Below are 57671 nucleotides of genomic sequence, written 5' to 3'. Positions count from 1 at the left end.
GCGAACGCGCGTGTGCCATTGATCGGCCGAGACCACCACTCGTACGCACCTTGTTATGGCGCCGATGAATGTCTCTAGTCACCAGATATCCGGCTCGACCGACGGCCGCCGTTCGACGCCGGTTCGGTGACGGTCGTCGGTCGACGACGACCGCGACCGGCGGCCGCTCTCAGTCGCGACATAACAAACCGTCCGGTCCGCGTATTTCGAAGAGAGACTCTCAGAGGACGATGAACGTTCTGAACCTGACATCGAAGGAGAACTCGCCGCCGTTCGAGCTCCAGGTCGAGGCCCTCGAGGATCGCGGCGTGGAGTGTACGACGGTCTCGGTACCGGGAACGGTAACGGCGGACTCGAGCCGCTCGGTGATCGATTACCTGCGCTTTCACCCGACCGTACTGAAGGAATCGCTCGGGTCGTACGATCTCGTTCACGCCAACTACGGCCTCACGGCACCGTTCGCGCTGGCACAACCGCGGCTCCCCGTCGTGCTGTCGCTGTGGGGGACGGACCTGGACGGCGACCTCGGATGGATCAGCGAGTTCTGTGCGAACTTCTGCGACGCGACGATCGTCATGTCCGAAGGGATGAAACGCGACCTCGGAGCGGACTGCCACGTGATTCCCCACGGGATCGACCTCGATCTGTTCGAGCCGATGGCCCGGTCCGAGGCGATCGATCGGCTCGGCTGGGAGCCGGACGCGAAGCACGTCCTCTTCCCGTACAAGGCCGAACGCACGGTGAAGAACTACCCGCGCGCGGAACGGATCGTCGAGGACGTCCGCGAGGACGTCTCGGAGCCGGTGTACCTCCGGACGGCCCGGGACGTTCCACACGAAGAGATGCCGCTGTACATGAACGCCGCCGACTGTCTCCTGTTGACCTCCGAACGCGAGGGGTCGCCGAACGTGGTCAAGGAGGCGATGGCCTGCAACCTGCCCGTCGTCTCCGTCGACGTCGGGGACGTCCGGGAGCGTCTCGAGGGCGTGACGCCGTCGGAGGTCTGTCGGAACGACCGGGAGCTCCGACTCGCGCTCAGCGCGATTCTCAACCGAGGGGAGCGCTCGAACGGGCGCGACCACGCCGACGAGATCAGCACGGACCGGATGGCCGATCGGATACACGACGTCTATCGGGACGTCGCCGGCCGGGCTGACTAGGACGGCTCGGGCGCCGCTCGAGTGCGATCGGGCGAACGGTTTCGTTGTTCTATCGGGACGCTACCGTCTCGGTGAGCGCTTTTGCGGAGCAATCGGACGCGGGACTTCTCCCACGGCTGAAGTCGTTCCGGACAGCGGTCTCGGACGTCCTTGTCCGGAACTCGGTACCGGAGAGCGTAGTACCACTGATAATAGCGGTCACGGGATTCATCCCATGACTGAACTCGGAGGCGTTCGCCCTGCTTCGACTGTAATCGTCTTCGAAACTCGAGCGGAGAGAAAAGGCGCTCCGTTACGGGCGGACGCGAGCGACGAATGCGATCAGTAGTGCCGCCAGCGCCACGCCGACGCCGAATCCGGGCAGTTGCTCGCCATCATCCGCAGTCACGTCCATCGTTTCGTTCGCCACGCCGACGGTGTGCGTTCCCGCTTCCTCGAGAGTCACGGACGAGGACACGGTCGCCGTCTCGCCGGGTTCGAGGGTCACCTCCTGTTCGTCGACGACTTCACCGTCGACGGTGATCGGGACGGTAAACGTCTCGGCGTACACGCCGTTGTTCTCGACGGTCGCTTCGACCGCGGTCGACTCGCCGGTAGTCACCGACTCGTCGATGTCGAGCTCCGAGACCGCGTACGAGGTGCAGCCGCCGGACCGGATCTCGATCGGCTGGTTCATGTTAAGCGAGATTCGCTCGTGTCCGGTGCTGTTGCCCGAGATCACCTGCCAATCGGTGAGTTCGCCGTCGTACTGCTGGAAAGCGGCATCCTCGTTGAACCGGGGCTGAATCGTGATCGAGAACTCGTCGTCCAGGCCGCCGTTGAACACGCCGCCGTCGGTCCGGTTTGCACCGTAGACCCACGTGATGCGACTCGAGCCGTTCCGATGGCTGAACTCGTCGTCGCGGTCGGCGTAGGCGTCGTCCTCGACGACCCACTCGCCGTTTTCGGGGAGGTCAGTGAAGGTCATCGTCGCCGCACCGCCCTCCGAGCCGCCGCCGTGCCGGTCGTGGACGACGCCGAGACTGAGGCCGTCACCCCCCTCGTGCAGGAAGAGGAGACTGGCGTCGTTCTCCTGAAGATGCCGCGTCCCGTGTGAACTATACGAGTGCGAACTCGGCTCCGTATCCGGGTCCCGGTAGTCGTAGAACTCCTCGGCAGTCAGGTGGCCGTCACCGATCGGTTTGATCGTATAACATTCGTCACCCTGTACGACCGCGTATTCGTCCGTATCTGACGGTGGCGTGGTGGTCGCTCCGACCGTCGCCGTGCCGAACGGCGCGGCGAGCGTGAACGCGATAACCACAACGACCGTCGTGAGAACCGACTTCCGTACGAGAGTATCGTCCTGTGTCATCGTTCGCTACAGCCCTGCCGATGTGGATCACGTAGATTGTTATGACAGTATTTCTCGCTCGGGTATTCTACCCAATATATGATATATATTACTTGTATGCGTGAGAATAGTACGGGCTGAATTTAATGTCGTGTTTCCGTTACGGTACCGGTATTCGCGAGGTGCTGCTGTCCTCGGTGAAAACCGCGGTGAGAGTCCGAACGGGAGCCCGTCTGTGGTTCCCGCCGCGAATTAGTCGGCCCATTCGACGGGAGGAACGGAGCAAGCGATACGGATCGTCGATCCGGGCGACTCGAGCGAGAACCGGCGAGCCGTCGACGGTCGAACTCCCGCACCGACGTCGAAGAACGGGATTCGAGTCGAGTCGGAACGCGGAGACGAGACCTCCTATCGCGGACCGCTACCGTCGATACCGTGCGAGCGAGAGCGCGAGCAGTGTCGCCAGCGCCGCGATGGTACTACCGATGCCGAATCCGGGCAGTTCCTCGTCCAATCCGCCCTCGCCGTCGACGTCCAATCCGCCCTCGCCGTCGACGGTCACCTCGGTCGTCTCGCCCGCGACGCCGACGGTGTACGTTCCCGCTTCCTCGAGGGTCACCGTCGTCGATACCGTCGTCGTTTCACCGGGTTCGAGGGTCACCTCGCGTTCGTCGACGACCTCGCCGTCGACGGTGATCGGGACCTCGAACGTCCCGTTCATAGCGCCGTCGTTCTCGACGGTGGCTTCGATCCCGAGGTCGTCGCCCGCCGACACCGATTCGTCCGTCTCCAGGTCGGTCGCCGTAACGGACGTACACGAACCGGACCGGATCTCGACCGGCTCGTCCATGTCGAGCGACGTTTCCTCGTACCCATCGTCGGTCGGTGAGAGCGCCCTCCACTCGGTGATCTGGCCCTCGTACAGCCGGAAGTCGGCGTCGTCGTTGAACGCGGGATCGATCGTCACGTTGGTATCGCCCTCGAGGCCGCGGAACGCACCGCCGTCAGATCGGTTGTCGGTGTAGACCCAGGTGGCGCGACTCGACGTGCCGTCGCGTTCGAATTCGTCGAAGGGACCGTCACCGAGGTGCTCGCTGTAATTGTCGTCCTCGACGGCCCACTCGCCGTCCTCGGGCAACCCGTCGAACTGCATCGTCACGGCGGCGCCCGACGAGTTCCCCTCGACCTGATCGTGGACGACCACGAGACTGGTGCCCTCACTGCCGTTGTACAGGAAGAGATTGCTCGTATCGTCCTCCTGGAGCTCTTGCGTTCCGAAGGATCCGTACAGATACGAGCTGGGCTCGGTCTCCGGGGTTCGGTAGTCGTAGAACTCCTCGACTGACTGTGAGCCGTCGCCGAACGCTTCGATGGTGAAACACTCACCGTCCTGTACGACCGCGTATTCGTCCCCGCCCGACTGTGCGGATTGGGCCGCAACGGAGCCGGTACCGACCGTCGCTCCGGCCGTAATCAGGGCGATCACTACGAGCGCGGTGGTGACTGAATCCGTTCCGATCGCGGGAATCTTATCGATTGGTGACATGTGTTCTGAGGTGCGTAGGTAGTCGAATAGTCCGTACCGAAAACAGTCACTCGGAGAGTCATTGTTATGGAGGCAATTAACCGTCTCTCCACCGGTTTCGGAGCCTGAGAGCGGTTCGCGACCGGCGGGGTCGAGGAGCAACTATCGGGGCGTCCCGTAGCAATGGAGCGCAGTAAGGGGGCGGCTAGCGACGGTCGACTCGCGACCGACTAGCCTCGAGTGAGGCCGGCGACGGACTCCGGGGCGACCGCCCGTCGCAGTGCCCCACGCGAGTCGCGACTGCTGGTCGAAGCGACTCTCCGCTGGGTCATCGATAGTGCCTGAGTCTGCCCTCGCGGCTCGAGAACGATCGGTACTGACTCGAAACCGAACGCCGATTCGCTACCGAACGCGATCACCCATCGGTTTCGTTACTCGTCCCATCGTCCCCGTCAGTGGAACCGTCACCGGATCCGTCGTCGCCACCTCCATCGCCGCCACCTCCATCGCCGCCGGACCCGTCATCGCTACCGCCATCTCCGCCGCCGCCATCTCCGTCATCGCTACCGCCATCTCCGCCATCGCCGGATCCGTCATCGCTACCGCCATCTCCGCCATCACCAGATCCGTCATCGCTACCACCATCTCCGCCATCGCCAGATCCGTCGTCGCTACCACCATCTCCGCCATCGCCAGATCCGTCGTCGCTACCGCCATCTCCGCCATCGCCGGATCCGTCATCGCTACCTCCGTCTCCGCCGCCGCCAGATCCGTCGTCGCTACCGCCATCTCCGCTAGATTCGTTGTCCAAACTGCCGTCAGTGTCGCCGTCTCCGTCAGATCCGTTGTCCGACCCGTTGTCGGCGTCCCCGGATCCGTCGCCGAAGTCGAACGGACCATCGTCACCGTCACCGAAGTCGAACGGATCGTCGCCGCCGTCCTCATCGGCGTCGTCAGTCTCGTTCTCGTCTCCGGCGTCGGTTCCGTTCCCGCCATCGGACTCGTTCTCGTCTCCGCCATCGGACTCGTTCTCGTCTCCGCCATCGGACTCGTTCTCGTCTCCGCCATCGGACTCGTTCTCGTCTCCGCCATCGGACTCGTTCTCACCGTCACCGGACTCGAGGTCGGTGTCGGCGCCGACGTCCGAATCCGCGGTCGCGGTGGTCCAGATGTGACCGTGCCGGTAGGCGTCGTCGTAGGTCGGCGTTTCCGGGACGTCCTCGGTAAACACCAGTACGGAGATCCGAACGTCGTCGCCGGTCGCCGTCGGTCTGAGCGTTACCTCCTCTTCTGCGGTCTCGCCGTCGTCGACCGCGGTGTCGAACCGCTGTAACTCGGTCCGTTCGACCACCTCGCCGTCCTCGACTCGCTGTTGCTGGACGACGACCGTGTAGTTCATGGCCTCGCCCTCCCGGTTGTCGAGAGCGACGACCAGCGGAACCGCGTCGCCGGATTCGAGATCCTCGGGATAGCCCGACGCGACGAGCTCTCCCGACTCGTTTTCGGTGAGCAGTTGCAGGTCCGTGTACTGCTCGGCCTGCTGAGGGGAGACGAGCCCGTACCCGACGGCCGTCACCGCGACGATCATACTGAGTACGAGCGCGACGTTGACGGCGGCGTGGAGCGTCGATTCGCCGTCGAACAGGGCGGCCCGAGCCGCCGCGAACTGGGAGCGAAACCCGACCCGATACCGTTCGGACTCGGGGGCGAGCAGCCGCCGGACGGTCGCGACGGCGGCGCCGACCGCGACGAAACAGGTGACGAAGAACGCGACGACCGAGCCGGAGAGGGCCCACGAGGACGTGATGATCGCCAGTCCCAGTAGCGGCAGGAGCGCGAAACTGATTCCGAACGAGAGCGCCGCGCGCTCGACGTCGGTCAGTTCCCGCGATTGCCGAACCGGGATTCGCGTGTCGACACTCGACCCGCGAGCGGTCGTCGCGCGCGGAAACAGCGCCGATACGGTCACGTAGCCGGGGGCGAGAAATAACAGCGGGATTCCGACCGCTGCCCGCACCAGCGGCGACGAGACGTCGAGTATCGTAATGAGAGCGGTCGCGGCGGCGGCAAAGCAGACGACGCCGATCAGGTCCCACGGAACGTCCGCGGCGAGGCGCTTGCTCTGCCGTCGGATCACCGCGAACGGCTGAAACGGAAGTCCTTTCATTGTACTTCCTGCTTATCGGTGACTCGGTTGATCCAGCCATTGTTATTGGTCAGATAACGAGAGTCAGGGAATGCGGAACGAATCGTCCCGACCGAACGGGGCGCAGCGAGCGGTCGCCGCGGACCGGACGATGACCGCCCACGACGCCTCGGTCCGGGCGGTTGGGATCTCCGAGTCGATTACCGGTCGAGCGGCGGACGGGCGCGTATCGACGGAACCGACGACCGCGGAACTCACTCGTCTCGAGAACGGATAGGACGGGCGAACTGCGGGCCGGAGAGACCGTAATAGGATGCTTACAAAGTAGCCATGAAGAGAGTCATCGCTCATGAGACGCGTACCCAGCGAATCGAGTCCGGCGACCGGAACCGGAGGGTCGAACCCATGAGCATCGACGTCCGTATCGCGACGGACGACGACCTCGAGCGGTGGAACGGCTACGTCGACCAGTCTCCCCAGGGGACCCTGTGTCACGAGCTCGAGGCGCTGCGGGTCCAGGCCGAGCACTCGGACGCGGCGGTACACCCGCTGATCGGGTTCAAGGGACAGGAGCCGGTCGGGCTCTTCCCGGTCTTCGAGATCGACAAGCAGTTCGTGACGACGGCGTTCTCGCCGCCGCCGAGCCTCCGGGTCCCCTATCTCGGTCCGGCCTTCCTGAACATGGGCAAGCTGAAACAACGGAAGCGCGAGCGGCGTCGACAGCGTTTCATGGACGGGTGCTTCGAGTGGATCGAGTCCGAACTGGATCCCAAGTACGGCCACGTCCGCACGTCGCCGGCCCTCGAGGACTCGCGGCCGTTCAAGTGGCAGGAGTTCGACGCGACGCCGGAGTACACCTACGGCGTCGATCTCACGCCCGACGAGGAAGAGCTGCTGATGACGTTCAGCAGCGACGCGCGGAGCAACATCCGCAACGCCGACGAGGACGCCTACGAGATCGAGGTCGGCGGTCCCGCGGAGATTCGACGGATCCACGAGCAGGTCGAGAACCGGTACGAGTCCCAGGGGATCGACTTCGATGTGCCGGTCGAGTTCGTCCTCGATCTCGCCGACCGGTCGGAGAACGGCCGCGTCAAACCGTATACGCTGAGCGTCGACGGCGAGTTCGTCGGTGGCATCCTCGCGCTGGAGTACGGCGACACCGTGGGCCGATGGATGGGCGGCGTCCGGACCGACGCCGACGTCGACGTGCCGACCAACGACCTGCTCGACTGGGCGATCATGGAGGACGGCCTCGAGAACGGACTCGAGACGTACGATCTCGTCGGCGCCGAGACCCGTCGTATCAACCGGTACAAGGCGAAGTTCAACCCCGAGCTGCGGACCTACTACAGCCTCGAGTACGGGAGCTGGGGAATGCGAACGATCGCCTCGCTGTACGATAGCGTCAAGTAGTCCGCGACGGGCGGTGGCGTCCGGATCGGCCGACTCCGGTTCAGGTAGTCGAAGTGAGAGACGAGATCCTATTCTGGCGTCGGTACGGAGCTATGTATCCGGGACGTCGGCTCCGTTCGGGTTTCGGCGTCGAAGCCGACCGAACCGTGTTCGGAAAGTGAGATATTGTCGGCGATAATTTTCTCCATAACGAAGGGTAAACGGGACGGAGCCAGCCCTATGAAGGACCGATCCTCACTCCAAACGCTGTTGGTCGGCATCGACGCGGCCTGCGATCGGGTCCTGTCGCCGCTGTTCGACGACGGCGAGGTGCCGACGCTGGAGTCGATCTACCGGACCGGGACGAGCGGCCCGCTCGAGTCACAGATCCCGCCGTGGACGGCCTCCGCGTGGCCGTCGCTGTACACGGGGATGAACCCCGGTAAACACGGCGTTTACGGATTCCTGCGGTTCGAGGGCTACGACTGGGACGTGGTCAACGCTACCGACGTCCGCGAGCGGTCGCTGTGGGAACTGCTCGACCGCCACGGAATCACGAGCGCGGTCGTCAACGTCCCCGTCACGCACCCGCCCCGGGAGTTCGACGGCACGTTGATCCCCGGCTATACCGCGCCAGAAGACCCCGACTGCCATCCCGACGGGCTACTCGAGGAGGTCCGGGAAGAGATCGGGGAGTACCGCGTCTATCCCGACGAGGACGTCGACGATCTGGGGCGGGCCTACAGCGACTGCGTGCGGATGCGCGGGGAGGCGTTTCGCTACCTGGCCGACCGAGACGACCCCGAGTTCGGGTTCGTCGAGTTCCAGGCGACGGACTCGATCTTCCACGAGCGGCCGAACGACGAGGAAGCGATCCGCTCGATCTACCGCGCGGTCGACCGAGAGCTCCGGGAGATCATCGAGGCCCACGATCCGGAGAACGTGATTATCGCCAGCGACCACGGGATGGGACCGTACGACGGCGTGGAGTTTCGAGCCAACGAGTTTCTCCGCGAGGAGGGGTTCGTCGCGACCGAGCGCGGCGGAGACGGCATGCCGACGTGGGCGACGGTTCGCGACGGGAACCTCAAGCGAGGTCGGGACGACACGAGCTACGACCCCGGCGTCGCCGAACGGGCGATGGCGACCGCCGCCGGATTCGGGCTCACGAGCCAGCGGATCGGTGGCGTCCTCGAGCGGCTCGGGATCGCCGACCTCGTCGCGGCCCGCGTCCCGAACGGGCTCGTCAACGCGGGCGCAGAGCAGGTCGACTTCCCCGAATCGGCCGCGTACGTGCGCTCGCGAATCGAACTCGGCGTTCGCATCAACCTCGAGGGTCGCGAGCCCGACGGCGTCGTCCCGCCCGAGCGATACGAGGAGGTCCGGGCTCGGCTCATCGACGAACTGCGCTCGGTGACGACCCCCGACGGCGAGCCCGTCTTCGAGGCGGTCCGACCGCGGGAGGAAGTCTTTCACGGCCCCGAGATCGAGGACGCCGTCGACGTCGTGACCGTCCCGGCCGACTTCGATCACTTCCTGTCGGCGACCCTGCTCGACGAGCAGTTCGGGCCGCCGAGCGAACCGTGGAACCACAAACGCGACGGGACGATCGCGGCCCGCGGTGAGGCGATCGACCCCGCCGCCGGCGTCGGAAGCGCCCACCTCTTCGACGTCGCGCCGACCGTCCTGTCGACGCTCGGCGTCCCGTACGACGAGCGGATGGACGGCGAACCGCTCCCCTGTGTCGAGCCGGCCGGCACGCGATCCTATCCCCGACTCGACGCCGATCGGTCGGTCGAGACGGCCGACGAGGGGGTCGAGAAGCGGCTGGCGGACCTCGGCTACCTCGAGTGACCGAATCGACGACCGAAGCGGCACCGGTGCGGACGATCGATTCGAGCGATACGGACCCCGACTCGGACCGAGCGACACGTCGCCGGATCGGGCGGTGAAACGAGAGTCTCCTCGCGAGGACGGGCGTCGAGTCGACGGAGCGTGAGCGAACGCTCGGAACCGAGAAGAGGGGAGCGAACGAGGACGGAGCGAACGATCGTCGAAGCGAGCGAGGACAGAACAAACGGTCGTCGAAGCGAACGAAAACGAAGCGAGCGCGAACCGCGCTAGCCGGAAATGTTGTTCAGCAGCTTCCCTTTGGAATTCTTGAGTTCGATCTGTACCGTCTCGAGCGCGTCCGGACACGTGTACAGCGGCCCGAGATCGTCCGGTTTCGTCGTCTCGAACGACGGGTCCTCGAGTCGGGTACAGGCGGTCGCCAGCATCTCCGTCGAGCGCTCGAACAGTCGATCTTCGACCGCCTGCCACGTCCGACAGTCGCCGATGTCGACCGTCTTCTCGACGACGATCTCCCCGCCGTCGAGGGTCGGCGTCAGTCGCTGGAGCGTGATCCCGGCCGACCGTTCGTCGTTCGCGTACTCCCAGACGCCGGGGGGGCGACCCCGGTAGTCCCTGACGTTGCCGTGGTGGTAGCTCAGGACGCCGTGGGTCGGCGCCGTCAGCACGTCGCCCTTGAGGATCCCGAACCCGCGCCGGAACAGGAGATCGATGCCGGCCGACTCGATGCGATCGACGACCGAGGCCGGAAGCCGCTGTCCGAAATCGTCGGCGGGCTCCGGACGCGCGCGGACGACCTCCGCGTCGTCGATCCACTCGAGGTCGTCGATCGGCACCTTCTCGTAGTGCTCCGGCGTGTTCACCAGCCGGTGCCAGCCCAGCACGGGCGTCCACGCGCCGTACTCGAGCGCGGACGTGACGTATCGCTCCATCGCATCGATCGGACCGTCAGCGTCTGCGCTGTCCTCGTCGGCGGGCAGGACCACGAAATCGACCGAGGCGTCGGCGTCCCGACGGGCCCGCTCGACGGCCTCGAGGGCCCATCGCTCCATCGCCGGTTCGGCGAGGAGGAGTCCGATCGAGAGGCCGTCGTCACTCATGGCGCTCGGTGGCGGCGCCGTCGGTCGGTGCCGACGGGCCGAACGCGATGCCGTCAGTTGTCGTGACTACCATTGCTGGCCGATCGTATTCCGAGACGCGTCTTTAGTATGGTCGCCGTAGACGGACCGCGGACCGCCCGTCAGCGCAACGAACCCGACGCATCGACTGTGAGCGTTCGGACGGCCGAGTCCGGACTACCGGATCGGATTCGGGTAGGGTACGGTTAGAACGACCGACACGGTGATTCCGTGGCGTCGGCTGATACAGTTCGAACGACACACTCGAGGGCGGGACGGTATCGATCCCCGCTATGGACGTCACCGGAGCGGTTCGGCGTATACAGGCTCAATCCCTTTTGATAGGTACGATAAAGTCAGATTCGACTGATCGTTGAAGTACGCTGCAGTCCGCTCCGTCCATGAGTAATCCCACATCGACGTCCACGCGGTCTCCGTGTACGGTCCGTCCGTTCGAACACAGCGATCGGACCGAACTGTTGTCGCTGTACGAGCAGGTGTTCGGCCGCGACCGAAGCGTCGACTGGTTTCGCTGGAAGTACGAGGACAATCCCTACGCCGACCACGTTCCGATCGTCGTCGCCGAGAGCGAGGGCGATCTCGTCGGCTGTCGGGCGTTTTTCGCCCAGGAACTGCGCATCGATGGGACCGAGCGGATCGCGTTCCAGCCCTGCGATACGATGGTCCACCCGGAGTACCGGAACCAGGGGCTGTTCAGCCGCATGAACGAGTACGCCCTCGAGCGATACGCCGGCACCGATCGACCGCCGGCGCTCTGTTTCAACTTCCCGAACGAGAACTCCAAGCCGGGCAACCTCAAACACGGCTGGCGGGAGATCGGGACGGTCCCGGTGTACTACCGACCGCAGGACCCCATCGGGAGCGTCAAGGCGTTGACCGACGACGAGGACGATCGCGATGGAAGCGACGGCGCCCCGGCGCTCGACGGCTTCGATCGGAGCGTAGGCGGCGACGAGTGGGTCGTCGACGGCGAGTTCGGCTCGGGCGCGGACCGCGATCCGCCCGGCGACCGCGCTCCGTCCGACGACGCCGAGACGAGCGTCGCGGACGCGCTCGCCGACGTGATCACGAGTTCGCAGCGGGCGGGCGACCGTCTGGTCACCGACTCCGACGGGGAGTTCGACGTCGTCCGGTACGAGACGCCGCCCGCGGACGTCCTCGAGTCGATCTACCGGCGATCGATTCCGTCGGGGATCCACACGAATCGAACCGCCGAGTTCTACCGATGGCGGTGTGCGAACCCCGCCCGCACCTACACGGCGTACGTCGCGGTACGGGACGGAGAGACGCCCGTCGCCGCGCTGCTCTGCTCGGCCGTCGACGAACACCTGCGAATCGTCGATACCCTGCCGCGGGAGATCGAGGCCGAGGCGACGGCGATCGATCGCCTGCTGGCGGCGGTCCTCGCGGACCGGCCGGACAGCCACTACGTCACCGCCTTCGGGGAGACGCTGCCGTCGCCGATCCAGTACCGGTTCTACCCCGACACGCGCTTCCCGCTCTCGACGTTGATTCGACCGAGCGCGCGGACGCTGCTCGCTCGCGACCTCGGCGGCGCCGACGCGATCGAGGAGACGGCAGTCGACGATTGGACGCTCTCGCGGCTCGATCTGGACACGTCCTGACCGGTTCCCAGAGTCCACCGCGCTGAGCGAGCGCACGCGCGCAACGGAAAGCGTCGACAGACGCCTCGTTCGGCCGGCACCGCGTGGAGACGGCCGCGCCTCGAGCGACGAACTGCTCGTCTCGCTACGCGGTCGCGGCGAACGACGCAGTCGCGGCGACCGAACTCGAGTCGACGCCAACGCCGCGGCGATCCGCGACCGCTCGTTCGGGAAATCCTGAACGAAATCGCGGTGATTCGGTGTCCAACCGATATCCGTCGGGCTGTATTTCTCGAAAAGCTACCGTTCATTCGACAAGAAAGCTTATACCGTGAAGGTCGGGTTAACGAAGTATGGCACGTGACACTCCGGTACAGGACAAAGCTGCCAGTACAGACGCGGAACCACTCCCGAACCTCGTGACCATCGTCGGTCGGGGCGTCCCCTCGAGTTTCGAGATCACCGTCGACGGTGAGATCGAGATGGACGCGGCCGATCCCGTCGCGGAAGCGACGATCGTCTCCGGGAGCGTCGCTGAAGGGACGATCGACGTCGGTATCCAGCGGTTCCGATTCGACGGACAGGTGACCAACGTCCACGTCGTCGACTGGAACGGAAACGCGGTGCCGGAATCGTCGAGCGTCCCCGACGTGCACATCGATTACGGCGTTCCCCAGCGGTAATTCACCGAACCGGGGTAGGGGTGCTGTTTCTGCGGCCGTCGATACGGTTCCACAGCGACCGCCGTGACGTGTCCCGGTGATCGAATCCGATCGGTAGCGACGGCGCTCTCGCGAATCGGTCCGTCCCCGCGTCCCCGCTATCGGCCGGGTCGAACGCGGCGAAGGCCGGACTTCGCCGTCGTCCAGGCGGGATAGACGGCGTTGTAGACGCTGGCCGGGGCGTTTCGGGCGCCGGCACGGAGGAGCCGATGGGACAGCGGCGGTTCGGACTCGGAGACGAGTTCGTCGAGATCGACCTCGTCGAGCCACGCGAAGAAGGCCGCCTCGGCCGGTGAGGACGGGCCCGTCTCGCGTGCGCGCTCGCGGATATCTTCCCACATGTACTTCTCGTCCTGTCCGAGCACCCACCGACCCTCCTCGAGGGCGGTCCGGATCTCGCGGTAGTCCTCGTCGTCGAAGGGGTAGCCGTGGTCGGTCGGCTCGAGTCCCGAGAGTCGCAGGCCGACGGCCGTCCGGTAGCACTTCTCGCACTCGCCGCAGTTGCCGTCCATGCGGTCGTTGCAGGTCTGTAGCTGGAGGTCCGGCTCCGCTTCGCGGACGTAGTCGGCGATGGCGTCGACCCGCTCCTGACGCGTCAGCTCGTAGCCGTCGTGGTGACACCGCGTCCCCGCCCACCGGACGTGGTCGTCGATGTCGGGACGGGACCCCCACTCGAGGTCGATCCCCTCCCAGTGGGTCGCGGCGACGTAGAGGTCCTCCACTCCCCGCGCGTAGGCCATCGGAGCGCAGAGCCCGAGCAGGCCGAGCCCGTGGCCGACTGAGCTGTACCAGGCGCCGTCGACGTGGCGCTTGTAGTGGGCCAGCAGCATGGGATGATCGAGGAACGAGAGCATGTTCGACTCGACGAAGGCCGTCTCGAGACCGCGGTCGTCGGCGAACGACGAGACGCGCTCGCGGAGGGCGGCCCACTTCTCGTCGTCGGCCGAGTCGGGAGTGATCGTCCAGCCGCGGATGCTGATCAGCGTCGGTTCCTCATCGCGGTGGCGGACGTACGAACACGTCGAGTCGACGCCGCCGGTGAAGAGCAGGCCGCTCTCGCCGCCGGCCTCGGGCTCGGGGTCGATCGTCTCCTTCGCGTAGAGGGTCCCGCCCTCGAGGAAGTCGTGCATCTCCCGGAGCGACGCCTCGACGTCCTGCAACGCCGCGGCGAAGGCGGCGTCGACCTCGTCGACGTAGACGTCAGCTCCGTTGGCCCACGCCACCGGACAGACCTGGGCGAGGACGGGGACGGCGAGCACTCCATCGGGGACGTCCGCGATCGGGACGTCGTACTCGGTTCGGAACGGTTCGGTAGTGAAGAACCGCTCGAGGTCGCCGGACGTTCGAACGTCCGCCTCGAGGGTCGTACCGTCGGTCTGGATGGAGTCGATGACGATGGATGACATAGCGTATGAGAGTCGAGCCGGCACCGCTGCGTGCTGTTCGCTGTCGACTCGACCGAGTACGAACGGGTACAAAAACCATCAGAACCGTTGCTCGTCCCGAACGAGCGATCGAACCGCGTATCGACGGCTCCCGATCGATAAGGTCCGCTTACACCCGACGATCGCACGCCGGGCGAACGGTGTGGCTGCGAGCACCGCCGGAGGACCGGTCGATGACCGACGACGTCCCGAATCGCCGAAATCGGCTGTGAAAGGTACGTTATACCCACATTCAGCCCGTCTGATCGGATAGGATCTATATAACAAACCGCGCTATCGAACACCCTTCGGCCAACACATGCGTATCGACATTGGACCGGACCGATTCCGTCTCGAGCGAGTATGAAGCGGGCGACGTTCAACGGCATCGTCGCCGGCGGCTTCCTCGCGGTCGCGGTCGCGATACTCGTCGCGAGGGCGAATCCGGCGACGAGCTACGAGCCGTCGATATACGCGGGGACGCCGACGATCACCTGGATCGGATTCGCGATCGCGCTCGCCGTCGGCGTCAGTACGGCGGTGGTCTGTCGCGGCCGCCAACAGGCGCTGGGGATCGCGCTCGGCGGGACGACGGTCACGTCGATCGTCAGTCTCCCGGTGGTCAGGAACTACCACTTCATGGGGATGGGCGACGCGCTCACGCATCTCGGCTGGACGCGGGACATCGTCACGGGGCAGCTGGCGCCCCACGAACTGTTCTATCCCGCCGTCCACACGATCGGAGCGGCCTTCCACGTCGTCGGCGGAGTCCCGATCGAGCGCGGGCTCCTGTTCAGCGTCGTCGTCCTGTTCGTCCCGTTCCTGATCTTCGTCCCACTGATCGTCCGAGAGATCGCCGACGACGGACTGGCGATCGGAATCGCGGCGATCATCTCGTGGATGGTGTTACCGATCAACAACGTCGGGACGCACATGGGCGTGCACACGAACTCGAACGCCCTCTTCCTGGTGCCGGTCGTCGTCTTCGCGTTCGTCGCGTACCTCCGCCGACGGGCGACGATCGAACGGCTTCCGCTGGGACTGTCGCCGTTCAGCCTCCTGGTTTACCTGGCGGGGATCGGTCTCCTGCTGGTCCATCCCCAGCACATGATCGGCGTCATCGTGCTGGTCGGTTCGATCGCCGGCATCCAGTATCTCATCCGACGGCAGTACGACGACCATCCCGTCCTCGATCATCCCACGATGTACGCACACACGGTCGTTCTCGGTGCCATCTTCACCATCTGGGCCGTGAGCAACGAGCGGTTCCGGGACGCGTTCGCCGGCCTCATCATCGGCGTCTTCGAGGAGGACATCGGCGGCGGCGCCGAGGTCGGGCAGCGGGAGTCCTCCCTCCAGGAGATCGGCGGCAGTATCACCGAACTGTTCGTCACGATGTTCCTCGAGCTGGCGATCATCGCGCTCGTCGTCGGCGTCTTCATATTGCTGATGTGGCTCGGCCGAACCGCGCTCGATCCGGAGACGCGGTCTCAGGTCAACTACCTCTCGCTCGCGCTGTTCCCGCTGACCGGGCTGTTCTTCGTCTACTTCGTCGGGACGCCGACGATGGCGTTCCGTCAGGTCGGCTTCATCGCCGTCCTGCTGACGGTGCTCGCGGGCATCGCCTTGGCTCACGGCGTCGGCGCGCTCTCGGGAGTCATCACGCGACCGGGCGCCAGCGCCGTCGCGGCGGTCCTCCTCGGCGGCTGTCTCGTGCTCGGGCTGATGACGGTGTTCGCTTCGCCGATCATCTACAACCCCACCCAACACGTGACCGACGAGACGTTCAGCGGCTACGAATCCGCGGTAACCCACACGGACGACGATCGACCGCTCGTCGGACTGGGCTTTAACCCCTTCCGGTACGATCACGCGGTCAACGGCCTCGGGGGCGATGACACCCTCTCCGGAGCGTCGTCTGAGAGCGGAACGGTCGATCCAGCGGCGTTCAACGCGGGTGAGTACGAGGAGGCGTACCACGACGTCGGCTACTACTTCATCGTCACCGAGTACGACATCACTCGGGAGATCGAGGTCTACCAGGAACTCGATTACAGCGAGGAGTCCCTCGAGGACCTCGAGACCGACTCGAGCGCCAACAAGGTGATCTCGAACGACGAGTTCCGGATGTACACCGTCGCCGGCGCGGACGAGGAGTAGCCGACGCCGTTCGGCGAACCGTTCACGCCGGAACGGTCGCGGATCGAACCGGGCCGCGGGTTCGACGCTCGGTCGGTCGCTACTCACCGCTTCCCTCGCGCGCGTTAGTTCACTATAGACGATCGGCTCGGTAACGCTCCGTCGACGCAGTTCGTCATCTCCGTCGCGGCTCGTCGCTCGCGCAACCGTCTCCGCACTCTATCAGGCGCTGGGCGGGACCGACGACGCTCGCCGACTGGAAGGAGCCGGGTCCGGAACGGATCCGACGCTGACGCGCGGGCGGTCGTCGTCCACCCCGACCCCGTTCGACTCTCATCTCGGCGGACCAGGCGCCGTCCACCCGGTCGATTCGCGGCCGGTGGTCTCGAGGACGCGTCCGCAGTTCGAATCCGTGGACGGTCGCCCCGTCGCTGGTCCGAATGACCCCTCGATACCGACCGTCCCTAGAACTGGTAGCACCGACCCACGGTCGCGTCGGGACGCGAGATGAAATTTGTCGAACATGAACGGCCGAATAACCGAGAAACGGTCGCGGTGATTCGTCTCCACTCCCACGAGCCCCGATCAGATCTCGATTTCACGAGCCGGCCGCTACAGCGGCTCTTCCCGGTGGTAACCGCGTATTTACGCGCTAAAACTCGGTTACTCGGCGGTATTTCGTCTCCCCGTTGTTCATAAGTTCTTGAATGAATGTACATATATTGTGTCCTTTTCGTCAGAGTTAGAAATATATTCTGTAAAATTAATCCATATTCTCAAGGAAAAGTTTATGAGTGCAAGGCCAGGTTACGCAAGTGTATGGCGCAGAACCCCCGTACGTCCGAGACGGACACCACGCCGACCACAGGCCGTAACGACGGATTAAGCCGCCGCAACTACGTGCGCTCGGTCGCCGCGGCCGCGGCCGCGGTGACGTCGTTCGGCGCGGCCGGCACGGCTGCCGCTCAAGGCGACTACGAGGTTATCGAAGCCAGCGGTCAGACGATCACCGTCGGTGACGGTGAGACCTGGGAGAACAAACTGATCGACCTGACGAACGGTCAGGACGTCGTCGTCGTCACCGAAGGCAGCGACTGGACGATCCGAAACGTCGGCGTCAAGGGCCGCAACACCTCCGGCACCGGCTCCTCGATGTTCGGCATCTCCGACGCCGGCGGCTCGAGCACCATCGAGAACGTCTACCTCGGCGACGGCTCCGACGAGCGCAACGGCAGCTCGAGCGGTCACGGACAGACGGCCTTCTGGGCCAACCCCGACCACGCCGGTCACATCGACATGAAGAACGTCAACATTCAGGGCTTCGCGGACAACGCGGTCTACGGCTCCGCGCCCGGGAGCGGCGCCGGCGGGACGATCCACATCGACCGCTGTTTCGCCGCCAACTGTTACGTCTCCCACTTCCGTCTCGCGACCGAGGGGAGCAAGGTGACGAACTCCAGCGTCCTCGTCGACGACGAGGGCTACGCCGGCCGCGGTATCTGGGCCTGGGCGCCCGGCGCGATCGAGGTCGAGAACTGCCAGATCTCGATGAACGGTCACAACACCGCGATCGCCGCCGGCGCCAACGGCAAGGGCACCGAAGTCGTCCTCCGGGACACCGATTACGACGACCAGGCCGGCATCGCCGAGCACGCCGGCTCGAACGTCCGACTCGAGGGCGACTCGGGCACCGACCCCACGGCATTCATCCCGAAGGGCACCCCGACCAGCGCCGAAGAAGCGGCCTCCGGTTCCAACTGATTCCCCGCTGACGCGATTCGACAGCCCCCTCCCCGATCGCCGCCGCGATCGGTTCGCTACCGCCGCCGTCCCCGCTGACGCACCCTCCCCCCGCTGACGCGGCCCCTCCGCCGACGCAGCCCCCACCCGCTGACGCCTCCCTCCACTCACCTCGATTTTCCCCGCCGATTCGACGGTTCGTCGCATATTCACGTTCGATCGGCCGTTTCCAGACCGTTCTCGCGCGAGTTCGACGCCGCACCACCGACCGACGCGAGTCGACGGGCAGTCGATGCTGAGACGTCGGCTCGAACTGGCACTGAGCAGTGGAATTGAGACGGCCCCCGAACCCGACCCAGCGATTCCGCCGGTGGCTCGGGGCGGCTATCTATCACCGAACGGCCGAAACCGGCCGGTAATACGGTATTACTCGGCACTGAGATCCCTCCGAGGGCGGGTCAAAGGCGGTGGAGAACTGCTGCAACGCGGGTAATACGCTATTATCGCGCGTTCTATCTCGAATACTGATAATACAATATTTCGCGCCATATTTTCAGTAGTTTCGTACTTTTATACTCTCGAAATAACTATCGTCTGTAAATTTTAAGTATAATGGAGGAGAAAGTTTATGGTGGTAGTATCAGATTACCCGATTGCATGGCACGCGACTCTTCGGTAGCGGACGACGATCGGTGCGTCGGCGAGGACACGCCGACGACCGACAGCGGAACGAGTGGATTGCTCCACCGGCGATCGTACATGAAACTCGCCGGTGCGACGACGGCGGCCGCAGCGGCGTTCGGAACGAGCGTCGGCGCCGCGGAGGACTACGAGGTCATCCGCGCGAACGGACAGGTCGTTCGGGTCGGCCGCGGCGAGACGTTCGAGAACAAGCTGATCGACCTCACGACCGGGAACGGCTTTCTGCTGCTCGTCGAGGGAGCAAACTCCGTCATCCGAAACATCGGATTCGAGGGGCTCTACCGCGGCGACCAGTTTCTGATCTCGATCAAGGCCGACCGCGGAGACGTCCTCTTCGAGAACATCTACATGGGCGACGGCGCGACCAAGGACGGTTCGGACTTCGTCCACGGACCCGGCGCGGTCTTCATGCACAAGCAGAGCCAGGCGAACCTGACGTTCCGCCGGTGTAACGTGCAGGGCTTCCCGAACAACGCCTTCTACTGTTCCAACACCGCGTCCGGACCGAGCAGCGTCCACTTCGACACCTGCTTCGGCAAGAACAACGGCGTCACGACGTTCCGCTGTGCGAGCGGCGACGACGTGATCGAGAACTGCGTCGCGTACAACGACACCACCGACTACGGCCGCGGCTACGGCGGCTACACCGAGACCAACGGCCGCCCCGTCTGGGTCTGGTCGGGCGGGAACGTCACGATCCGCGACTCGCACTTCGCCGACGGTCCCTACCCCTACGCGATGGTCGCCGGCGCCAACGGCTCGGCCGGTCGGGCCACCTTCGAGAGCGGCGCCTACCGCGGCACCATCCACCGGGCGAGCGGCTCGACCGTCACCGTGGGCGACGACGTCTCGAACGATCCCGATCTCTCGATTCCCGACGGCGTGCCCACGACGGCCAAAGCGGCCGCGTCGGGCGGTTCGGGAAGCGCCTCGAGCAGCGGATCGGCCGCCGAAAGCGCGGACGACGAGCAGCTTCCCCACCTCGTGCTCCTCGACGGCGACGCGTCGGACGTGACGCGATACGAGTTCACCGTCGACGGCGAGGTCGAGGCGGCGAACGCCGAGGGCGCGTCGATCGACGCGAACGACGAGATCACGGACGGGCGGGTCCACGGCGTCGTCGCCGACTGGAAGGACGCCTTCCGGTTCGACGGCAGCCTCGAGCAACTCACCGTCGACGGGCCGGGAACGGTCCTGGTCGACGGCGAGGCGGTCGATCCCGCCGACTACGGCGAGGAACTCCCCCACGTCCTCGAGGTCGCGGGCCGCGGCGTGCCGACGAGTTTCGAGCTCTCGGTCGACGGCGAGATCGAACTCGAGGGAGACGACGACGTGACGACGATCTCGGGATCGACCGTCCAGAGTTCGGTCACCGACGGGAGTCGGACGTTCCGGTTCTCGGGCGCGGTGATCGACGTGACGATCGTCAACGGCGCGGCCGACGTCAGCGTCGACGGCGAAGCCGTCGACCCGGCCGACTACGGCGACTACGAACTGCTCCCCCACGCGCTGGTCGTCGACGGAACGGACGCCGACGAGCCGAGCGCCTACTCCTTCGAGGCCGGCGGCGCGGTCGTCAAGGCCACTTACGACGAGGCCACGATCGACGAGGACGACGTGATCGAGGAGCGGACCGTTCGCGGCGTCGCCGGCGACTGGGTCGACGCCTACTGGTTCGACGGCGACATCGAGGACTTCACGCTGCGCGGTCACGCGACCGTCGACGTCCAGTACAACGCCCGCGACCAGTAACTGCGAGATCGCTCTCCGCTCACTTTTCGCGACGTTCGACCCTCGAGCGACGGCTTCGGACGGAGAGACGGCTCCCGAACGGTGTGACGGCGCCGGACCGAACTAACGACTCGACGCCGAGCGCTATCGGAGTCGACGCGTCGAACGGACGGCCCGTCTCGAGTCACTGCAATAGCGAGAACGACGGTCGTGATCGGTATCGATCCGCGATCGGACGGGCGCGAACCGGGCGGTTGCCGACCCGACTCGCCGCGGACGGGGTTCGTCACCGTGGAGAGGGGTCGTCGCGTGAACGCGATTCACGGCGTCCGAGCGGCCGTCTTCCCCGCGTTCAGAAGTCGTCCGGCGTGATTCGGTCGCGGTCGGCGTAGACGTGGGCCGATCCCGACTCGAACGACAGGTCCGTCACCGAACCGGCGTAGCGATACCGCTGGACGCCGGACTCGATGGTGCTCTCGGCGGTTCCCGACGTCACGGTGACGCGGTCGCCGAAGCCGTCCCAGGCGATCGGCTCGATCTCGCCGCTGACGCTGACTTCGTACGACGCCGCCGAACCGTTCCCGACGACGGTCAGGACGTGCTCGAGCGCGTCGCCGTAGTCGGCCGGATCGACCTGCTCGTCGTCGACCAACACGCGCGCGTCGCCGTCAATGGACAGCGACTCGAGGTCGCCGCCGAAGCGGAAGGCGTCGCGCCAGCCACCGACGGAGCCGACGACGTCCCCGCCGTCGATCTCGTCGTCGCCGTTGATCGACGCGCCTCGATAGGTCGCGGCCTCGACGTCGCCGGTCACCGTGAACTCGTAGCGGCTCTTCCCGATCGTCCCGATGCCGTCGATCAGAATCGTCCGGTCGAGTCCGTCGTCGTGCCAGGGCATGTCGCCCTTCCAGTCGTCGCCGGTCGCGCCCGGTCGCGGATACCGACCGAGGTGCGACGGGCTGTCGTCGACGAACGGGTCGGCCGGCCCCTCGACGGTGACGTCGACCAGCAGCGAGTCGAACTCCCAGGCGTGGCGCCCGTCGACGACGCGGCCGGCGGCGCGGGTGCCGTCGTCGCTGATCCACATGGAGTCGTCCTCGATCGTCGCGCCGTTGTACGTCGACGGTTCGACGGGGGCCGCCTCGACCTCGAAGTAGTAGTCGGTCGGCTCGGACTCGCCCTCGGCGACGAACTCGTACGTGTACTGCAGGTCCTCGTGGTCCCCGCGCGAACGCCCGTCCGCACTGCTGCCAGTGGCGCCGGCGGCTTCCTCCGCCGTGGTCGGGACGCCGTCGGGCATCGACAGGTCGGGACTGGACCCATCGGTGGCGCCCCACGAGACGTTCACGTCGCCGCGCTCGCTGAGCCCGTCGTACCGCGTGGCCTCGATCACGACGTCGGTCCGTTCGCCGCTTCGGCCGAGGTGGATCGCGTCGGGGTACGATCCCGAGGAGAAGTCGCAGTCGCTGACCGTGATTTCGCCGGGATTCCAGCCCCAGAAACAGCGGCCGTCGTAGCGTCCGTTCCCGTCGTTGTACGCGACGGAGTTCGTACACTTCGATCCGTCCGAACCGAGTCGGTAGCTCGAGACGTAGTTGTTCGCGGCGTAGCAGTCGTCGATGTGGACCGTCCCGCCCCGGCCGTTGTATCCGGGTGCGGAGGCGTAGATCCCGTTGTTCGGCCAGTTCTGGACGTTACAGTTCTTGATGTCGATGTGGCCGTCGTGCTCGGGAGCGACCCAGATCGCACACTGGCCGTGGGAGCGGTAGCTGCTCGGTCGGACACACCCGTCGCCCATGTAGACGTTCTCGATAGTGGACGTGTTGCCGCCGACGTCCGCGACCACGATCGCGTGCCGGTCGCGTCGGTGGGCGCCTCTGAAGCCGACGTTTCGGATGGTCCAGTTCGTCGACTCGCGGCCGTACAGCATGAAGTAGTTGCCGTTACTGAAATCGATGATCTTGTTCTCGAAGACCTCGCCGTCGTCCAGTCGATAGAGCGAATTGTCCGCTTCGATCACGTCGTACTCGCTCGCGGCCGCGCCGCTCGGGGTGGCGCCGATGATCGCCGCGCCGGCCCCTGACGCGGTCCCGGCCAGTTTCAGATACGATCGCCTGTCGAGTAACGGAGCGTTACCCCCCTGTTCACCGTCTTCGGACCCGTCCGTCCCGGAGTTCTCGTCGGGTAAGCCGGGCTTATCGCGTGCCATACGGACTGACTATCAGATACAGACACCATAAGCATTCTCGCCACCTCCCTTCGAAAGTTCAGAATGTAGTTTCGGCGAGATCGTTTCTGCGATTGTATACCGTTCTAATAGAATCTAGACTATCAGATACCCAGCGGACTCGAGGCGATCGCTCGGTTCTCGGTCGAGACGACGGTCCGATCCGGATGCGGAGATCATCGACTGGCGGGGAGTGCTGGAGTCGACGCGGTTCGAGCGACGAACGGAATCGGAGGATACGTTGGACGCGCCCCCTGACCTCGTGGCGATCGACGCGACCGTCGGCCGCGGACGGAACTCACGATGCTGTTTCCGAAACCTGTACGGAGCGATTCCGTCACTCGCCGGTCGCTGCGATCGACGTCCGCGTCGCTCCGGTCGGTCGCGACGTCCGCGGGAATCGCGCGACGAGAACTCGTGACTGCCGTGCAGGTCTGGCGGCGTGGTTGTGACTGTCACTCAGGTTCGGTAGGAAATGGCTCCCGCGCCTGCGTCGGAAACAGATGCTGGCACGCGAACTGCTCCGGTACGGGTGACGGTCGTCGGGAGCCACTCGTCCGTTCGAGAGCCGTGAATAAAAGTCCTTCTTACCTTCATCCGCGAGTAATCTACTCGCCGCTCTCGAGAGACCGCAGCCATCGACGCCTCGAGAGAGTCGTCGATCCACTCCCGAAGGAACAGTCACTCGATCCGCGATAACTTGCCGTCGACGTTCCGTTCGCGTCGCCGATTCGACACCGCGTGTGCGACCGAGAGGGCGAAGAAAGCGACGACGACGACGCCGGCGATGCCGAGCGTCGGGACGGCCGACAGCGGCGGAACGCTGAGGAACGCCCCGGAGACGAGCGCCGCGCCGACGACGCTCAGGGCGGCGTACCATCGGTCCCACCGGTCCTGCTGGTGCGTATCCGTGTCCAGATACATCATCAGCAGGTCGGCGTTGTCCGCCAGGGAGATCAGCCCCCGATCCTGATCGTACTCGACGATACCGGCGTCGTCCATCTTCGGCAGATGGGTCTGGTAAAGCGCGACGTACACGCGCTTGCGCTGATCGGAGCTGAGCGCGCTGACTTCGGTATCGTTCTCCCAGGCCGCGATCTGTTCGGCGAGTTCGCCGAGGGTGACCGTATCGTCGGCCTCGAGTAAGTACGCGAGGACTTCTCGCCGCCGTCGATTCTTCAGGAGCTCGAAAATGACGTCCTTCGACAGTCGTTGCTCCTCATCCGAGTCGGCGACCGAGGCGATCTCGTCGGGGAGCGACGTATCGATCGACGACATTACGATCGCCCTCCGGACGGTAGGGTCGTACTCCGGCCCGGTTCACACGAGCTACCGCGCACGAAACGGCTGCCAAACTGTCGAATCGACGGGAGCCGTTGTCCGCTCGATCGGCAAGTCGCAGTCACGATTGACACACCAAGTTGTACACCAATAGTGACACTCTTAAGGACGGCCACGTTTCGCACCGGCTGCAAAGCGGGTATGGGACGACTTCCGGATCCCGCAGACGGCGGCGGACACCGATCCGACGTCGGCCGATTTCGAGAATCGCGCGACGGGATCAGTATTGGACGATTGTTCGACTGTATCCGACGCGTACACGCGCTCCCGTTACGGGAGCAAGGGCGTGGAGATGATCGATGGGCTGAACTGAGACACGACACTGGTTCGAAACGTTAGGTGCCGGCGACATAAAGGCGAACGACAGTTCGCCGCCGAAAGCCAGATTTACGCGATGAACACGCGGTTTACGTCCGGCGTGTCAGAGAACGATGGCCACAATTCATGTGGCGCGCTCACTATGAACATGGTAGGGCGACGGCGCTACCGACGGCGCTTCGCCCGAAAGCGACCGATGGGACACGGTCACGGCACGACTCGATCGACGTCTCACACAGCGTCGGCGGCGACGTGTCGGTTCTCTCATCTTCTCTCTCGCGCCGGAGAACGGCCGAGCGGTAAGTCGGCGTTTCCCGCGAAACCATGTGAACCCCTTACAGTGCCGGCACCGATTCCTCAACTACTGATGACGCGGTCCATCATCGATCACACCACGAGCGAATCAACGGAGACAGAGACCGGTCTATGTCCGGATTGCGAAACGGATACGATCGTCCACGACCCGGACCGCGGCGAGCGAGTCTGCGAGGAGTGCGGGCTCGTTCTGACCGAAGATCCGATCGATTACGGCCCCGAGTGGCGAGCGTTCAACGCCCAGGAGCACGACGAACTCTCCCGCGTCGGCGCACCGCTGACCCAGTCGATGCACGACCGAGGGCTGACGACGACCATCGACTGGCGCAACAAGGACGCCAACGGCCACTCGATGTCGGCCGAGAAGCAGGGCCAGCTCCACCGCCTCCGCGTCTGGCAGGAGCGCATTCGCACGAAAAACGCCGGCGAACGCAATCTCAAGTACGCGCTCTCGGAGATCGACCGGATGGTCAGTGCGTTAGGGGTTCCAAAGCCCGTCAAGGAGACCGCGAGCGTCATCTACCGGCGCGCGCTCGAGCAGGATCTCATCCGCGGCCGATCGATCGAGGGCGTCGCCACGAGCGCGCTGTACACGGCCTGCCGGAAGGAGGACATTCCGCGGAGCTTAGAGGAAGTCACCTCCGTCTCGCGGGTCGACCAGCGGGAGATCGGCCGCACGTATCGGTATATCGCCGACGAACTCGACATCAATCTGGAGCCGACGAATCCGCGCCAGTTCGTCCCTCGCTTCTGTTCGGAACTCGACGTCGGCAAGGACGTCGAGACGAAGGCCGTCGAGATCATCGACCAGACGACCGAACAGGGCCTGCACTCGGGGAAGTCGCCGACCGGCTTCGCCGCCGCCGCCATCTACGCGGCCGGCCTCCTCTGCGACGAGACGATCCCCCAGCGCGCCGTCGCCGACACCGCACAGACGACCGTGGTGACGGTGCGGAATCGGTATCGGGAGCAGCTCGAGGCGATCGACCAGCAGCCGGCGACTACATGATCGACCGCTCTTCTTCGGGATGGAAGTCCTCCAGGGCGTGGAGGTTCGCGTACGGCACGAACGCGACGAATTCGTCATCCTCGTCGTAGAGTTCGACGCCGTTCTCGGTGTGTTCGTACCGCTCGCACTGGATCTGGCCCTCGGGCAGGATTGCGCGATACATACTCGTATGGACGCCGTCCAAGCAAATATAGCTGGGCGGTGGTTTCGGGTGGGAGAGCGGCTTTCGTCTCTTCGTGCCCGTCCGAAGCCGCGGCGACGCGCCGCTACTGGGTGGGAATCGTTACAGTGATGATACTATGGTATCGAGCCGAAGTCAGGATGAGTGCGGATACCGACATCGACGTCGAAGTCCACGAGGACGTGACGTACGCGACGCGCGACGCCGGCGAGTTAGGGCTCGATCTGTTCGTCCCCGCGGTCGACGATCCGCCGCTGGTCGTCTACGTCCACGGCGGCGGCTGGGTCGCCGAGACCCGCGACAACGTTCCGGAGCCGGAACGGTACGCGGCCGAGTGGGAGTGTGCGATCGCCAGCGTGAGCTACCGATTGGCCGCGATTCCCGACGCCCTCGAGGACGGCGTCGACTTCCCGATCGACCCGGCGAACGACACGCCGCGGGGCGTCTTCCCAGACCAGCTCGTCGACGTGAAGGCGGCGATCAGGTGGTTGCGGGCGAACGCCGACGAGTACGGATACGACGCGACGAACGTCGCGGCGTGGGGCGCGTCGGCCGGCGGTCACCTGGCCCTCCTCGCGGGCGTCGTCGACGACGTCGAAGCGCTCGCGGGGGACGTCTTCTCCGAGACGGACCTCGAGAAGGCGGTCGCCCCCGACGAGTCGGGCGCCGTCCAGGCGGTCGTCGACTGGTACGGCGTCGCGGATCTCACGCTGGTCCCGGACGACCCGACCGATCCCGCCTCGCTCCTCATCGGCGGCCCGAAATCGGAGCGCGAGGCCGCGTTCGCGCAAGCGAGTCCGGTGACCCACGTCTCCGCGGAGACGCCGCCGGTCCTCGCCATGCACGGTCGCGACGACGCGGTGGTTTCGATCGAACACAGCCGCGTCCTGTTCGACGCGCTGGACGAGGCCGGCGTCGACGCGGCGCTGTACGAACTGCACGACCGCAACCACGTCTGGGTGACCGGCGGCGTCGAGGAGATCGAGTCGGAACGGGTGGCGATGGAACTGCTGACCGCGGATCCGACGCCCGCGCAGTCGATCACCGAGACCGTCCACCTCGAGGAGGGCGGCTCCGCGACCGCTCTCATCGAGGGAACTCCCCCGGCGGGACCGGAAGCGATCGAGCGGTTCCTCGAGCGCACGATCGAGTGACGGACCGCCGCGATCCGCGGGAGACGAATTACAGAGAAAATCCGTCTCTCGGACGCCGTCGAACGGGCCGGTGACTGGAATCACTCATCGCGTTTCCCGTACGTTTCCTCACCCCACCCGTAGTCGGACGCTTCGTCGTTCCGATCGAGGTAGTCCTCCAGTTCCTCCTGTACCGATCGGCCGAGATCGTCTAACTCATTGTCGATAAGCGAAACCGTGCTCGAATCGAGCGACTCGGTCGCGTTTCGCTCCCGCCAGTCGTCCGAAATCGTTGGGGCGTCGAAGCGAAGGCGGTCTTCGGTCGGGTCCCAGTAGAAGTCGAACGCTCGGAACAGGCCGAGGTCGCTGACGATTCGAACGTGCTCTTCATCGAGATTCGTGTACTCGCTCCACTCGTTGAATCCCTCCGACCACGCCCCCTCCTGGAGCAGGTCTTCGATGTCCTCGCGGTAGAAGTCCTCCGACCCGAGCGTCTCTTCTCGCCACTCGAACTCGCGTGGCATTCCTCGGTTCGAGAGGTCCGGTGGTTCCGGGACCTCGATATCGAGCGCCATACCGGTGGTTTCACTGGGAACACAATAAAGCCCATAGCAGGTCCAAACGAGACGCCTCTCGCAAGGGAAGATCCCGCGCGTATCGGTCATGCTTGCTTTCAGCGTCGTGTGCTCGCTCGTCTCGACCGCGCTTATCGTCTGCCATCCCAGAACGGTAGCTCGCCAGCCGGATCGCTCCGTGGACAGCTGTTGTCTACGGTCACGCTCGCTCGAGCGTCCCCGAATTCGACCGCCGACGACCGCTCGAGGGACGGCCGTACGGCTACCGAACCCAAGCGAACACCCGCGGCGGCTGTGTCGTGATGTCGGTGAGACCGTCTCGAGGTCCGGTCGGCGGCGCGATCGCTCGCGCTCGAGGGAGGGAGTGACCGCGTGGACAGGCCTAGCCGTGGACGTCAGTTGTCTCCGGGTCCGAGCGGGGGCGGTCCGGCTCCGGGTTCGGATCGCTCGGCTCCGCTCCGCTCGCCGCGCCGGGGATCGACGCGTCCGCGGGGACGATCACCCGCCGTTCGGTGTACTCGAGGCCGTTCTTGCGTTCGGTCTGCCGGCGCACCGCGAGCCGGTTCTTCGAGAGGTCCAGGAGGGCGTCGATCGTCCTCGAGACGAGCTTCTTCGCGTAGCTGTCGCTGATCCCCGGCTCCCGGCGGCGGATCCAGTGTTTGAGGTCGCTCGCTTTGACGTACGCGTCGACGTCCTTGCAGCCGCGCTCCCACGGATCGTCGCCGACGCTCGAGTCGGTTCGGGCCCGCCAGAGTTTCGCGGCCAGTCTGGTGGGCAGCGCGTTCGCCGCGGCGCGGCGGCGATCGTCGTCCATCCGCGCGAGCTGCTGGATCGGGAGCAGGTCGCCGAAGGCCAGCGAGACGTCGCCGCCGCGCTCGAGCGGGTCGGCGCTCTCCGGGAGGCGGTAGTAGGCGTTCCCGTCGTCCTTCGCGATGCGCTCGAGGCGGCCGTCGGCGACGGTGACCTCGCGTTCGTCGACGTGCTCGGTCTCGAGGTGGGCGCCCTTCTCGAGTTCGCGGGACTGGAGCTCCGCGATGCGCTCCTTGTTGGCGTTGGCCTTCTTGAGCGCCGCTTCGGCGAGGCTCTCGAGTTCGGCGGTCTCGGACTCGAGAGCGGTGGCCTCGTCCTCGAGGGCCGCGGTGCGCGTCTCGAGTCGCTCGGCCTCGTTCTCGAGGTCGCTGGTGTGCGCCTCGAGGTCATCGGTGCGCGCTTCGAGGGCCGCGTTCCGCTCCTCGAGGTCGGCGACGGTCTCGGCGAGTCGATCGCGGTCGCGCTCGAGGGCCGCGATGCGGTCGTCCTTGCGCTCGAGGTCGGCCTCGAGGGACTCGAGGCGGTCGCGGAGTCGTTCGAACTCGCTGGGCTGGGCTGTCCGGCCGGAATCGGTCGACGGCGATGCGTCCGTGTCGGGTGCTGACGATGGCATTGAACTGTCTGGTGTGGGCTGGATAGTCGGACGGCGATACGACGGCTCGAGCGACGCGTGGCCGGCGGCGCCGCTCTCAGGTCGAGTCCCGCAGCTCGTCGGTGGCGTGGGGGTGATCCCGAAGCACGAGCAACAGCGCGTGGAGCTGGGCTCGGATCTCGCGCAAGTGACGCCGCGCCCGTGCCCGCGTCGGCTCGTCGAAGGACTCCGTCGCCGCGATCGACTCGAGGAGCCGTTCGGTCTCCGCGTCGAGCGCCTCGAGGCGCTCTATATACTGTCGGATGAGCATGGTCTCGAGGCGCTCGCGCTCGGTCGCGACCCGCGGCTCGTCAGCCATCAACGGTCACCTCGCCGTTTGTGGGTGGTCGGGTCTCGAGTGGCTGCTCGAGAAGAAGTCCGATCCCTCGCGCGTGCGCAGTGACAGTGAAAGGCAGCGGCTCGCGTCTCGTCGTGGCCGTCCGAACGGCCAGCTGTTCCGTCGTCTATGGGGTAATCTCTTTGACCCCTCGAGCGTTCGTTTCGCATGGTCGGAAACCTCGTGGTGAGGATGACCCGACCCCCGGCGTGCTCCAACACGTCGGACCTTTCAGTCCGAAAGGGGCGGATCAATTATATATGGAGACTCCCATTACAAATACTTTTCCTACAATTCGCAGTCAGAATAATACAGTTTGCTACTAGATCAGACGAATCCGCTATCATATCGTATATATCGGTAAATCTATGCTCACGAATCCTGCCTGTAGAAACGTGGTACGACAACGAGCCGACTGGATGCGCCCAGTCGACGAACGCATCCTAGAGACGATGCGTGACGAAGGAAATCTCACTCCACAAGCAGTGGAGAACTTCGACGTCTGCTCTCGTGGCCACGCCAGTATTCGGCTCTCTGAACTCGCGGAATACGGACTCGTCGAGCGGATCGCACAGGGGCTCTATCGACTCACTGATACCGGCCGTGCGTTTCTCGACGAAGAGCTCGATGCTGATGAACTCGAGGCGACTACCAAGACTTCATAGCGACTGACCGTCTGATGATTGAGATTCTATCTCTTCACTTCAGAACCGATTTGTGAACACAAACTCACTCGTTTCGAATGTATCGGTAATATTTACTATAATTCTAAGTGGTGGAAGCGGTTAGAGAGGCTTCACTACCCGTTATAAACGACAGAGAGGAATATGAACACAAAAAATCCACCTCGTGTGCATATTCGGGAAACCGGCTTTGTAGACGTGCAATCGGAGGGGGCTAGTAGAGGAGTATGGAAGCGAAGACAGTCTCAAGAAGTGGATGAAAATCACTATCAATCTAGTCTATTAACATGCATTCCAATGACAGATGACGTAAAAGATCGATTCGGTCAACGGGACTATCAGTTACGTAAGCAACTTTACGATCAGGCTGGCTCAGTGAAATGGGGTTTATTTTACACATACAAACGGAATTATGTTGCAGCAGAATGGGTAGGTCGCTTTGGATGGGCACTCGACATATTCATTGTCTTTATAGGTTCTATCTTGCTGTATATTACAACCAGAGAAGGAACTCCCGACTTCGCACTATTTAGACCATTTTCAGCATTATCACCTACTGACTTAGCTTTGATAATTTTGATAGGCTCACTATTGAGTTCGTTTTATGGACCAAAACTGAGATCGAGAGATTATTATAATGCAGGTCAAGAACTGCAGGAACTCACAGATGAAGTTGATTATTTTATATGTCAAAGATTAACAGACCCAGATGTATCAATTCAGGATCTTCAGGAGGAGTTCAACACATTACAAGATAGGAGGCACCGGTTAAACCAGTCAACACCCCAACTGGGAGGGCATTGGTATAGATTGATGAAATGGAAAGATAAATATAAGAAACTTGTCCCCTGGGAAAGTGTAAAAGACTCTAGCCAACCTTCATTCAAGGAATTTGTACAAGATAAAACTAAATAAATATTTACAATTTTGCAGTACTCGTAGCTAAGAGTCACTCAAAGGATGAAATCAGCCTACTGTTGAGTTTTTCTCTATATGCAACCAAAATATTAAGTAATCTCAATGACTTGTTTGGCATACTCATGGTAGATGAACATAACGTTGTTTCTTACGGTTACATTGACTTAGACGGCTTCTCTGAGATCAATAACGAACACGGCCACACCTTCGGCGATAAAATAATAGAAGAAGTCGTTAAATTCGGTAGAAGGTTTTCGGATTCTAAATGGGAATTCAATCGGGAATACGGACAGGGTGACGAGTTTTTGATGGTCTTACCTGATGAAGATAAGGAATCAGCGGTAGAGGTGATGGAAGAGTTTCTTAAAAAGTTACGTTCGCTCCGACCGGAAGGTCAGGTTGTCACCGCCAGTATTGGTGTAGCTACGTTACCCGAAGATGGAGCAAACGAAGGTGAGATCACTGAAAAAGCAGACCTTGCGATGCTGAATGTCGAGAAATGGGGCGGAGACGGTGTAATTGCATATGGTAACGAAAAGCCAACGAAAGAAGTAGAGGTTTGGTTTGAAGAAGCCATGTTGGTAGAGCAGGATGATCTTGTTAAAATACAGAAATGGATTGATGATAGCCCCTCAATTAGAGCACTGAAAATATATAACGAATCCAAAGGCATCCCTAACGAAAGTAGATCGTCAAAGACGATGATGTCCACGACAAAATACGAGGGGGAAATAAAAGGGATAGTTAAAGAGATCAAGGAGTGGGATTCCTCAAAAGTAAGGTTTGAGATGAGAGGTGATAAGATACAATTAGAAAAAGCAGGGTTCTAAATAAAACCAGTTAGTGATTCTATTTCTCCCTGCTTTCACACAAGATACATACTTAGCAGGATACTTGACGGCACGTACAGTGGAAGTAAGATGACTAATCTCATGCTTTCGATCTAACCACCATTTCGTGTGCTTCAACTGGAGTTCTACGTGCGGAGATGGGGGTGAGACGCTGTAATTTTTTGGCACTGTTGCCTTGGCGACACCCAGCGATTAAATGGGTAGTCTGTCATTCCGATAACCAAAATTATATTGCTTTATTTATATATAATTAGACAACAATCCGAACGCGCACCTGACCAAACAGAACGACAAGTACGGACTGCAGAAACGACCCTCAAGCCACGATCTCCAGTCACCCGCGTTAAAAAGGGACGTAAGGGCCATTGGTGTCAGCGTAGTAGTGGGAATACGGTAATCACAAATGGGAAACGGCTCGTTTGAGGCGGGCGCCGGCGAGGAACTTACGCTCAAAGTGGACAAGCGAGGACGAGTGACGGTCGATCAAGTTCGCGTTTCACGCGGTCGCTGATTCGGATCTGTCGTTTGCGGCGCCCGTGTGTTGACAGCAGTGTTGACGCTACTTCGGCTTTTGATTCGGGAACGTAGTCGATAGTATTACAATCCATTGAAAAGTATATGAAGCAGCGAAATACGATGGTCGACAACCTCTCTCGACTACAGGTCGCGTTACTCATGGGGGTATCGGGCACGATGGCCTTCCTACTTGTGGGCATGATATTCGGCTCTCCGAGCGTCTCGAGAGCGTTGCTATTTGGACTCCCGACGACGATCGTCTGGTACGTTTTCGACCCTCGTCTCCTCGCTAACGCAGAGTGAGCAACGACTCTCGGCGACACGGCCCAGTCTTCGTTCTCCGTCCTGGTCTACTCCCGAGCGAGCAATGACAGTGCGTAGACGATCAGTCGGTCGTCTCGTAGATGTCGCATACGCTCACGGCTACGACTTCACTGATACCCCTCGAGGCGTATTTGACAACTACAGTTGTCGAGTCCCCAATACATCCAACTAGCAGGATCCACTCGTCTGGCGGGACGTCGAAACGGAGTCCCTACAGCTCGTTCCGGCCGATACCGCCCCAGAGATGGCGGTACGAACGGGCGTTACAGGAGCGCTAAGAAAACTTGTGAGACAGGAAAACGAGAAATTCCGCTAAACTGGGATGGAGCGCTGAAACGCAGACGAACTCGAGCGAACCGAGAGGCGTCCTTTTGGCCGTATAGCCCGAACCCGGTGACATGGGTGAAGGGGCTGCGGAGAGCGCGGAGATTCTCTTGGTCGAAGACAATCCCGGCGACGTTCGGCTGGTCGAAGAGGCGCTCCAAGGGACCGACAGTACCCTTCATATCGCGAGAGACGGGCGGGAAGCGCTCGACTTCCTCCACCGACGGGACGAATTCGCGGACGTTCCGCGCCCGGACATCGTGCTGCTCGACCTGAACCTGCCGCAAGTAGACGGCACGCAGGTCCTCGACGAAATTCGAAGCGATCCCGAACTGGAACACCTTCGAGTGACCGTCTTGACCAGCGTGCCCGAGGAATACGTCTCTCTCGAGCCGGACGAGCTCGACGCGAACGACTTTTTCACCAAACCGGCCGATCCCGACGAATTCATGGCCCTCGTCCGGTCGCGTATCGAAGCGCTGTAAATCGACGAATTCCTCGCCCAGAGAGCGACCGCAATCGACGCGGCCGACGCCGAGATCAGGGGGGTGAAGTCGGACTGGAGGACGAAATCAACGCGTTGGGTTGGTATCTCGAGACCGATAGCAAAATCGACGTCGACACCCCGATCGGTCACTCGTCGCTCGACATCGGACGAGCGTAGCTGTCAGTTGCGCTGCCCACCGAGGCGATCGGCCTGTTCGCCCGAGAGAATCCCGAATCCATCGGCGAAATCGTCCCCGGTATCTTCCGATATCCGTTCGAGGACGTTGTTGTAGCTCTCGGTCGCTCGTGTTCGCCGCCCGAGTTCGCGTTTCACGCGGTCACTGACTCGAACCTGCTCGTCCCCCGATCCCATGTGTCCCCCATCTGAGTTCCCGCTACGTCGACTGTTAGTACTCTCTCACCGGCATTATCCAGAGACAGTCTGAGCCGTTCACTCAGTTACCCCCTCGAACACAGCCTTTACTTAGCGTTTGGATTCGGTCTCTCAATTAACGAATCGAGCGTATCCTTTTCTTAGATCCAGAACTCACCCTCTCGATTAAGCCACAGCCCACAGCGTTACCGCAGCCTCGAGAGCCGCCCGCTCAAGTAAGCACTCGAGTACAGCCTTTACTCAGCGGGGTCTCCCGCCATCTAATGTAACGAATCCCGGAATCCTTTTCACTATATCGGCCCTGAACTGTCCTAATGAAAGAGGGCTATCTCGTGGACGAGCCCGCGCCCGGGAAGTACTTACCCGCCGACAGCGCGGCCAAGCTTCCCGCGGCGAAGTTCTATCTCCCGAACGATCTCCCTCCGGAACTCGAGCTTTCGGCAGACGTGGTTCGGGCACACGGCCGTGCGATGCACTCATTGGGACGGCTGGACGGGTTTCTCAGTGAAATTGAGAATCCCGACACGGCACTCGGATTGTTCGTCTTCAAGGAGGCGGAGCAATCGTCGCAGGTCGAAGGGACGCAGGTCACCGTCTCGGATATGCTGCGGAAGGACGCAGACTCGAAGGACGTGCGAGAAGCTCGGAATTACGTGCGTGCGCTACAGGAAGCGGCCGACGAGCTCCGTGAAAGCGGTCGCTCGCGGGAGCATCTCTCGAACGAACTTCTCAAGTCGTTACATGAGTCGCTGATGGAATCGGGACGAACGGACGACGAAGATCCCCGCCCGGGCGAGTATCGGGATCAGTACGTCTGGATCGAGGAGGATCTCAATTTCGGTCGACAGATACGGTTCGTCCCGCCGAAACCGGAAATCGCCACCGGAAAAATGGAGAACTTCGAGGAGTATATGCAGTCGGCGGGCGAATATCCCGATCTGATCGATATCGGCGTCCTCCACTACCAGATCGAAACGATACACCCGTTTCTGGACGGGAACGGCCGCGTCGGTCGGTTGCTCATCGTCCTGATGCTACTCGCCGCGGACATACTGATGTATCCGCTGTTCTACCTGAGTTCCTACATTCGACGAAACAGGGACGAGTACACCGACTTACTGCTGGCGGTCAGCGAAGAGGACCGCTGGGAAGACTGGCTGCTGTTCTTTTTGCGGGGGATCAGGGAACAAGCCGACGAGGCGTTTAGTCGAGCGAAGCTGATCTTGAATCTCCGAGACCAGTACGAACGCCAGTATCGAGATGCACGCCCCTCCGTCACGGAGCTCATCGATGCGATCTTCGAGGAACCCGTCTTCACCGTCTCGAGAGCCGCCGAGTTGATCGATAGAAGCTACCCTGCCACGAACAGCGCCATCGACCGGTTAGAGAGCGACGGGATAATCCGAGAGACGACGGGAAAAGAGCGATACCGTGAGTTCCAGGCGGAGGAGGTCCTCGACGTACTAAACAAATCTGTGAGCGAAATACCGTCACCGGGAGAACTCATCTCTGAAACGAATTCCGAGACCAGTTCGTGAAACGTACTCTGTGTTCCCTACGAAGCGCTTGCGTGGAAATATCCGGTCTTGTATCCAGTAGTAGAAGGACTATTATTCTCGAAAGAGTTCTTCGTCGAACTGGATTTCTCCCATAGCAACGTACGCATCGTAATTCTCCTTCTCGTCTTCCCGCATTAATTTCCGCGCTAATTGTCCCATTGTTACTGAGATACTCCTAACAGGATTGTCAACTTAGGCTTTGTCATCAGCAGCAAAACGGGATTTGAGACTATTTACGCAGTTTGAACCGGCGAATCACAGCGAACTAGGCGGGCGACTCGTCGCCGCCCTCGTCCTCGAGCCCACCGACGTCCACGTCGGACTCGGCACCGAGATCGATCTCGCCACCGGCCGCGGGCCCGGACTCGAGCACCACCGTCTCGCCGGCGGTCATCGAGTCGCCTTTCGCCACCGAAATATCCTCGAGGTCGACCTCCGGCGGAAAGAGCACGTCGACCCGACTCCCGAACGCGATGTGGCCGAGCCGCTCGCCGCGCTCGACCCCGTCGCCGCGTTCGACGTAGGGGAAGATCCGGCGGGCGAAGGCGCCGGCGATCAGCGTCACTTCGGCGTCGCTGTGCGGCTCGTCGGGCTTCGAGTGTGGATCCTCGGCGTCCGCGCTACTCGAGTCGCCCTCCCCGTTCTCGGACGCGGGGAGGTTCGACGACTCGGTCTCACAGCGAACGTGGACCCGTTCGTTCCGATCGGACTCCTTCGAGAACGCCGGCCGATTGGCGCCCGAGACGTGCTCGACGTCGGTCACCGACGCGTCGAACGGCGAGCGGACGACGTGGACGTGCCAGACGTTCATGAAGACGCCGAGTCGGACCCGGTCGCCCTCCTCGCGGAGGACGGAAACGGTCCCGTCGGCCGGCGAGACGACGCCCGTCGGCGGCGGGGTGCGGTCGGGATCGCGGAAGAACGCGAGCGTGCCGGCCCCCACCGCGAGGGCGATGAGGCTCACCGTCGCGCTAAAGAGCAACGCGAACGGCGCAGCGAGCAGGGCCGGAATCGCGTACTTCCAGGCCCCGGGAGCGAAGTTCATACCGACATACACGAGATCGATTCGTATGGCCGTTACGGTGTCAGCGGCGGCCGCTCGCCGGTTCCGAGCGCCGATCGCCGATAGCGACTACCGGTCGATCGCCGAGAACCAATCGCCGACGGCCGACCGCCGACCTACGCGTCCGCGTCGGCTCGAGGCAGCGTAAACGAGAACGTCGCCCCCTCGCCGGGTTCGGAGTCGACCCAGATCTCGCCGCCGTGGCGCTCGACGATGCGCCGACAGAGCGCCAGCCCGATGCCGGTGCCGTCGTACTCCTCGCGGCTGTGCAGCCGCTGGAACACCTGAAAGATCCGGTCGGCGTCCGCGGGATCGATCCCGATCCCGTCGTCTTCGACCGAGACCCGCCACCTTCGGCCACACCGTTCGGCCGCGAGGTGCACCCGCGGCGGCTCGTCCCCCGAGTACTCGATCGCGTTCGACAGCAGGTTCTGCAGTAACTGCCGGAGCTGCGTGGGATCGCCGCGGACGGTCGGCAGCGACTCGGCGGTGATCTCCGCGTCGGACTCCTCGAGCATCATCTGCAGGTCCGTCAGGACGTCCTCGAGGACGGTCTCGAGATCGACGGGCTCGAACGGTTCCCCCTGCGTGTCGATCCGGGAGTACTCGAGCAACCCGTCGATCATCTCGCGCATGCGCTCGGCGCCGTCGACCGCGAACTCGATGAACTCCATCGCGTCGTCGTCGAGCTCGTCGGCGTACCGACTCTCGACCAATCCCAGATAGCTCGAGACCATCCGCAGCGGTTCCTGCAGGTCGTGACTGGCCGCGTAGGCGAACTGCTCGAGCCGTTCGTTCGAGGCCTCGAGCTCGTCGACCGTCTCGCTCAGTTGGCGTTCGTACGCCTGGCGTTCGAGCGCGGTCGCGATGATCGTCGCGGCGCTCTCGAGGAAGTCGACGTCGTGGTCGGCGAACTCCCCGTTCCGGCCGTCGTAGGCGACGAGGACCCCCCACGGGTCGGTGATCGGGCCGATCGTCACGCCGAGCCCGCTGTGGATCCCCTCGTCGGACAGGTGGGGCGCGTCGATCCGGTCGTCGGTCGCGACGTCCTCGACGACGATCGGTTCGTCCGACGCGAGCGTGGCGCCGGCCAGCGACTCGGTCGACGCCGATCGCTCGCACTCGCGTTCGAGCAGGGCCTCGTCGCAGTCGGTGGTCGCGCGAACCCGAAAGGCGTCGCCGTCGGAGCCGGCCGCCCGGATGCCGACGTCGGTCGTCGGAGCGCCCGATCCGACCGTCCCGGGGGCGGTTCCGATGCTGTCGTACTCGAAGGCGACGCAGCAGTCGACCTCGAGGGCCGCGCTGGCCAGTTCGGTGGCCTTCTCGAGGAGGTCGTCGGCGTCGCCCTCCTCGAGCGCGTGGCGGCCGAGGTAGGCGATCGACTCGAGCTGGGCGACCTTGGCCTTGAGCGTCCGTTCGGCCTCCTTTCGCGGCGAGATGTCCCGGAAGAGCCCGACGAAGTAGCGGTCGCCGTCGTAGGTGAAGTCGTTGAGCGAGACGCCCAGCGGGACCTCGTGGCCCGACTTGTGCTGTCCGGGCAGCTCCACGTAGGTCCAGTTCAAGTTCCGCTCGCCGGTCTCGAGGTAGTTCTGCAGGGCGTCGAGGTGGGCCTGTCGCAGCCGCGGCGGGATGATGTTGACCTTGCTCGAGCCGACGAGTTCGTCCGGGTCGTGGCCGAGAATCCGTTCGACGGCGGGGTTGGCGTACTGGATGTCGCTGTTCGTATCGAGGACGATGATACCGTCGGGGAGCGCGTTGGCCAGCGCTTCGAACGTCCGACCGTAGGCGAGTCCGGACTCGGTGTCCGCCGCCGCCGACGGCGTCTCGGTCTCGGGGCTCCGTTGGGTGACGATGCCGACGATCTCCGATTCTCGGTCGGCACCGTCTCCCGGCGATCGTCGCTGGAGATGAACGGTACAGGGAACGACCTCCGTCGTCGTTCGGATCGACGCTGTCGTCGATACCGGCGACGGGTCTCCCTCGTCGAGGGTCGCAATGAGCGACTCCAGAGACGTTTTGTCGTCCAGCAGCGCGTCGAACGACCGGTCTCGAAGTTCGGTCCGCGTATAACCCGTCAGTCGAATGAAAGCGCCGTTGACACCGGTGATCGTTCCGGCCGCGGTCGCTTGGAAGTAGGCGACACCGGCCGCCTCGAGCAGTCCGTCCGTCTTGAGGGCGGGTGAATCGGTAGCGTCTCCGTCCTCACCGGACGACGGAGCACTTGGCGAGCCGGATTCCATCATCGTGAATTCGGTTGTGATACAGATAAGGACTGTGGAACGACCGATGTGAGGCGCGCGTTGGCTCGATCGGCCGCAACCGGATTTTCAGGTCGAACGGTGATCGTCTCGAGCGCGTAAGCGGAACGTCCGTGATCGGTGAGCGGTATAGTCTGTGACGCCTCTCGTCGGCCGTTCTCAGCTTCTCAGCTCGCTCGATCTCCGCTCGAATCTGCTTCATCACATCTCGTGTCCGGAGACTCGGGTTCGTCTCGATAACTGAATCGTGAAAGTCACGTGCAGTCGCTATGACTTCCTTGACCTATGCTTCTTTTAATACAGGTCGGGAAGTGCGGACACTACTTCTACATCGATCACTTCAGCGCTGTACGACGGTTTCATTCGTCCATCTCGCCGAGCAGTTACGATGAAGTCGTTATCTCCAACGACCACGGTGACGGTAGTAAACCGTGCTGTGCTTGATCAGGTGAGACGGTCCCGAATATAGCCCTCGATATTCTCGAGGTCGTCGAGACGCTCGAGTTTCGTCAGCAGTTGCGTCATCTCCTGCATTCCCTCGTCATCGACGCCCTGCTGCTGAGCGATCCGGCCGAGACTGATGAGCAACTCGACTTTGTTTACGTCGCTGCCGAGGGCGTCGACCGTCGTGACGACTGTTTCGCCGTCGGGATCCTCGAGTCGGACGAACGCCGGCGGAACAGCCTCGTGAAGAAGCGCCGAGACCATCAGCTCGTCCGCAGCCGCGTCGGCGGGGATATCCTCGAGCATCGCCATCATGACGGCCATGTCATCGCCAGGATCATCATCGACGACATTCCGGACGAACGTACCGTCCTCAAGCCGTCGAAGGTTGCGCTCTTCGTCGACGCGAATGTGGACTACCTCGAGGTCCTCGTTGCGGAACTCGGGTGCGATCTTGTCTCGAGGAACGCAGAGGTCGGTGCCGATGTCGCCCGCCTCGAGGGCAGCGAACGGATCTGCGAGCCCACGGCGCTCGTTCGGTGCTGAGTCATCGCTATCGTTGAAGGCAGCATCGTCGAGGTACGGGGCTTCTGTCGGTGGCCGCCAGCCGCCCTCGAGCCACGGCGTGTCGGACTCGATCACGACGGTGTTGCCGTCCTCGAGCGACGCGGTGTACCACGGCGGCGACTCGAACATGGCCGCGACGCCGCCCAACTCGTCGAGGACTTCCCGAGAGTACACGCCCATCCGGGGGAGTTCCTCGACGGCCTCGGCAATCGGCCGACGCTCCGGGACTGCACGTCTCCCCATCGGATTGAACAGCGGCGCGTAGTCGACATCGAGGGTCACGGCGAGCCGACAGAGGAGTTCGAAGATGCCGTCCATCTTCGCTCGGTAGTCCGCCTCGTCGGCTGCGTTCGCCGGATAGATGTGCTGCCCACAGCCGATGCTGAGCACCGGTTCGCTCGGCGGGCGATCGGCATCCAGATTGAACGCGAAGTTGAACCACCACCGATCGTAGTAGCCGTCGAACTCGAGGTATTGATTCTCGATCCCGCTCTCGACTTGTTCGCTGTCCGCATCGATCTCGAACCCTGCTTGCGTACTGCTCGCAAGGGCGTCGTCGACGACCCCATCACGTGATCGAGACGTGTAGAACGCCATGACTGCAGTTCCTTCGGCCATAGCTAGTTCCCTAGTTCTTCGTAGGTCGTGACTTTAATCGTGGCGTCCGAATCGAGTCCGTTCGAATCGAGGTTCTGCCTGACGTTTTGGGGAATATCGTTCAGCAGTTCGCTGTGTGAGTCTTTGAAGCCCTGTGTCGTCACGACAACGAGTGTGTCCTCTCCTGCACCCGCTTGAGCAGTTAGCTTGTCCTCCAGATCGGTTATCTCTTGTTTCGCAGTGAAGTCATTGTACTTTTCGTGGTCGAGATTCTTCGATTCTATCGCTGGCGAATCGAACGTTTCGCCATCGATCGTGACTTCGGATGTGGCTTTCACGTCAATTTCGGAGCTATCCTTCCGAAGAACATCCGGGACGTCGCTTTCGGGGATGTTCTGCTGCATTTCGACGTTACTCGGTTCGAGGTTGTTGTCTCCCCGAACCAGACGATCGGTGATATCCGTTTCGCCGGCGATCTGTCTGTATCCCTTTCGGTTACCCTGAACGTTGCGCATCGTTCGTTTGACCCCCTCGACGCCGTCATCATCTAGATCGTTGAGTTTGCCCTGAACCTCTCCAGGTCGGTTCGCGCCGGGGCCGGAGGTCACTTCGTCAGCGTCATCGTACGCCTTGAGGAGTTTCTTTGCTTCTCTCTCGCTCAGTCCGTCCGGTTCGTCGGTATACTGATAGACCGAGCGGATCGTACCCTGGCACGGACTATTGCAGACGTCGGCGTTGAGCAGCTCAGTTCCATCTTCGCTTTCTCTGATTACTCCGTTCGCGAACCCTCGCTCGTCGGAATCGAGGTCACCGTAGCGTCCAAGTGCGCTCGAGAGTTCGTCGACATCAGCTTCGCCGCTTTGCTGTGCCCTCACGAAGTGGCGGTGAACGGCGGGGTCGTCGATCTCCAAGAGCGTGTCGGCAGCACTCTGATCGACAGCAGCGAGGTCGTCAAACGCCTGACGGCCATCGGTACCAGTATGAGACAGGAATCGGCCGAGCTGCCCCTGTCTAGTTTCCGGCAATGCATCCACATCGGCATCCATTCCGCGCTGGAGCCGCCACAGCCGATAGACCTGTCCGGCGGTCTCACCCTGACTCAGCAGCGGTTCCGCGGCGTCGTCAGTCGCCAGCAGCAGGCGTGCGGTCGCTCGAGCTTTGGCGGCATCGGTCGCGCCGTCGATCCGTGAGAGCGCGCGAAGGGCGCGACTATCCGAGAGCCGATCCGCGATATCGCCGACGCGATCAGTGCTCTTGATCGCGTTTTTCGCTCCGGAGGAGCCACCGCTGACGACGAGCTTCGAGAGGAAGCCGAGCGCGTATCCCTCGTACCAGTTCTCCTCGAAGAGTTCGTAGTTCGTCGTGCCCTTGTCGTACGGATTGTTCTGCTCCTGTTTCTGCTCGAACTGCTGAATGTAGCTGTCGATCAGCGTGTCGATCACGGCGGGATCGGCCTCGGCGACGAGCTCGAGCATAGCCCGCATGCCGTCGATGTACGCGCCGGGATCGTGTAGGAGCTGTTCGGCGTCCCGGAAGACGACGCCGATGCTCGCGGAGAACCCGGAGACGGTACCGACCTTTCGAGCGACCTCTCTGTCGGCGAGGTCCCACCCGGTCGGGAGTTCGCCGGCCATGTAACCGTAGAAGTTCGATCGCTGCACGGCGACGACTTGCTGTCGATTGCCGTTGGTATCAGAGGCGCGCAGGGACACGCTCGTTCCGAGCGTCACGTCGCCGAAGGCACCCGCAACATCCCCGACGTTGGAGATCTTATCGGTGTATTCGAACCGATGAGTCAGTTCGACGCCGGAGACGTCGGAGAACCGTTTTTCGACGGACCCTTCCTTTATGAACGCGGCTCCGTCGACGCTCGCGTCATCTTCGATGGATGCGTGCGCCCAGTACGTGGCGTCGAGACTCATCTCCGGAACACGCCAGCCGCTATCGTGGACCTCTATTTCCGGTGGGTGGACATCGTACAACGTCGGATCGTTCCGACCGTTCGTATCTTCGTCATCCCAGATTCCGTCGCCGTCCGTGTCACCGTCTTCGGGATCGGTCGCTAACTCCCTCTCACGACCGTCGTTGAGGTCGTCGTAATCCGAATTTCGGTCCCACGGATCGGATGTCGACTGCCCAGTGTCGTAGGCATCTTCGAAGGTTTCCGCCGTCGCCTCTCCGGTCTCGAGGACCGATTTCGTCGTCTCGCGACTCGTCGTTCGGGCGTACGTCACCGGCTCCCGAAGCTCCGTGTAGTCGTCGACGCCGTCGCCGTCGGTGTGAACGCGAGTCGGATCGCTCACCGGATCGATATAGATCGATCCGGAGAGTTCGCTGAGATCGTACCCGGCTCTGGAAAGCGTTCCGACGATCGCCCGATACTGCGGATCCGGACCCGGTGGACCGGACCCGTCGAAGTTCCGTTCTCGTAGTTCCTCCGCGGTGATCGCCTCGCCGAGTTCAGTGCCGTCCTCGAGTCCGTCACCGTCCGTGTCGGCGCTGTACAGGTCAGTCTCGAGCATGCCGACGTTCGAGGTAACCACGCCACGCCGCTCGGCGGTGTCGGGAATACCGTCGCCGTCGGTATCCTGGGCCCCTATATCGTCGGCGACCCGGGAGAAGACGTTCGGCAGATCGCTCGGATTGTCGACGTGCGTATAGTTCCCGTCGGTAATCCGAGCGATGTCCTGGAGTTTGTTCCCGTTTGCGCTACCGAAGCCGATCGTATAGATTGTCGTATTCCGTTCGGCTGCCGTACGCGCCTCGGCGCGACCGCCACTGCCTTGGCCGTCGGTCAGTAGAATCGCGAACTGCGCTCGGGAATCGTTGCTTGCTTCCTCGAAGTGCTCGTTCGCCTCCCGGACGCCGTCACCGATGTCAGTGCCGCCGCTGGCGTCGAGGTTGTCGATTGTGAGGTTGACTTGCCCGAAGTCAGTCGTCAGCTCTTGAGCCACGTAGGCGTCGTTGTCGAAGTCGACCACACCTGCCCGGTCGTCCTCGACTAACGCACCGACAAATTCCTTGGCGGCCTGCTTGCGGAATTCCTCTGGATCATTCCAGCTCATCGAGCCCGACGTATCGATGATCATGGTCACGTCGACCGGCTGGATCTCCCCCTCGTCAGCCCCGTTTTCGGGGCGGTCCGCCACGAAGTTCGACGCCCAGTTGCGCACGTCGAAGACGACGAACCGCGAGAAGTGTTCGGTCTCTCCGGTGACCGTGTTCGACTCCTGATCAACTGTCGTGTTCAGCGGCTCGAACACCCGCAACGATTCGTTATAGCGGAAGATGACGAGATCCGACTCGTTCGTCTCCCCGAGCTGCGAGTCGTCGTACGAGAACGTGACGTCGGCCGACTCGAACGACTGCTCGGATTCGAGATTGACGAAGGACGTGACCCGTGCCGATTCGATCGACTCGCTTTCGAATCGCTCCTGTGATCCGTTTTCGATCGTGACGCCGCTGGCGATCTCACCGTTACCCGACAGCGAGACGTTGACGCCGAGCGATTCGTTTGACGTCTGTGTCGTGTACGTGGCGTTGCCGTCCAGGACTCCGTCGCCGTCGGAGTCTGCGACCAGCGGATCTGTTCCGAGGGTGACCTCCTCGCCGTCGAGGAGACCGTCGTCGTCCGTATCGGGATCGCTCGAGTTCGTGCCGACCTCGAGTTCGCGGCTGTCGTCGAGATCGTCGCGGTCTTCGTCAGCCTGCGTTGGCGTCGTTCCGGCCTCGTACTCCTCGAGCGTCGTCAGGCTGTCGTTATCGACGTCCCACTCGTCGTCGGTAACGCCGTCACCGTTCGTGTCGGCTCGCGTCTGGTCGAGTTTCGTGTACTCGATTTCGTAGCGGTCCGGAAGGCCGTCGTCGTCAGTATCGTCGCTGAACGGGTCGGTCCCGAATAGGCCTTCGTGGTAGGTCGTGACAGAATCGCCGTCGAAGTCCTCGAGCCCGTCGAGCGTACCGTTATCGTTCTCGTCGACGGCGGTCTTCGAGGAATCGCTGTCCGGGTCTAACGGATCCGTCCCGGCCGTCTCGAGCTCGTACGTGTCCGGAAGCGCGTCGCCGTCCAACAGAAGTTCGTCGGTGGTCGGCGACGTGTCCGGAGACGATGAGCGACCGTTCGCGTGTTTCGGCGGCCCGCGGCCGCGCTTTTCGTTCGTGTTATCTGCGAGCGTCGCCCGAATGCGCTGTTCTCGATCTTTGAGCGTGACGTTCGTCGTGAACGTCACGTTCGACGCCGGCACGGTACTGGTACTCGGCTGGACTTCGACCGAAGAACCTCCTCCCTCGACGGTCACCGTCACGGTCTCGAGTTCGTTCGGCCGGACCGACTCGATCGTACCGCTGATGGTGCGGTTCGTCGATTCCGATCCGTTCCGGACGGGATCGTTACGGGTCGTGATGCGCACCCGCGGCGTTGTTTGCCGCTCGATTTTGTCCAGCGCTTGCTGGCTCTGTCGCCACGCGGTCATGAACTGCCGGATCGCACGTGCGCGGTCCTTGGCCGTTCGTTTGACGCTTCCGTCGCGCTCGAGCGCCGTCTCACCTCGTTCGTAGGCGCGTTCGGCGTTCCGAAGGTGGCTCTCGATCGCGTTCCGGTGACCGGGATCGTCGAGGTCGTCGTCGAATCGATCGAGGGCGCGTCGCGCGTCCGTGATCGAGACGTTGGCCGTTCGCGCGTTCGCCTTCGCGAGCAGCCACGTCGTCTCGTTGACCCGCGCTGGATCAGCGTCCGCAAGCGCCGCTAGGTGCGAGGCGGCGGCGGCATCACCTTCGAACGCAGCCGGACTCTCGACGCGGTCTCTATCGACATAGACGTCCAGCGTCTCGTTGATCCGCTCGCCGGCCTGGTTCTTCCGCCGTTCGTCGGCGCGATCAGCGGGTTGCAGCGTCACCAATTCGGCGACCGCTGCGTACTTCAGTTCGAGCGCAGTGGGCTCACTCTCGCCTTCGGAAAACGATTGATACGCGGGATTCGCCCCCTCGGTATCGGCGGTCGGTCCGAACGTATTATTCCCCGGAGCAGCCACGACTGGCCCGATAGAACCGGTGATCAATAAAATCGAGAACACTACGCACAATATCTTTTGAACGGGTTCGTTCATATTGGCCGTACTATCTCGTATACTAATAATTCACTGAAGGCTACAATATCTGCATCTGATCAGTGTAGAGCGACTAGCGTCGGAATCGGTCGTGTTCCGTCCGGCGAATCGGCGACTCGAGGAAATCCTCGACAGCCGTTCTGTTTCTCTTACAGACATTCATTACAAGCAGGGAGAACCGTCGTAATAGAGACGGAATAGACGGAGTAACCGAAGCTGCAAGAGCCGTCGCTCTACCGACTACTCCGTCACGGCCGCGGGCTAGAAAATCCGGCGCCAACGGACCCATCGATCTATCGGCGTCGGTGACCAGTTTTGTCTCCTCTCGGCCACCACCGATCGGCGTCCGCAGACGATCAGTCCCAGAACGACTGGGTGCGCGCGTACTCGCGTTCCTTCGAGAGGATGTCGCGGTAGAACTCGTCCTCGTCCTCTCGGAGCTTGTTGATGATCTGGGCGGCGTTGTGCGGGCCGACGCCGCGGGCCGCCATCGCGATGACGGCCTGCTTCCCGTGGCTCTGGACGAGACTCGCGCTCCGATAGGCGCGCTCGGTCATCTTCTCCTGCTCCTCGTCCTTCTCGGCGGCACGGACCGCGTCGACGACCTCGTCGGCCCACGGGTTCAGCGCCGCGATCCGGGTCGAGCCGCAGTTCCCGCACTCGGGCTGGTCGGCCACGCGACGGACCTTCGTCTTCACCTTCCACTCCTTGCAGTGGGTACACAGCAGGATGATCCGGTCGTTCTGCAGGCGCTCGCGGACCGTGTTGATGACGCTCGCGTCGGCGTTCTCGGGCGCCAGTAGCTCCTTCCCGCCCGACGACCGACCGCCCTGGCCGACCGGCGTCCGACCGCGGTAGGTCACTAACTCGATCTCGCCCGACTGGATCCCCTCGAGGACCGCGCTCGCCCGCTCGACGTCCAGGTCCTCGTGGAACACCTCGCGGATCGACTCCTGGTACATCGGCGTGTCCTCCAGGGCCGCGAGCAGTCGCTCGTTCGAGAGGCGGCCGGAACCGTTGCTCTGCCAGCGCTTGAGCGCGCCGAACTTCGCCGAGACCTGCGCGAGCCGGAAGGCCAGCGCGTCGGAGTTCTTCAGCCCCAGTTCGACGATCGCCTCGACGTGACCGGGGTCGGTCTCCTCGAGCACCGCCACGATGTCGCTGGTCGCGATCGAGTTCGGCACCTCGAGTTCGATGCGGTAGGGGTCGGTCTCCAGCCCCACCGAGGAGCCGGCCCGCTGGCCGAGCAGCGAGGAGAGCACGCGACCGAGCGTCTCGTTGGCCGTGTGCCCGAAGGGCGCGTTCAGGACGACGGTCCGCCCCTGTCGCTCGAGGACGAGCCGATCCGCCGTCGGCATCGGCGCCTCGCTCTCGACCTGGTCCTCGAGCTGCCCGCAGGCCTCGGTCAGCGTGTACTCGTCGCCCGGATACCGGCCCGCCAGCTCGCGGCCGACCGCGGCGGCGTCCGCCCCCGCCGAGAGCTGCGGTTCCGCAACAGCTCGAATCTCCCCCACTTCGCCCGCCACCGCAGCGGGGACGGGAATCTCCTGGCCGATCCACGACGGTACTTCGCCGGCGGGGTCCTCGATCGGACTCACCTTCACGCGGGCCTCCTCGTCGTCGATCTCGGCGATGCGCCACATCTCGCCGCGCTGGATGAACACCTCCCCCGGCTGGGCGAAGTTGACCACGAACCGCTCGTCTAAGGTCCCGATCTGCTGGCTCGAGGCGATGTCGTGGACCTCGTAGGTCTCCTCGTCGGGGATCATCGAGAGGTTCGAGTAGACGTACTGCCAGGTGCCGCCGGTCGTCTCGAGGCGGTCCTCGCCCTCGTCGAACCAGACGATCCGATTGCGGTGCAGCTCCGAGGCGACCTCGCGGAACGTCTCCTCGGGAACGTCGCGGAACGGGTACGCGCGCGTGATCGTCTCGTAGGCCTCCCGAAAGCGGGTATCGCCGCGGCTCTGGACGATCCCCGGAATCTGATTCGCCACGACGTCCAGACTGCCCTCGTGGATCGCGGCCGGTTCGACCTCGCCGTCGCGGGCGCGGCGAGCGATCGCCAGCGCCTCGAAGGTGTCGTCCGGCCGAGTCGTCACGATGGTCCCGCTCGAGACCTCGTCCTGCCGGTGGCCGGCCCGCCCGATCCGCTGGAGCAGCCGCGTCACCTGCCGCGGGCTCTTGTACTGGACGACGTGGTCGACCCGGCCGACGTCGATCCCCAGTTCCATCGAGGAGGTACAGAGCAGGCCGTCCAACGCCCCCGCTTTGAACCGGTCCTCGACCTCGATGCGGGCCTCCTTCGAGAGCGAGCCGTGGTGGACCCCGATCGGGAGGTCGAGTTCGTTGAACCGCGAGCCCAGCGCCTCCGCCGTCTGTCGCGTGTTAACAAAGATCAACGTCGACTCGTTCTCGGCGACGAGGTCCCGAATCAGCCGGACGTGGCTGGCCGTGTCCGGTTCGGTCATCAGTTCGCCGGCGAGCCGCTCGTCCGCCTCGGTGATCTCCGGCTGTCGGACGCTCACCTCGACGTTGCTCCCGACGTCGATCTCTCGGATCTCGCAGGGCCGGCCGCCGGTCAGGAACTGGCCGACCTCCTCCGGATCGCCGACGGTGGCCGACAGCCCGATCCGCTGCATGTCGCCCGCGAGATCGTGCAGCCGCTCGAGGCCGATCGCCAGCTGCGCCCCCCGCTTGGAGGCCGCGAGCTCGTGGACCTCGTCGATCACGACGTGGGTGACGTCCTGCAACGCCTCGCGCAGTCGCTCGCCGGTCAGCATCGCCTGGACGGTCTCCGGCGTCGTGATCAGGACGTCCGGCGGATCCTCGGCCTGCTTCCCCCGCTGGTACTGGGTCGTGTCGCCGTGGCGGACGTCCACCTCGAGATCTAAGTACTCGCCCCACCACTCGAGGCGGTCGCGCATGTCGCGGTTCAGCGCCCGCAGCGGGGTGATGTAGAGCGCGCCGAACCCCTCGGGCGGTCCATCGTCAGCGACCAAATGGTCGAAAACGGGCAACATCGCCGTCTCGGTCTTCCCGCTCCCGGTCGGCGCGATCACGAGCGTGTGCTCGCCGGCCGACAGCGGCGGAATCGCCAGTCGCTGCGGTGCCGTCGGCGTCGAGAAACCGCGTTCGGACAGCGCCCCGCGAACGGTCGATCCGAGGTGCGTAAACGCCGCGACGTCGCCCTCACTCATCACTGCGCGCTAGGGGCGAGAACCGGATAAGCACCACGTTCCCGGAAGGACCGGCGGGCGTACCGGACTGCGCTCGGTCCGAAGAGCGGAGCGTGGCATGGGAACTCGAGCGCGTCGAAGATTCGAGTGCGTCCTGCGGTACCGAAACTCGATCGAGAGGGCGACGCGCGCTGTGCCGTGCGCTCCGACACGCCGCGCGAGCAGGGCTATTCCTCGTCCTCGTCGCCGGCCGACTCGTCGGCTTCCGACTCCTCGTCGACGTCTACGTCGTCGACCAGGTCCTCGACGTCCTCGTCGACCGCCATCTCGCCCGGTTCGGCCGGTTTGTCCTGAATCTCCTCGCTGGTCCCCGAGGAGACCTTCGTGGGCGAGGGCTCGTCGGCGAGGTCGGCGTTGACGTCCTCCTCGTCGATCGATTCGGCGTCACCGACGTCGTCGGAATCGGTACCCGCGTCGCTGCCGGCGCGCTCGGACTCCGCGGCGGAACTCGAGGCGTCGCTCTCGTCGCCAGCCCCGCTCGGTTCGGACTCGCCGCCGCCGATCGGGATCGACTGCGATTCGGTCGGAACGGCCGCCGCGAGTCGCTCCTCGAGTTCGTCGGGAACGGTCGCCGCGGTCCGATCGCGAACCGTCTCGAGCGACGCGTCGGCGCCCTCGCCGTCGCCCGACGAGCGAAGTCGCGAGAGGACGTACGCGCCGGCGGCGGCCCCGCCGGCGACGAGCAGGAACGTTCGAACGGGCGACCTGCTCGAGGCGGGTTCGGTCGCGTCGGCTGGCGATTCACGCGTCGATTGGTCGGCCTCGCCGGCGGCAGATCGAAAGCGCATCGGACGGCGTACGAACTCGATCCCGAAGTCGGTTCGGCCCGCGGACGCAAGTGGATGTGGAATCTCCGGTCAGCCGTATCGCCCGTCTCGGCGGCCGTATCGGCGCGGAAATCACCGGCTACCAGTCGGTAGCCGACACGTATACGTTCCTAACCTTCCGGTACGCAATTCATATAAAAATCGGTGATTGTCGAAGCCAGGTCCGATGACACGGCCCCGTTTACACGCACCACGGCAGTCCCGCTCGAGGCCTCAAGCGGGCGACCCGTCGGCGGTCGAACGCACGGACGACGAACGAACGACCCCGAACCGCGCGGAGGGCGACGCATGATCCCGTCGCGAAGCGCCGTCGCCGCCGGACTGGTCGCGCTCCTGCTGGTCGGATCGCTCGGCGCGGCCGGGGTGACCGCTGCGGCGAGTTCCGCCGCCGCGACGGACGCGGGAGCGGCTCTCAGTCCCCCGGAAGACGACACGGAGCGCAACGTCTCGGAGGAGGCGTACGTCGAACCGGCCCCCGAGGAGGGCGATCTGTACTACGAGGCCAGCGACGGGAACTGGGTCAGCTACGTCAACCCGCGCGACGAGTACCGCTCGCCGTACCTCGGCGACGGCTCCGGGAAGATCGGCGTGACGCTGCTCAACGAGGCCGGCGAGCCGATCGTCGGCGAGACAGTCCCGAACACGACCGTCACGATCCCGACCGGCGAGACGACGTCGTGGCACTCTCAGGCCGACCCGCTGACCGTGCAGTTGCCGCTGACCGACCACTACGAACGGCCGCTCGACGCCGACCAATTCGGCACGACCGACGACCTCCCGCAGGGCGACGGCTACATGGATTCTCACACCATCGAGCTCCACGGCTTCTCCGAGGACGCGACGGTCGAGTACGGCGAGGCACAGGTCGAGGGCGAACACGCCGACAAGATCGAGGTCGTCGGCTACATCCAGCAGGCCCACGACACGTGGGAGACCGACATCGACCCGCTCGAAGCCGCCGAGCCCTACGAGGAGGCCGGAGGCGGCTGGACCTACCGGCCGAACGCCTCGCACGGCCAGGTCATCGTCGTCCTCCAGCTCGATAGCGACGTGACGGGCGCCGACGATAAGACGAACACGAGTGAACCCGCCGGCGAATCGAACGGGAACGCGTCCGACGACGGGAACGAGAGCGACGATGGGAACGACACTGGCGACGGGACCGGCGCGACCGACGAGACCGAATCCGAGGCCGCGAACGAGTCGAGCGACGACGACAGTAACGACGAGATGCCCGGATTCGGCGTTCCCGCCGTAGTCGTCGCAGGGATAGTCGCGACGCTCGTCGCCCTTCGGCGAACCGACTGACGGACGGTTCGTGACGTTTTCAGAAGGCGGGCGGCTTCGGTCGTCTCGAGCGATCTACCCGGACGACTCCGGTGGATTCCCGCTCGTCGTGATAAAATCGGCCGCTGGTAACCAGTGCGACTTTGGCGGTTCGATTCGGAGAGACGACCATGACAGCCGCGAACGGCTCGGACGAGCCGCAGGTACCGATCGTCTGCCCCGAGTGCGAGACGACCTCCCGCGTGTCGCTACCGGACGTCGCCGACGCGGTCGAGCGACACAACGCACAGCTCCACGACGGGGAGGACGTGGCGACCGTCGATCCCGACATCGCCGAGCGCATCGCCGATCTGGCCGCCGACGATCTCGGATTGCTCGAGGAATCGTCGTCGTTCTAGCCCTACCGCCGGAAAACGCTCCGTAGGCGCTCGAGCAGGGAGTCCGACCGTGACGACGTGGACGAGTCGTCCCGTTTCGTCACGATCCCGTCTTCGTCGGGCGAGTCGTCCAATCGAACGTCGGGTCGTTTGGAATCCATCCCTTCTACGTACGCGGCCGAGCGCAACGACGGCTCGCCCTGCGTGTGAATGGGGGCGTCGGTGACGCGAACGCTGAGGGTCACGTCGAACGTTACCACGGCACGCCAGGCAACGAAATGACGTCGAGAACGACGACGGCGAGGTACAACTGACCGACTCCGGCGACGATCATGACGACGCCCGCGAGCCGCTCGAGGAGCCTGCTGTGGGCGGCCAGTCGACCGGCGCCTGCGACCAGTCCCATTCCCGTCGCGACGGTCAGCGAGACCATCAACACGACCACGCTTCCGATGTAGGTGCCGACGACGAGTGCCGCCTCGAACGGCGGGAGCGAGAGCGCCTGTGCGAGAACGGCGATAAACAGCGGTGCGACACAGCCGGCCGACGCCAGCGCATAGCCGGCCCCAAAGATGCCGAACCCGGTGACACTCGAGCGGCGTTTCGGCAGTGCGATCGACAGCGAGGGAGCCCGACCGGCAACGACCAGCAGCCCGAACACGACGAGGACCGCACCGACGAACGGTTCGAACAGCACGATGTTCGACAGTCTCGAATGACCCACCCAGTAGGCGGCCACGAGCAGGACGCCGAAGGTCGCGAGGACGCCAACTCCGGCGACGAGACCGCGACTGATCGCACTCGAGAGCGAAACCTCGTCGCCGTCGGTCTGACTCGCGTAGAAGCCGACGTAGCCGGGCAAGAGCGGGTACGCACACGGCGAGAAGAACGTCGCGATGCCAGCGGTCAACGCGAACGCGATCGGCAGTGAGCCGTCGATCATCCTGGGTTACCCATCACTGGCGTCGATCGCCTGTTCGATACCGGAGACGAGTTCGTCGGCGGTCTTGATACCCGAGTCGGAGTACCGAACGCGGCCCGAGGCATCGATCGCGACGGCGAAGGGATAAGCGCTGAGATCGTATCGGGTGGTCAGCTCCGCGGTCGGGTCGAGACCGAGTAACCAGTTTCCGTCGTGCTCTTCCCACCAATCGACCAATTTCTCGTCCGAGATCGACTCGCTCGTGACCGAGATGAACAGCACCTCGTCACCGACGCGATCGTTGGCCTCGACGAGCGCCGGCATCTGTTTGCTACAGGGTGCACACCACGTCCCGAAGAAATCGATAAACGTCGGCCGATCTGACGCCGGGATGCGAACCTCTCCCGCCTCGCTTCCCGGCGCTTCGACCGTCTCGATTGCGAGTGGTTCGACGTTCGCCGATTCCGATCCGTCGTCGTTTTCCGAATCAGTACCGGCGCGGTCACCGCGCGTTGGGAGGCCGTGCAGTGCGACCGCGCCACCGCCTCCGACGATACCCAGACTGGCGACGCCGGCGAGGACGTCCCGTCGGCGCATACTACGACGACACCACCGTTTCGACGTCGTCAATGACCGCTTCCGGGTCGATCGTCGCGCCATTCGGATAGGCCCGCTCGACGATCCCGTCCGCGTTGGCGAGCAGAATGAGATTGTAGTGGGGGAAAACGTACTCGAGCGAGTCGTACTCCTCTGCATCCTTCTTCTCGAGCGGGAGTCCGATCTGCTCGTTCATAATCTGTTTCGCTTCGTCGTAGGTTTCCGGTCTGAGGAAGTGCCAATTCTCGGCCTCGACGTCGACACCCTGTTGATCAGCGAACGTCCGAAGCCGGTCTTCGGTATCGCGCTCCGGATCGAACGTCATCTCGAGCAGCGCGATATCGTCGCTGTAGCCGTCGTTCGCGGCGACTTCCTGTGTGCGGCGGAGCCGCAGCGTCAGGGCCGGGCACATCCCGTCGGGGCAGTTCGTGTAGATGAACGTCATTAAAACGGCCCGTTCGCCCTCGAACTGCGTGGTCGAGACCGTCTCGTCGTTTAGCGGATCGGGGAGGGAGAGGTCCAGTAACTCGTCGCCGTAGCTCGGATGCGACGCCTCGCTGAGATCCGTCTCCGGCGGCTTGAGCACCGCTCCATCGGCGCGTTCCCGCTCGTCACCTTCGCCGCCATCGCCGCTCGAGAGCGAATCGAGACAGCCGGCGATCCCGACGGTACTAGCGACCCCGAATGAGCGAAGATACGTCCGCCGTTCCATACGAGAGACGTAGCAACGCTCGATCAAAGCTTCGTTGGTTCACTCACCGAATACGGGACGGGTAGTGACACCAATCGACTCCGCCGATCGTCGATCGACGCGCGGCAAATCGCGTACGCGTGAAAATGGCACTCTCACGGCACTCTCGGGATCGATGTGAATACACCGTATCCCTCCAATTCGAGGGGTGAACCAACAGGGGTTTTGTCGCTGCCGTCCCAAGACGCGGGCAATGAACCGTCGGGCCTTTCTCCGTGGTACGGCCGTCGCCGGTACCGCCGCCATCGCCGGCTGTCTCGAACGCCTGGGTTTCGAAGAGGAGTCGGCCTGGGACAACCCGCCGCTCGTAGAAGATCGTCCCGACGCCGTCTATCTGCCCGCGGGCAAGGAGGAGATGGGTCACTACGGTCGCGCGAGCGACGGCGAGTACGCCGTCGAACTCTCCTATACGATCCCGCACCGGTTCTGGACCGTCGCCGGGGACACCCAGCGGGTCGACGTGGACACCGACGACAGTATGCACCTGATGTTGACCGTCTGGGATGACCAGACGGACACCATCCTGCCGGTGAACACCGACCTCGAGCTCCGGCGCGACGACGGCTCGATCGTCGAACAGCTGACGCCGTGGGCCATGCTCTCCCAACGGATGGGGGCCCACTACGGCGACAACATCACGCTGCCCGAAGAGGGGACGTACACTGCCCGCGCGCGCGTTGGGCCGGTCACCACCGAGCGGACCGGCGCGTTCGCGGATCGGTTCGACGACGCGAGCGAGCTCGAGATCGAGTTCGAGTTCGAGCGCTCGGACATCCACGACCTCGAGTTCGAAATGGTCGACGAGGACCGTCGCGGCGCTCGCGAGGCCCACGCGTTGATGGACCCCAGCGGGCACGGTCACGGCGGCCACGACGGAGACGGGCCCGGACACGCGCCGACGTCCGACGGACCGCCGGTCGAGGACCTCCCCGGCGACCGTCTCGGCACCGAACGGAGCGCAGACGCGAAGATCACCGCGATCCGGACGACCGCCGACCGACTGTCCGGCGACGGCGACTATCTCGTCGTCTGCCTTCGGACGCCGTACAACGACGTGCGCCTTCCGTCCGCGACGCTGAACGCCACGGTCGAGCGCGGCGGAACGACCGTCCTCGAGGACGAGTCGCTCGCGGAAACGATCGATCCCGAACTCGGCCACCACTACGGCGTCCAGCTCGCGGGCCTCGAGAGCGGTGACGAGCTCACCGTCGCCGTCGACCGGCCGCCACAGGTGGCGCGCCACGACGGCTACGAAACGGCGTTTTTCGACTTCGAAGACGTGCGATACACCGTGTCGTGACGCGGTCGTTCGAGGGCCCTCTCGCGGTCGATCCCGAACCGTTCAATTCGCGTAAATTCGATCGTACAGTGGTGAAACGATTCAAACCCGACGCTGAGATGGCGTACGGTTAGTATAACTATGCGGAATTCCCACCAATCCCGGAGATATGTCCCAGTCAGACCAATCAGAGATGCGTATCGGTTGTCCCGAGTGCGAGGCAACGGTCAACGCATCCGTCCCCCCTGGTCCGGGAATCCACGACGAACGCACGACGAACCGTCTTCAGGGGCGGGAGACGACCTGTCGAAACTGCGGGCACGAGGTCGAACTCTACTACTACTGAACGCGATCGATCACCGCTCGGTCTCGACGCGAGGAGGGTGCGTGAACGGACGCGGATCCTCCCAAATCTCAGTCGCGAGAACTCCCGAGATCGACTCCCGTTCCCCCACACACCACGTTTCCGGTGAAATAGCACGGCGCTGAACGATCGCGGCTCGAGGAGGACGGAAACGGTATCGACACCGACCGAGAACGAACGCGACACCGAACGGCGCAGTGACACACCACGTTTCCGGTGAAGGCGGAGCGGAGAACGGGGGACGATACCGCACGGAGAGGGAATCGAAGAGAGGACGATAGCCGCTACGCGCCAGTACATATTAGTCATCACTTCGAAGACCGACCGCTGCGCTTCGGGGACCGACTGCTGCCCCGGCTTCGGAGGACGGATTCGCGATCTCGGAACGAACGGGAAACGCACCACTGACACACCACGTTTCCGGTGAACGATCGGGAACGCGGCGGATGAGTCGCCCGTCGGACCGAGTAGGGAAATCGCGACCGAGCGCTGGCGGTGTTCGATTCTCGAGACGGGCGATCGATCGAGCCGTGGAAGCTCGAATCGGCGCGAGCGAATCGGCTGTCCGGCTCGAGGGCGAGTATCGACCCGACTCGAGAACGGATATCGGTCGGTCCGACCGCGGCGACTACTGGCAGCGCGCGCACACCACGTTTCCGGTGAAACGGGATGAGAGGGGGAGGGGGCTGTGGGAACGAGGGCGAGAGCGAAGACACACACACCACGTTTCCGGTGAAAGCGGGTGCGAAGGTGGGGGTGGGGTGGGGTGGGGTGGGGGCGGGGGCCTCAGTGAGATGCCTCCAGCCGGATGAGGATTCTCCAGGAATAATCGTAGAAGGCTCCAAAGAAACCATATCTCGAAGTCCCCTTTCTACGTTCGCTGCTGAAAGAGCGTCTTTCTCCCTCCTTCTTTACTTCTTTATTGCTGCATCTGACTATCGTCCTTCCTCTAGACTATCTCACTGCTTGCACTAAATATAATACACTCCGGCCTAAAAAGTCCATTGAGTAGAAAACAGGAAGAGAATAGTCGACGTGAGTCGACACCGGCTCTTTCACCGGAAATTCTTTTATGTGGGCTCGTTTCCAACTCAGAGAACGACTCCTCAGCCTCGAGAAACTCCCCTCTGAGGATGACGAACGCTGTATGCTCGGTTTTGACCTCTGGAGACCTCAAGCGAGTCGTGATCGAGATCCAACGACCGGGCTCGAGGAGAGCTCACAGCGTCAGAACGGAGTGCTCACAGCATCGGAACGGGGTGAACTCGAGTCCCTTCTAATCAGGAACCGCTGTCGTTCCCGGTTAGCAGCCGTGATGGGGGCGATATTCCGATAGTGGCTGTCTTCGTCCTCTCCGTCGGTTCGACACCACACCGGGTTTCCGATGAATCCTAACCCCCGTTTCAACTGGAACCCGTCCCCCCGTTTTCCCCGTTTCACCGGAAACGTGGTGTGTGTGTCTTCCACCGCTGTTTCCGCTACCACTAATATTATATAATCGCTCGAGACCGTCTCTTCGTCCCGTAATTCGACGCTGTGACCGACGAACCGTCGCCGAGTCCAAACAATAAAGACGTTTCACCGGAAACGTGGTGTCTACGATTATGTCGAGTTCCGGCGACGACCTGTTTACCCGTGACGACCCTATCTTCGAGAACAAGGAGCTGCTCGAGATCAACCACCTCCCGGAGGAGGGGCGGATCGTCGGCCGGGACGACGAGATCGCCGACCTCGCCAACGCCGTCAATCCGGCGATCTTCGGGCAGAGCCCGAGCAATCTGCTCATCTACGGGAAGACGGGCACTGGAAAGTCCCTCTGTGCGAAGCACATCTCCGAACGGCTGGTCCGCGTCTCGACGGAGGAGGGGGTCACCGCGGAGTTCGCCTACGTCGACTGCGCCCAGGACAGCACGGAGACGCAGGCGGTTCAGACGATCGCCCACTCGCTGAACGATCCCGACCGGACGCAGATCAAGATCCCCGATAAGGGGCTCAGCACGTCGACGTACTACAAGCGCCTCTGGACCGTCCTCGACTCCCAGTACGAGGTCGTCCTCATCATCTTGGACGAGGTCGACAAACTCGACGACGACGACATCCTCATGCAACTCTCGCGCGCGGGCGAGGCCGGCAAACTCGAGTCGTGCAAGATCGGCGTCATCGGGATCAGTAACAAGATCAAGTACAAGGATCGGATGGACGAGCGGGTCAAGTCCAGCCTCTGCGAGCGGGAGTTCGTCTTCCCGCCGTACGACGCGAACCAGCTCCGGGACATCATGCAGGCCCGCAGCGACGCGTTCAAGGACGGCGTCCTCGAGCCCTCCGTTATCCCCCGGGCGGCAGCGCTGGCGGCCCGGGAACACGGGGACGCGCGGAAGGCGATCGACATCCTCCGCTACGCGGGCGAGATCGCCCAGTCGAACGGCAGCGAGACGGTCCGCGAGGAGTTCGTCG

Annotated in this window: 43 protein-coding genes (2 of these 43 cut by a window edge); 20 read left to right on the top strand and 23 right to left on the bottom strand. The window is 63.4% G+C overall.

Annotation, left to right across the window (positions count from 1 at the left end; translation table 11 throughout):
- On the bottom strand, positions 1-19 hold the start of the coding sequence (locus WD430_RS22380; protein WP_339106378.1) for a hypothetical protein. Its footprint begins 1787 nt before the window's first position; the window shows 19 of its 1806 coding nt (coding positions 1-19); it begins with the start codon at positions 17-19; its stop codon lies beyond the left edge, outside the window.
- A 211-nt stretch (positions 20-230) separates the two neighbouring features.
- On the opposite strand from WD430_RS22380, the gene WD430_RS22375 reads away from it, so the two are divergent.
- Positions 231-1160 carry a glycosyltransferase gene (locus WD430_RS22375; protein ID WP_339106377.1) on the top strand — a complete coding sequence of 310 codons (930 nt, stop codon included), beginning with the start codon at positions 231-233 and terminating at the stop codon, positions 1158-1160.
- A 292-nt stretch (positions 1161-1452) separates the two neighbouring features.
- Here the strand turns inward: WD430_RS22375 and WD430_RS22370 are convergent, their stop codons facing one another.
- From WD430_RS22370 to WD430_RS22360, 3 genes are all read right to left on the bottom strand, one after another.
- Positions 1453-2514 carry a CARDB domain-containing protein gene (locus WD430_RS22370; RefSeq protein WP_339106376.1) on the bottom strand — a complete coding sequence of 354 codons (1062 nt, stop codon included), beginning with the start codon at positions 2512-2514 and terminating at the stop codon, positions 1453-1455.
- 400 nt (positions 2515-2914) lie between these two features.
- Positions 2915-4039 carry a CARDB domain-containing protein gene (locus WD430_RS22365; protein ID WP_339106375.1) on the bottom strand — a complete coding sequence of 375 codons (1125 nt, stop codon included), beginning with the start codon at positions 4037-4039 and terminating at the stop codon, positions 2915-2917.
- Between the two features lie 394 nt (positions 4040-4433).
- Complete coding sequence (locus WD430_RS22360; protein WP_339106374.1) at positions 4434-6185, bottom strand: DUF1616 domain-containing protein; 1752 nt, start codon at positions 6183-6185, stop codon at positions 4434-4436.
- 384 nt (positions 6186-6569) lie between these two features.
- On the opposite strand from WD430_RS22360, the gene WD430_RS22355 reads away from it, so the two are divergent.
- A complete protein-coding gene (locus tag WD430_RS22355) occupies positions 6570-7580 on the top strand; it encodes a GNAT family N-acetyltransferase (RefSeq protein WP_339106373.1) in 1011 nt (336 codons plus the stop codon).
- Positions 7581-7799: 219 nt separating this feature from the next.
- A complete protein-coding gene (locus WD430_RS22350; protein WP_339106372.1) occupies positions 7800-9413 on the top strand; it encodes an alkaline phosphatase family protein in 1614 nt (537 codons plus the stop codon).
- 266 nt (positions 9414-9679) lie between these two features.
- Here the strand turns inward: WD430_RS22350 and WD430_RS22345 are convergent, their stop codons facing one another.
- On the bottom strand, positions 9680-10510 hold the full coding sequence (locus WD430_RS22345) for a formyltransferase family protein (protein ID WP_339106371.1): 831 nt from the start codon (positions 10508-10510) through the stop codon (positions 9680-9682).
- 419 nt (positions 10511-10929) lie between these two features.
- Here WD430_RS22345 and WD430_RS22340 point away from each other — a divergent pair, with 419 nt between their 5' ends.
- Positions 10930-12174 carry a GNAT family N-acetyltransferase gene (locus WD430_RS22340; protein WP_339106370.1) on the top strand — a complete coding sequence of 415 codons (1245 nt, stop codon included), beginning with the start codon at positions 10930-10932 and terminating at the stop codon, positions 12172-12174.
- 332 nt (positions 12175-12506) lie between these two features.
- Positions 12507-12836 (top strand): hypothetical protein, encoded by a 330-nt coding sequence (locus WD430_RS22335; RefSeq protein ID WP_339106369.1) that lies wholly within the window; start codon positions 12507-12509, stop codon positions 12834-12836.
- A gap of 137 nt (positions 12837-12973) precedes the next feature.
- Here the strand turns inward: WD430_RS22335 and WD430_RS22330 are convergent, their stop codons facing one another.
- Positions 12974-14281: a hypothetical protein gene (locus tag WD430_RS22330; RefSeq protein WP_339106368.1), complete on the bottom strand. Its 1308-nt coding sequence runs from the start codon at positions 14279-14281 to the stop codon at positions 12974-12976.
- Between the two features lie 381 nt (positions 14282-14662).
- Here WD430_RS22330 and WD430_RS22325 point away from each other — a divergent pair, with 381 nt between their 5' ends.
- The 3 genes from WD430_RS22325 (at position 14663) to WD430_RS22315 (ending at position 20632) form a co-directional block, all read left to right on the top strand.
- Positions 14663-16459: a hypothetical protein gene (locus WD430_RS22325; RefSeq protein ID WP_339106367.1), complete on the top strand. Its 1797-nt coding sequence runs from the start codon at positions 14663-14665 to the stop codon at positions 16457-16459.
- A 798-nt stretch (positions 16460-17257) separates the two neighbouring features.
- Entirely contained in the window at positions 17258-18199 is a 942-nt protein-coding gene (locus WD430_RS22320; protein ID WP_339106366.1) for a hypothetical protein, read from the top strand.
- 636 nt (positions 18200-18835) lie between these two features.
- Positions 18836-20632, top strand: coding sequence for a hypothetical protein (locus WD430_RS22315; protein ID WP_339106365.1), 1797 nt, complete (start codon positions 18836-18838; stop codon positions 20630-20632).
- A gap of 331 nt (positions 20633-20963) precedes the next feature.
- On the opposite strand, the gene WD430_RS22310 is transcribed toward WD430_RS22315, so the two are convergent.
- Together WD430_RS22310 and WD430_RS22305 are read right to left on the bottom strand one after the other, a co-directional pair.
- Positions 20964-22820, bottom strand: coding sequence for a right-handed parallel beta-helix repeat-containing protein (locus tag WD430_RS22310; RefSeq protein WP_339106364.1), 1857 nt, complete (start codon positions 22818-22820; stop codon positions 20964-20966).
- Between the two features lie 699 nt (positions 22821-23519).
- The gene (locus WD430_RS22305; RefSeq protein ID WP_339106363.1) at positions 23520-24116 is read right to left on the bottom strand and encodes an ArsR family transcriptional regulator; all 597 of its coding nucleotides are present in this window, start codon (positions 24114-24116) and stop codon (positions 23520-23522) included.
- Positions 24117-24864: 748 nt separating this feature from the next.
- Between WD430_RS22305 and WD430_RS22300 the strand changes: the two genes are divergently transcribed.
- Entirely contained in the window at positions 24865-25821 is a 957-nt protein-coding gene (locus WD430_RS22300; protein ID WP_339106362.1) for a transcription initiation factor IIB, read from the top strand.
- Here the strand turns inward: WD430_RS22300 and WD430_RS22295 are convergent.
- Positions 25814-25984, bottom strand: a complete 171-nt coding sequence (locus WD430_RS22295) for a hypothetical protein (protein ID WP_339106361.1) — start codon at positions 25982-25984, stop codon at positions 25814-25816. The two genes, WD430_RS22300 and WD430_RS22295, sit on opposite strands and share 8 nt — an antisense overlap.
- 158 nt (positions 25985-26142) lie before the next feature.
- Between WD430_RS22295 and WD430_RS22290 the strand changes: the two genes are divergently transcribed.
- Positions 26143-27156 carry an alpha/beta hydrolase gene (locus WD430_RS22290; RefSeq protein WP_339106360.1) on the top strand — a complete coding sequence of 338 codons (1014 nt, stop codon included), beginning with the start codon at positions 26143-26145 and terminating at the stop codon, positions 27154-27156.
- Between the two features lie 80 nt (positions 27157-27236).
- Here WD430_RS22290 and WD430_RS22285 read toward each other — a convergent pair whose 3' ends face one another.
- The 3 genes from WD430_RS22285 to WD430_RS22275 form a co-directional block, all read right to left on the bottom strand.
- Positions 27237-27659: a hypothetical protein gene (locus tag WD430_RS22285; RefSeq protein WP_339106510.1), complete on the bottom strand. Its 423-nt coding sequence runs from the start codon at positions 27657-27659 to the stop codon at positions 27237-27239.
- A 433-nt stretch (positions 27660-28092) separates the two neighbouring features.
- Positions 28093-29133 carry a hypothetical protein gene (locus WD430_RS22280; protein ID WP_339106359.1) on the bottom strand — a complete coding sequence of 347 codons (1041 nt, stop codon included), beginning with the start codon at positions 29131-29133 and terminating at the stop codon, positions 28093-28095.
- 76 nt (positions 29134-29209) lie between these two features.
- Positions 29210-29470 carry a hypothetical protein gene (locus WD430_RS22275; RefSeq protein ID WP_339106358.1) on the bottom strand — a complete coding sequence of 87 codons (261 nt, stop codon included), beginning with the start codon at positions 29468-29470 and terminating at the stop codon, positions 29210-29212.
- 437 nt (positions 29471-29907) lie between these two features.
- Between WD430_RS22275 and WD430_RS22270 the strand changes: the two genes are divergently transcribed.
- The 4 genes from WD430_RS22270 (at position 29908) to WD430_RS22255 (ending at position 33589) form a co-directional block, all read left to right on the top strand.
- The gene (locus WD430_RS22270) at positions 29908-30153 is read left to right on the top strand and encodes an ArsR family transcriptional regulator (RefSeq protein WP_339106357.1); all 246 of its coding nucleotides are present in this window, start codon (positions 29908-29910) and stop codon (positions 30151-30153) included.
- Positions 30154-30468: 315 nt separating this feature from the next.
- Positions 30469-31086 carry a hypothetical protein gene (locus WD430_RS22265; RefSeq protein WP_339106356.1) on the top strand — a complete coding sequence of 206 codons (618 nt, stop codon included), beginning with the start codon at positions 30469-30471 and terminating at the stop codon, positions 31084-31086.
- Positions 31087-31211: 125 nt separating this feature from the next.
- On the top strand, positions 31212-31919 hold the full coding sequence (locus WD430_RS22260; RefSeq protein ID WP_339106355.1) for a GGDEF domain-containing protein: 708 nt from the start codon (positions 31212-31214) through the stop codon (positions 31917-31919).
- A gap of 1259 nt (positions 31920-33178) precedes the next feature.
- Entirely contained in the window at positions 33179-33589 is a 411-nt protein-coding gene (locus tag WD430_RS22255; RefSeq protein ID WP_339106354.1) for a response regulator, read from the top strand.
- A gap of 182 nt (positions 33590-33771) precedes the next feature.
- On the opposite strand, the gene WD430_RS22250 is transcribed toward WD430_RS22255, so the two are convergent.
- Positions 33772-33963, bottom strand: coding sequence for an antitoxin VapB family protein (locus WD430_RS22250; protein ID WP_339106353.1), 192 nt, complete (start codon positions 33961-33963; stop codon positions 33772-33774).
- A 353-nt stretch (positions 33964-34316) separates the two neighbouring features.
- Here WD430_RS22250 and WD430_RS22245 point away from each other — a divergent pair, with 353 nt between their 5' ends.
- On the top strand, positions 34317-35522 hold the full coding sequence (locus WD430_RS22245; protein WP_339106352.1) for a Fic/DOC family N-terminal domain-containing protein: 1206 nt from the start codon (positions 34317-34319) through the stop codon (positions 35520-35522).
- 286 nt (positions 35523-35808) lie between these two features.
- Here WD430_RS22245 and WD430_RS22240 read toward each other — a convergent pair whose 3' ends face one another.
- The 6 genes from WD430_RS22240 to WD430_RS22215 all read right to left on the bottom strand — a co-directional run bounded on the left by WD430_RS22240 (position 35809) and on the right by WD430_RS22215 (position 49601).
- Positions 35809-36588 carry a protein sorting system archaetidylserine decarboxylase gene (locus WD430_RS22240; protein ID WP_339106351.1) on the bottom strand — a complete coding sequence of 260 codons (780 nt, stop codon included), beginning with the start codon at positions 36586-36588 and terminating at the stop codon, positions 35809-35811.
- Positions 36589-36722: 134 nt separating this feature from the next.
- Positions 36723-38846 carry a PAS domain S-box protein gene (locus WD430_RS22235; RefSeq protein ID WP_339106350.1) on the bottom strand — a complete coding sequence of 708 codons (2124 nt, stop codon included), beginning with the start codon at positions 38844-38846 and terminating at the stop codon, positions 36723-36725.
- A 462-nt stretch (positions 38847-39308) separates the two neighbouring features.
- Positions 39309-40493: a hypothetical protein gene (locus WD430_RS22230; RefSeq protein WP_339106349.1), complete on the bottom strand. Its 1185-nt coding sequence runs from the start codon at positions 40491-40493 to the stop codon at positions 39309-39311.
- Positions 40494-40495: 2 nt separating this feature from the next.
- On the bottom strand, positions 40496-45367 hold the full coding sequence (locus WD430_RS22225) for a VWA domain-containing protein (RefSeq protein ID WP_339106348.1): 4872 nt from the start codon (positions 45365-45367) through the stop codon (positions 40496-40498).
- Positions 45368-45933: 566 nt separating this feature from the next.
- Positions 45934-48774, bottom strand: coding sequence for a DEAD/DEAH box helicase (locus WD430_RS22220; RefSeq protein ID WP_339106347.1), 2841 nt, complete (start codon positions 48772-48774; stop codon positions 45934-45936).
- Positions 48775-48980: 206 nt separating this feature from the next.
- Entirely contained in the window at positions 48981-49601 is a 621-nt protein-coding gene (locus WD430_RS22215; RefSeq protein WP_339106346.1) for a hypothetical protein, read from the bottom strand.
- A gap of 327 nt (positions 49602-49928) precedes the next feature.
- Between WD430_RS22215 and WD430_RS22210 the strand changes: the two genes are divergently transcribed.
- On the top strand, positions 49929-50948 hold the full coding sequence (locus WD430_RS22210; RefSeq protein ID WP_339106345.1) for a PGF-CTERM sorting domain-containing protein: 1020 nt from the start codon (positions 49929-49931) through the stop codon (positions 50946-50948).
- Between the two features lie 149 nt (positions 50949-51097).
- Positions 51098-51325, top strand: a complete 228-nt coding sequence (locus WD430_RS22205; RefSeq protein ID WP_339106344.1) for a hypothetical protein — start codon at positions 51098-51100, stop codon at positions 51323-51325.
- Positions 51326-51327: 2 nt separating this feature from the next.
- On the opposite strand, the gene WD430_RS22200 is transcribed toward WD430_RS22205, so the two are convergent.
- Genes WD430_RS22200 through WD430_RS22185 form a run of 4 tightly spaced genes read right to left on the bottom strand, consistent with a single transcriptional unit; the run spans position 51328 to position 53535 of the window.
- Entirely contained in the window at positions 51328-51549 is a 222-nt protein-coding gene (locus WD430_RS22200; protein WP_339106343.1) for a hypothetical protein, read from the bottom strand.
- A gap of 8 nt (positions 51550-51557) precedes the next feature.
- A complete protein-coding gene (locus WD430_RS22195; protein WP_339106342.1) occupies positions 51558-52247 on the bottom strand; it encodes a cytochrome c biogenesis protein CcdA in 690 nt (229 codons plus the stop codon).
- Between the two features lie 6 nt (positions 52248-52253).
- Positions 52254-52823, bottom strand: a complete 570-nt coding sequence (locus WD430_RS22190) for a TlpA disulfide reductase family protein (RefSeq protein ID WP_339106341.1) — start codon at positions 52821-52823, stop codon at positions 52254-52256.
- 1 nt (position 52824) lies between these two features.
- Entirely contained in the window at positions 52825-53535 is a 711-nt protein-coding gene (locus tag WD430_RS22185) for an SCO family protein (protein WP_339106340.1), read from the bottom strand.
- A gap of 232 nt (positions 53536-53767) precedes the next feature.
- Between WD430_RS22185 and WD430_RS22180 the strand changes: the two genes are divergently transcribed.
- From WD430_RS22180 to WD430_RS22170, 3 genes are all read left to right on the top strand, one after another.
- A complete protein-coding gene (locus tag WD430_RS22180; protein ID WP_339106339.1) occupies positions 53768-54874 on the top strand; it encodes a hypothetical protein in 1107 nt (368 codons plus the stop codon).
- Positions 54875-55022: 148 nt separating this feature from the next.
- The gene (locus WD430_RS22175) at positions 55023-55199 is read left to right on the top strand and encodes a hypothetical protein (protein ID WP_339106511.1); all 177 of its coding nucleotides are present in this window, start codon (positions 55023-55025) and stop codon (positions 55197-55199) included.
- 1622 nt (positions 55200-56821) lie between these two features.
- Positions 56822-57671, top strand: the 5' portion of a protein-coding gene (locus tag WD430_RS22170) for an orc1/cdc6 family replication initiation protein (protein ID WP_339106338.1). Its footprint extends 356 nt past the window's final position; 850 of the gene's 1206 nt are visible here — the first part of the coding sequence; it begins with the start codon at positions 56822-56824; its stop codon lies off the right edge, out of view.

It is taken from the genome of Haloterrigena sp. KLK7 (assembly GCF_037914945.1).
Classification (GTDB): Archaea; Halobacteriota; Halobacteria; order Halobacteriales; family Natrialbaceae; genus Haloterrigena; species Haloterrigena salinisoli.
This window is presented reverse-complemented; position numbering and strand designations above follow the sequence as displayed.

What these genes read in the sequence shown, in the direction of transcription:
- WD430_RS22230 (WP_339106349.1), bottom strand. Translation starts at nt 40,493, where the DNA reads ATGGCCGAAGGAACTGCAGTCATGGCGTTCTACACGTCTCGATCACGT.
- WD430_RS22275 (WP_339106358.1), bottom strand. Translation starts at nt 29,470, where the DNA reads ATGGCTGACGAGCCGCGGGTCGCGACCGAGCGCGAGCGCCTCGAGACC.
- WD430_RS22210 (WP_339106345.1), top strand. Translation starts at nt 49,929, where the DNA reads ATGATCCCGTCGCGAAGCGCCGTCGCCGCCGGACTGGTCGCGCTCCTG.
- WD430_RS22190 (WP_339106341.1), bottom strand. Translation starts at nt 52,823, where the DNA reads ATGCGCCGACGGGACGTCCTCGCCGGCGTCGCCAGTCTGGGTATCGTC.
- WD430_RS22250 (WP_339106353.1), bottom strand. Translation starts at nt 33,963, where the DNA reads ATGGGATCGGGGGACGAGCAGGTTCGAGTCAGTGACCGCGTGAAACGC.
- WD430_RS22185 (WP_339106340.1), bottom strand. Translation starts at nt 53,535, where the DNA reads ATGGAACGGCGGACGTATCTTCGCTCATTCGGGGTCGCTAGTACCGTC.
- WD430_RS22240 (WP_339106351.1), bottom strand. Translation starts at nt 36,588, where the DNA reads ATGAACTTCGCTCCCGGGGCCTGGAAGTACGCGATTCCGGCCCTGCTC.
- WD430_RS22375 (WP_339106377.1), top strand. Translation starts at nt 231, where the DNA reads ATGAACGTTCTGAACCTGACATCGAAGGAGAACTCGCCGCCGTTCGAG.
- WD430_RS22355 (WP_339106373.1), top strand. Translation starts at nt 6,570, where the DNA reads ATGAGCATCGACGTCCGTATCGCGACGGACGACGACCTCGAGCGGTGG.
- WD430_RS22295 (WP_339106361.1), bottom strand. Translation starts at nt 25,984, where the DNA reads ATGTATCGCGCAATCCTGCCCGAGGGCCAGATCCAGTGCGAGCGGTAC.
- WD430_RS22350 (WP_339106372.1), top strand. Translation starts at nt 7,800, where the DNA reads ATGAAGGACCGATCCTCACTCCAAACGCTGTTGGTCGGCATCGACGCG.
- WD430_RS22360 (WP_339106374.1), bottom strand. Translation starts at nt 6,185, where the DNA reads ATGAAAGGACTTCCGTTTCAGCCGTTCGCGGTGATCCGACGGCAGAGC.
- WD430_RS22365 (WP_339106375.1), bottom strand. Translation starts at nt 4,039, where the DNA reads ATGTCACCAATCGATAAGATTCCCGCGATCGGAACGGATTCAGTCACC.
- WD430_RS22180 (WP_339106339.1), top strand. Translation starts at nt 53,768, where the DNA reads ATGAACCGTCGGGCCTTTCTCCGTGGTACGGCCGTCGCCGGTACCGCC.
- WD430_RS22290 (WP_339106360.1), top strand. Translation starts at nt 26,143, where the DNA reads ATGAGTGCGGATACCGACATCGACGTCGAAGTCCACGAGGACGTGACG.
- WD430_RS22340 (WP_339106370.1), top strand. Translation starts at nt 10,930, where the DNA reads ATGAGTAATCCCACATCGACGTCCACGCGGTCTCCGTGTACGGTCCGT.
- WD430_RS22235 (WP_339106350.1), bottom strand. Translation starts at nt 38,846, where the DNA reads ATGGAATCCGGCTCGCCAAGTGCTCCGTCGTCCGGTGAGGACGGAGAC.
- WD430_RS22370 (WP_339106376.1), bottom strand. Translation starts at nt 2,514, where the DNA reads ATGACACAGGACGATACTCTCGTACGGAAGTCGGTTCTCACGACGGTC.
- WD430_RS22325 (WP_339106367.1), top strand. Translation starts at nt 14,663, where the DNA reads ATGAAGCGGGCGACGTTCAACGGCATCGTCGCCGGCGGCTTCCTCGCG.
- WD430_RS22220 (WP_339106347.1), bottom strand. Translation starts at nt 48,774, where the DNA reads ATGAGTGAGGGCGACGTCGCGGCGTTTACGCACCTCGGATCGACCGTT.
- WD430_RS22255 (WP_339106354.1), top strand. Translation starts at nt 33,179, where the DNA reads ATGGGTGAAGGGGCTGCGGAGAGCGCGGAGATTCTCTTGGTCGAAGAC.
- WD430_RS22265 (WP_339106356.1), top strand. Translation starts at nt 30,469, where the DNA reads ATGACAGATGACGTAAAAGATCGATTCGGTCAACGGGACTATCAGTTA.
- WD430_RS22330 (WP_339106368.1), bottom strand. Translation starts at nt 14,281, where the DNA reads ATGTCATCCATCGTCATCGACTCCATCCAGACCGACGGTACGACCCTC.
- WD430_RS22315 (WP_339106365.1), top strand. Translation starts at nt 18,836, where the DNA reads ATGGCACGCGACTCTTCGGTAGCGGACGACGATCGGTGCGTCGGCGAG.
- WD430_RS22300 (WP_339106362.1), top strand. Translation starts at nt 24,865, where the DNA reads ATGACGCGGTCCATCATCGATCACACCACGAGCGAATCAACGGAGACA.
- WD430_RS22305 (WP_339106363.1), bottom strand. Translation starts at nt 24,116, where the DNA reads ATGTCGTCGATCGATACGTCGCTCCCCGACGAGATCGCCTCGGTCGCC.
- WD430_RS22175 (WP_339106511.1), top strand. Translation starts at nt 55,023, where the DNA reads ATGTCCCAGTCAGACCAATCAGAGATGCGTATCGGTTGTCCCGAGTGC.
- WD430_RS22260 (WP_339106355.1), top strand. Translation starts at nt 31,212, where the DNA reads ATGGTAGATGAACATAACGTTGTTTCTTACGGTTACATTGACTTAGAC.
- WD430_RS22345 (WP_339106371.1), bottom strand. Translation starts at nt 10,510, where the DNA reads ATGAGTGACGACGGCCTCTCGATCGGACTCCTCCTCGCCGAACCGGCG.
- WD430_RS22270 (WP_339106357.1), top strand. Translation starts at nt 29,908, where the DNA reads ATGCGCCCAGTCGACGAACGCATCCTAGAGACGATGCGTGACGAAGGA.
- WD430_RS22215 (WP_339106346.1), bottom strand. Translation starts at nt 49,601, where the DNA reads ATGCGCTTTCGATCTGCCGCCGGCGAGGCCGACCAATCGACGCGTGAA.
- WD430_RS22320 (WP_339106366.1), top strand. Translation starts at nt 17,258, where the DNA reads ATGGCGCAGAACCCCCGTACGTCCGAGACGGACACCACGCCGACCACA.
- WD430_RS22335 (WP_339106369.1), top strand. Translation starts at nt 12,507, where the DNA reads ATGGCACGTGACACTCCGGTACAGGACAAAGCTGCCAGTACAGACGCG.
- WD430_RS22205 (WP_339106344.1), top strand. Translation starts at nt 51,098, where the DNA reads ATGACAGCCGCGAACGGCTCGGACGAGCCGCAGGTACCGATCGTCTGC.
- WD430_RS22195 (WP_339106342.1), bottom strand. Translation starts at nt 52,247, where the DNA reads ATGATCGACGGCTCACTGCCGATCGCGTTCGCGTTGACCGCTGGCATC.
- WD430_RS22285 (WP_339106510.1), bottom strand. Translation starts at nt 27,659, where the DNA reads ATGCCACGCGAGTTCGAGTGGCGAGAAGAGACGCTCGGGTCGGAGGAC.
- WD430_RS22310 (WP_339106364.1), bottom strand. Translation starts at nt 22,820, where the DNA reads ATGGCACGCGATAAGCCCGGCTTACCCGACGAGAACTCCGGGACGGAC.
- WD430_RS22280 (WP_339106359.1), bottom strand. Translation starts at nt 29,133, where the DNA reads ATGCCATCGTCAGCACCCGACACGGACGCATCGCCGTCGACCGATTCC.